Origin of the sequence: Aurantibacter sp. (assembly GCF_042094015.1) — a bacterium.
Classification (GTDB): Bacteria; Bacteroidota; Bacteroidia; order Flavobacteriales; family Flavobacteriaceae; genus Aurantibacter.
The window spans coordinates 43110-100780 of record NZ_JBELDZ010000001.1 but is presented as its reverse complement, the minus strand read 5'-3'; the positions used below and the strand labels follow the sequence as shown (position 1 = coordinate 100780).

Annotated in this window: 40 protein-coding genes (1 of these 40 only partly in view); 19 read left to right on the top strand and 21 right to left on the bottom strand. The window is 30.7% G+C overall.

What is annotated here, in order from left to right; genetic code table 11:
* The 3 genes from aspS to mfd form a co-directional block, all read right to left on the bottom strand.
* Positions 1-1153, bottom strand: the 5' portion of a protein-coding gene (gene aspS, locus ACFDSN_RS00395; protein WP_375237834.1) for an aspartate--tRNA ligase. 605 nt of this gene lie to the left of the window's left edge; only the first 1153 of its 1758 coding nucleotides appear in the window; its start codon is at positions 1151-1153; its stop codon lies off the left edge, out of view.
* 94 nt (positions 1154-1247) lie between these two features.
* Entirely contained in the window at positions 1248-2543 is a 1296-nt protein-coding gene (locus ACFDSN_RS00390) for a TlpA family protein disulfide reductase (protein ID WP_375237833.1), read from the bottom strand.
* A gap of 42 nt (positions 2544-2585) precedes the next feature.
* The gene (gene mfd / locus ACFDSN_RS00385) at positions 2586-5882 is read right to left on the bottom strand and encodes a transcription-repair coupling factor (protein ID WP_375237832.1); all 3297 of its coding nucleotides are present in this window, start codon (positions 5880-5882) and stop codon (positions 2586-2588) included.
* 288 nt (positions 5883-6170) lie between these two features.
* Here mfd and ACFDSN_RS00380 point away from each other — a divergent pair, with 288 nt between their 5' ends.
* Positions 6171-6602: a TerB family tellurite resistance protein gene (locus ACFDSN_RS00380; protein WP_375237831.1), complete on the top strand. Its 432-nt coding sequence runs from the start codon at positions 6171-6173 to the stop codon at positions 6600-6602.
* Positions 6603-6672: 70 nt separating this feature from the next.
* Here ACFDSN_RS00380 and odhB read toward each other — a convergent pair whose 3' ends face one another.
* The 3 genes from odhB to ACFDSN_RS00365 are packed head-to-tail and all read right to left on the bottom strand — an operon-like array spanning position 6673 to position 11043.
* Positions 6673-7890 (bottom strand): 2-oxoglutarate dehydrogenase complex dihydrolipoyllysine-residue succinyltransferase, encoded by a 1218-nt coding sequence (odhB, locus tag ACFDSN_RS00375; protein WP_375237830.1) that lies wholly within the window; start codon positions 7888-7890, stop codon positions 6673-6675.
* A 22-nt stretch (positions 7891-7912) separates the two neighbouring features.
* Complete coding sequence (locus ACFDSN_RS00370; protein ID WP_375237829.1) at positions 7913-8281, bottom strand: DUF3887 domain-containing protein; 369 nt, start codon at positions 8279-8281, stop codon at positions 7913-7915.
* A gap of 11 nt (positions 8282-8292) precedes the next feature.
* Positions 8293-11043: a 2-oxoglutarate dehydrogenase E1 component gene (locus ACFDSN_RS00365; protein ID WP_375237828.1), complete on the bottom strand. Its 2751-nt coding sequence runs from the start codon at positions 11041-11043 to the stop codon at positions 8293-8295.
* A 114-nt stretch (positions 11044-11157) separates the two neighbouring features.
* On the opposite strand from ACFDSN_RS00365, the gene ACFDSN_RS00360 reads away from it, so the two are divergent.
* Positions 11158-11703, top strand: a complete 546-nt coding sequence (locus ACFDSN_RS00360) for an alpha-ketoglutarate decarboxylase (protein ID WP_375237827.1) — start codon at positions 11158-11160, stop codon at positions 11701-11703.
* A gap of 2 nt (positions 11704-11705) precedes the next feature.
* Here ACFDSN_RS00360 and ACFDSN_RS00355 read toward each other — a convergent pair whose 3' ends face one another.
* On the bottom strand, positions 11706-12059 hold the full coding sequence (locus ACFDSN_RS00355) for a hypothetical protein (RefSeq protein ID WP_375237826.1): 354 nt from the start codon (positions 12057-12059) through the stop codon (positions 11706-11708).
* A 6-nt stretch (positions 12060-12065) separates the two neighbouring features.
* Complete coding sequence (locus tag ACFDSN_RS00350; RefSeq protein ID WP_375237825.1) at positions 12066-13040, bottom strand: polyprenyl synthetase family protein; 975 nt, start codon at positions 13038-13040, stop codon at positions 12066-12068.
* Positions 13041-13157: 117 nt separating this feature from the next.
* Between ACFDSN_RS00350 and ACFDSN_RS00345 the strand changes: the two genes are divergently transcribed.
* The 4 genes from ACFDSN_RS00345 to ACFDSN_RS00330 all read left to right on the top strand — a co-directional run bounded on the left by ACFDSN_RS00345 (position 13158) and on the right by ACFDSN_RS00330 (position 19873).
* Positions 13158-13772: a TetR/AcrR family transcriptional regulator gene (locus ACFDSN_RS00345; RefSeq protein WP_375237824.1), complete on the top strand. Its 615-nt coding sequence runs from the start codon at positions 13158-13160 to the stop codon at positions 13770-13772.
* Positions 13765-15087, top strand: coding sequence for a TolC family protein (locus ACFDSN_RS00340; protein ID WP_375237823.1), 1323 nt, complete (start codon positions 13765-13767; stop codon positions 15085-15087). Before ACFDSN_RS00345 ends, ACFDSN_RS00340 begins: the two co-directional genes overlap by 8 nt.
* 10 nt (positions 15088-15097) lie before the next feature.
* Complete coding sequence (locus ACFDSN_RS00335; RefSeq protein ID WP_375237822.1) at positions 15098-16264, top strand: efflux RND transporter periplasmic adaptor subunit; 1167 nt, start codon at positions 15098-15100, stop codon at positions 16262-16264.
* 84 nt (positions 16265-16348) lie between these two features.
* Entirely contained in the window at positions 16349-19873 is a 3525-nt protein-coding gene (locus ACFDSN_RS00330) for an efflux RND transporter permease subunit (RefSeq protein WP_375237821.1), read from the top strand.
* Between the two features lie 66 nt (positions 19874-19939).
* Here the strand turns inward: ACFDSN_RS00330 and ACFDSN_RS00325 are convergent, their stop codons facing one another.
* Both ACFDSN_RS00325 and ACFDSN_RS00320 read right to left on the bottom strand, forming a co-directional pair.
* Entirely contained in the window at positions 19940-20299 is a 360-nt protein-coding gene (locus ACFDSN_RS00325; RefSeq protein WP_375237820.1) for a YraN family protein, read from the bottom strand.
* A gap of 45 nt (positions 20300-20344) precedes the next feature.
* On the bottom strand, positions 20345-21361 hold the full coding sequence (locus ACFDSN_RS00320; RefSeq protein WP_375237819.1) for an LD-carboxypeptidase: 1017 nt from the start codon (positions 21359-21361) through the stop codon (positions 20345-20347).
* A 189-nt stretch (positions 21362-21550) separates the two neighbouring features.
* On the opposite strand from ACFDSN_RS00320, the gene metG reads away from it, so the two are divergent.
* Positions 21551-23617, top strand: a complete 2067-nt coding sequence (gene metG, locus ACFDSN_RS00315) for a methionine--tRNA ligase (RefSeq protein ID WP_375237818.1) — start codon at positions 21551-21553, stop codon at positions 23615-23617.
* Positions 23618-23683: 66 nt separating this feature from the next.
* On the opposite strand, the gene ACFDSN_RS00310 is transcribed toward metG, so the two are convergent.
* Positions 23684-24040 carry a T9SS type A sorting domain-containing protein gene (locus ACFDSN_RS00310; RefSeq protein WP_375237817.1) on the bottom strand — a complete coding sequence of 119 codons (357 nt, stop codon included), beginning with the start codon at positions 24038-24040 and terminating at the stop codon, positions 23684-23686.
* 85 nt (positions 24041-24125) lie between these two features.
* Here ACFDSN_RS00310 and ACFDSN_RS00305 point away from each other — a divergent pair, with 85 nt between their 5' ends.
* Positions 24126-26252 carry a Tex family protein gene (locus ACFDSN_RS00305; protein ID WP_375237816.1) on the top strand — a complete coding sequence of 709 codons (2127 nt, stop codon included), beginning with the start codon at positions 24126-24128 and terminating at the stop codon, positions 26250-26252.
* Between the two features lie 107 nt (positions 26253-26359).
* Here the strand turns inward: ACFDSN_RS00305 and ACFDSN_RS00300 are convergent, their stop codons facing one another.
* The 6 genes from ACFDSN_RS00300 to ACFDSN_RS00275 all read right to left on the bottom strand — a co-directional run bounded on the left by ACFDSN_RS00300 (position 26360) and on the right by ACFDSN_RS00275 (position 36761).
* Positions 26360-28243, bottom strand: coding sequence for an OmpA family protein (locus ACFDSN_RS00300; protein ID WP_375237815.1), 1884 nt, complete (start codon positions 28241-28243; stop codon positions 26360-26362).
* Positions 28244-28285: 42 nt separating this feature from the next.
* Positions 28286-29197, bottom strand: coding sequence for a type IX secretion system membrane protein PorP/SprF (locus ACFDSN_RS00295; protein WP_375237814.1), 912 nt, complete (start codon positions 29195-29197; stop codon positions 28286-28288).
* Between the two features lie 38 nt (positions 29198-29235).
* Complete coding sequence (locus ACFDSN_RS00290) at positions 29236-31839, bottom strand: gliding motility-associated C-terminal domain-containing protein (protein ID WP_375237813.1); 2604 nt, start codon at positions 31837-31839, stop codon at positions 29236-29238.
* A gap of 135 nt (positions 31840-31974) precedes the next feature.
* On the bottom strand, positions 31975-32352 hold the full coding sequence (locus ACFDSN_RS00285; RefSeq protein ID WP_375237812.1) for a hypothetical protein: 378 nt from the start codon (positions 32350-32352) through the stop codon (positions 31975-31977).
* A gap of 60 nt (positions 32353-32412) precedes the next feature.
* Positions 32413-33828 carry a DUF5689 domain-containing protein gene (locus ACFDSN_RS00280; RefSeq protein WP_375237811.1) on the bottom strand — a complete coding sequence of 472 codons (1416 nt, stop codon included), beginning with the start codon at positions 33826-33828 and terminating at the stop codon, positions 32413-32415.
* A gap of 80 nt (positions 33829-33908) precedes the next feature.
* The gene (locus tag ACFDSN_RS00275; RefSeq protein WP_375237810.1) at positions 33909-36761 is read right to left on the bottom strand and encodes a carboxypeptidase regulatory-like domain-containing protein; all 2853 of its coding nucleotides are present in this window, start codon (positions 36759-36761) and stop codon (positions 33909-33911) included.
* Between the two features lie 172 nt (positions 36762-36933).
* On the opposite strand from ACFDSN_RS00275, the gene ACFDSN_RS00270 reads away from it, so the two are divergent.
* The 8 genes from ACFDSN_RS00270 to ACFDSN_RS00235 all read left to right on the top strand — a co-directional run bounded on the left by ACFDSN_RS00270 (position 36934) and on the right by ACFDSN_RS00235 (position 44814).
* Positions 36934-37986: an endonuclease/exonuclease/phosphatase family protein gene (locus tag ACFDSN_RS00270; RefSeq protein WP_375237809.1), complete on the top strand. Its 1053-nt coding sequence runs from the start codon at positions 36934-36936 to the stop codon at positions 37984-37986.
* Between the two features lie 109 nt (positions 37987-38095).
* A complete protein-coding gene (locus ACFDSN_RS00265; protein ID WP_375237808.1) occupies positions 38096-39229 on the top strand; it encodes an aminotransferase class I/II-fold pyridoxal phosphate-dependent enzyme in 1134 nt (377 codons plus the stop codon).
* A gap of 2 nt (positions 39230-39231) precedes the next feature.
* Complete coding sequence (locus ACFDSN_RS00260) at positions 39232-39645, top strand: DUF2007 domain-containing protein (protein WP_375237807.1); 414 nt, start codon at positions 39232-39234, stop codon at positions 39643-39645.
* On the top strand, positions 39642-40250 hold the full coding sequence (bioD, locus tag ACFDSN_RS00255) for a dethiobiotin synthase (protein ID WP_375237806.1): 609 nt from the start codon (positions 39642-39644) through the stop codon (positions 40248-40250). Before ACFDSN_RS00260 ends, bioD begins: the two co-directional genes overlap by 4 nt.
* Entirely contained in the window at positions 40250-41515 is a 1266-nt protein-coding gene (bioA, locus tag ACFDSN_RS00250; RefSeq protein WP_375237805.1) for an adenosylmethionine--8-amino-7-oxononanoate transaminase, read from the top strand. The genes bioD and bioA overlap by 1 nt, the downstream gene beginning before the upstream one ends.
* A 22-nt stretch (positions 41516-41537) precedes the next feature.
* Positions 41538-42680 carry a beta-ketoacyl synthase N-terminal-like domain-containing protein gene (locus tag ACFDSN_RS00245; protein ID WP_375237804.1) on the top strand — a complete coding sequence of 381 codons (1143 nt, stop codon included), beginning with the start codon at positions 41538-41540 and terminating at the stop codon, positions 42678-42680.
* 91 nt (positions 42681-42771) lie between these two features.
* Positions 42772-43866, top strand: a complete 1095-nt coding sequence (gene bioB / locus ACFDSN_RS00240) for a biotin synthase BioB (RefSeq protein WP_375237803.1) — start codon at positions 42772-42774, stop codon at positions 43864-43866.
* Between the two features lie 99 nt (positions 43867-43965).
* Positions 43966-44814 (top strand): cupin-like domain-containing protein, encoded by an 849-nt coding sequence (locus ACFDSN_RS00235; RefSeq protein ID WP_375237802.1) that lies wholly within the window; start codon positions 43966-43968, stop codon positions 44812-44814.
* A 14-nt stretch (positions 44815-44828) separates the two neighbouring features.
* Here ACFDSN_RS00235 and ACFDSN_RS00230 read toward each other — a convergent pair whose 3' ends face one another.
* Positions 44829-45308: a regulatory protein RecX gene (locus ACFDSN_RS00230; protein WP_375237801.1), complete on the bottom strand. Its 480-nt coding sequence runs from the start codon at positions 45306-45308 to the stop codon at positions 44829-44831.
* 141 nt (positions 45309-45449) lie between these two features.
* On the opposite strand from ACFDSN_RS00230, the gene ACFDSN_RS00225 reads away from it, so the two are divergent.
* Positions 45450-50057 (top strand): choice-of-anchor D domain-containing protein, encoded by a 4608-nt coding sequence (locus ACFDSN_RS00225; protein WP_375237800.1) that lies wholly within the window; start codon positions 45450-45452, stop codon positions 50055-50057.
* A 128-nt stretch (positions 50058-50185) separates the two neighbouring features.
* Here ACFDSN_RS00225 and ACFDSN_RS00220 read toward each other — a convergent pair whose 3' ends face one another.
* From ACFDSN_RS00220 to ACFDSN_RS00210, 3 genes are read right to left on the bottom strand one after another with little or no spacing between them, the layout of a single operon-like run.
* On the bottom strand, positions 50186-52597 hold the full coding sequence (locus ACFDSN_RS00220) for a TonB-dependent receptor domain-containing protein (RefSeq protein ID WP_375237799.1): 2412 nt from the start codon (positions 52595-52597) through the stop codon (positions 50186-50188).
* A gap of 2 nt (positions 52598-52599) precedes the next feature.
* Positions 52600-53313 carry a DNA repair protein RecO gene (gene recO / locus ACFDSN_RS00215; protein ID WP_375237798.1) on the bottom strand — a complete coding sequence of 238 codons (714 nt, stop codon included), beginning with the start codon at positions 53311-53313 and terminating at the stop codon, positions 52600-52602.
* Positions 53313-55679 (bottom strand): ABC transporter substrate-binding protein, encoded by a 2367-nt coding sequence (locus ACFDSN_RS00210; protein WP_375237797.1) that lies wholly within the window; start codon positions 55677-55679, stop codon positions 53313-53315. The genes recO and ACFDSN_RS00210 overlap by 1 nt, the downstream gene beginning before the upstream one ends.
* Before the next feature lie 82 nt (positions 55680-55761).
* Between ACFDSN_RS00210 and ACFDSN_RS00205 the strand changes: the two genes are divergently transcribed.
* Positions 55762-57138: an MBOAT family O-acyltransferase gene (locus ACFDSN_RS00205; protein ID WP_375237796.1), complete on the top strand. Its 1377-nt coding sequence runs from the start codon at positions 55762-55764 to the stop codon at positions 57136-57138.
* 2 nt (positions 57139-57140) lie between these two features.
* A partial coding sequence (locus ACFDSN_RS00200; protein ID WP_375237795.1) for a hypothetical protein occupies positions 57141-57671 on the top strand: 531 nt, incomplete at its 3' end.

Sequence of the window (57671 nt, the reverse complement as noted above, 5' to 3'; positions counted from 1 at the left end):
CTGCTTTTGCTCCTGTAACTTCGGCCCATTTTGCTAAATCATCTTGATCATAAAATTTATCTACAGATGATTTGAATGATCCATCGTCGTTACAACGTGAATAAATCATTCCTAAAGCACCAACTTGTGGTCGCTTTACCCAGTCAATTAACTTATCTATTTCTTTACGTGTGTAAGAATTTCCTCCAGGAATTGCAATACCAACAACTAATTCTGCATCGTTAAATACTTTAAATTCTTTATGTTGTGTTATCGCATTTAATTCTCCAAACTCCATTCCAAATCTGATATCTGGTTTATCGTTTCCATATAAACGCATCGCATCATCATAAAGCATACGTGGGAATTTCTCAATTTCTACACCATTCACTTCTTTTAATAAGTGACGTGTTAAGTTTTCGAATATGTTTAGAATATCTTCTTGATCTACAAACGCCATTTCACAATCAATTTGTGTAAATTCTGGTTGTCTATCTGCACGTAAATCTTCGTCTCTAAAGCACTTTACAATCTGGAAATACTTATCCATTCCACCAACCATAAGCAATTGCTTAAATGTTTGTGGCGATTGTGGTAAGGCATAAAATTCACCTTCGTTCATTCTACTTGGCACTACAAAATCTCGTGCACCTTCTGGTGTAGATTTTATTAAATATGGTGTTTCTACTTCTATAAAATCTTGATTAGACAAGAAATTTCTTACTTCTTGAGTAACTTTAGATCTAAAAATTAGATTGTTTTTTACAGGATTACGTCTAATATCTAAATAACGATATTTCATACGTAATTCTTCTCCTCCATCAGTCTTATCTTCAATGGTAAAAGGTGGTAATTTAGCTTCGTTAAGAATAGTTAATTCTTTTACTAAAACTTCTACATCACCTGTTGGAATGTTTTTGTTTTTAGATTCACGTTCTATTACAGTTCCCTTAACTTGAATAACAAACTCACGACCTAATTTTTGAGCTTGTTCTATTATAGCTTTAGACGTACGTTCTTCATCAAAAATAAGCTGAGTTACACCATAACGATCGCGTAAATCTACCCAAATAATAAAACCTTTATCTCTTGATTTCTGAACCCAACCAGAAAGAGTAACTTCTGTATTTATATGTGATAATCTTAACTCACCACAATCGTGACTTCTGTACATAGCTATAATTTTGAAGTGCAAATTTAATATTTATATTTTGACTGCGAATTTTTTGAGTAAATTATCTTAAAAATAGTTTCTTAAAACTAAACAATTAATTCTCAGATGTTTTAATTAACAACTTCTTTAGAGCTTCAACATCGTATGGTTTTGCCTTAATTAATTTGTTTTTGTCTAGTAGATAATAACTTGGTGTAGAATTTACATTATAAGAATCTCCAATAGTGTTATCCCATTTCCCTTCACCATAAACATGAATAAATTTCGGAAATTGTTTGATGGTTTCTGTCCAAAACTCTGGTTCGTTTTCTAAACCTATTGCAATTACTTTTATATTATTATTTATAGCTTTATGTAATTGAGGTAACTCATTTAAACAATGACCACAAGTACTACTCCAAAACAGAACTAAATATTCGCTACTATTATTAAAATCGTATAATTTAGAAGTTTCGTTAATCTCAAAATTTGGTGCTTTAGCTCCAATAGATGTGTTTTTTACTAGAATTAATTGCTCTATAAGCTTTATGTCATTTTCAGCTTTAGCTAATTCTAACAAATAAGTATCTGTAATATAATTAGCAACGGTTTCGTTTTCTCTTGAAAACTCATTCCATAGTAATTTTAAAATGATTGTTTTAAACACTTTTTTATCTTCAATTATAGAAATTAACGTGTCTATATTTTCTTTATAGGATTGGTTTGCTGTTTCAAAATCAACATAAGTAAACACATAGCTTAAAGCTTTACCAACTAATACATCTGAATTTAATAGATTAATATTATTAAAATCTAAAGCATCAAAAAAATTGTTTTTTATGTTTTCCCTATAAGTTGTTTCATCTTCAAAAACTGATGGATAATACGTTCTATCTGCTTTTATAAATTGATTAATAAATTTAGCGTTTGTTGCTGTTTCAAATTGCTCTTGGCTTTTTTTCTGTAATTGTATTAACGTAAAAAAATCCTCTTTATTAGCCGTTGGATTTGCGTAAAACTTGGCAATAGCATCGGTTATCATTCCCATACTTTTGTTATAAGACTGCCACAATTTATTCTCTTCGGATTTTATAAAATATGTACCTTTGTCTAAACTAAAAGTTAATTCTACATCTTGACCTGTATAAAACACATCAAAATTATATTCTTCTTGTGGTGATGCATAAACAATTTTATATAATCCTTTTTCAGTTTCTTTCTTTAAGGGAATTGTAAAACGTCCTAAGCTATCTACATTAGAATGGTTAGCATAAACTAACTCCATTGGCATTACTTTATATAAGATTGCCATTTTAAAATCTGAAGCAGGTTTAAAAGTTCCAGAAATAGTTTGTTGAGACCAAGCTAAAAGTGGGAGAAACAGTAAGCTTAAACATAACTTTTTTAACATAGGATAATTTTTTAATACAAGTTTTCAATTATTACGCCAAACTTAATTTTTTAGCGGTTGTAAAACAATTAACGCTTGCTTTACAGATTTAATATTTTCAAAAGTTAAAAGTAAACGTAATCCATTTCTGGTTTGTTTCTCTTTCATTTTACAAGCCATTGGGTTTTTTTGTACGTATTGTAATACTCTAGTAAAGTTAGCACTTTGATAAAATTGACTTTGTTGATCATTTAAGAAATATCCAATTAACTTATTTTGTTTCATAATTATTTTTTCAATTCCCATTTTAGTTGCAATCCACTTTAAGCGGACTGAATTTAATAAGTCGTCTGCTTGGATTGGTAATTCTCCAAATCTATCTATTAATTCTTTTTCAAATTGAAGTAATTCTTCTTCAGTTTTAAAATCGTTTAATTTAGTATAAAGCTTTAATCGTTCAGCTATATTATTAATGTAATCGTCAGGGAAAAGCAATTCAAAATTACTATCTATTGTTACCTCTTTTACATATACTTTATCTTCTAAATTGGTATCGTAAAGGTCTTTAAACTCATTTTCTTTAAGTTCTTCAATGGCTTCAGCCAAAATCTTCTGATAGGTATCAAAACCTATTTCGTTAATAAAACCACTTTGTTCTCCACCAAGTAAATCTCCAGCACCACGAATTTCTAAATCTTTCATGGCAATATTAAAACCGCTACCTAATTCTGTAAATTGCTCTAATGCAGAAATACGTTTCCGTGCATCGTCTGTCATTGCAGAATACTCTGGTGTAATAAAATAGCAAAATGCTTTTTTATTAGATCTACCAACACGACCACGCATTTGATGTAAATCGCTTAAACCAAAATTATTTGCATTATTTATAAAAATGGTATTAGCATTAGGAACATCTAAACCACTTTCAATAATTGTAGTACTTACTAAAACATCAAAAGCACCATCCATAAATTGAAGCATTAATTCTTCTAGTTTTTTTCCTTCCATTTGTCCGTGACCAATACCTATTTTGGCATCTGGAACTAAACGTTGAATTAAACCTGCTACTTCTTTAATATTTTCAATTCTATTATGAATAAAAAATATTTGTCCGCCGCGTTCTATTTCATAACTCACAGCATCACGGATAGTGTCTTCAGAAAAACGAATAACATTACTTTCTATAGGATAACGATTTGGTGGTGGCGTTGTAATAACAGACATATCTCGTGCTGCCATTAAACTAAATTGTAGTGTTCTTGGAATTGGCGTAGCTGTTAATGTTAATACATCTACATTATCTTTTATCGTTTTTAATTTTTCCTTTACAGAAACACCAAATTTTTGTTCTTCATCTACAATTAAAAGACCTAAGTCTTTAAACTTCACTTTTTTATTGACTAATTGATGTGTTCCGATAATAATATCTACGTGACCTTTCTCCAATTTTTCTAAGGTTTCACGTTTTTGTTTTGCTGTTCTAAAACGATTCACATAATCTACAGTTACAGGAAAATCTTTTAAGCGTTCCGTAAAAGTTTTATAATGCTGAAATGCTAATATGGTTGTAGGCACAAGAATTGCAACTTGTTTCCCATTATCTACAGCTTTAAAAGCTGCACGAATTGCAACTTCTGTTTTTCCAAAACCAACATCACCACATATTAAGCGATCCATTGGTTTTTCACTCTCCATATCTGCTTTGATATCTGCTGTAGCTGTTACTTGATCTGGTGTGTCTTCATAAATAAATGAAGCTTCTAATTCGTGTTGGTAATGACTGTCTTCATTATATTGATAACCTTTTTCTAATTTACGCTTAGCATATAACTTAATTAAGTTGAAAGCAACGTGTTTAACGCGAGATTTAGTTTTCTCTTTAAGTGTTTTCCAAGCTTTACTCCCTAATTTATAAACCTTTGGTGGTTTTCCGTCTTTGCCATTAAACTTGGTTATTTTATGCAACGAATGAATACTTAAATACAATACATCGCGTTCGCCATAAATAAGTTTTATAGCTTCTTGTTTATTGCCTTCTACATCTATTTTTTGAAGTCCACCAAAGCGACCAATCCCATGATCTATATGCGTTACATAATCGCCTAAATCTAAATTGGTTAATTCTTTTAAAGTAATGGCTTGCTTTTTAGCATAACCATTTTTTATTTTAAACTTGTGGTAACGTTCAAATATCTGATGATCTGTATAAACAGCAATCTTGGTATCTTCGTTTACAAAACCTTGATGAAGAGATAATTGTACCGTTTTATAATGTACTTCTTGTTCTGATTCTTCAAAAATATCATAAAAGCGCTTAGCTTGTTGCTCACTAACACAAGTAATATAATTAGTGTAGCCTTTATTATGGTTACTATTTAAGTTATCTATTAGTAAATTGAATTGTTTATTAAAAGCTGGTTGTGGTGATGATTTAAACACAATAGGATTTTCAGTTAACTCAAAATGATTATTCGAACCAAACTCTACCAATGTATAATCGTTTAATTGTAACCTAAGTAATTGTGAATTACAAAACAATGCTTCAGGTTCTGCATGTTTTATTTCTGCACTTAAACTTTTAAAGGTAGTTTCTGCTTTTGTGTAAAAATCATCTATTCTACTAAAAATTATTTCAGCATTTTTTGTAAAAACGACTGTATTAGCTGAAATATATTTAAGAAAACTTTGCCTTGTTTCTTCAAAAACTTTAGTTGCTACATTTGGAATAATACTAATCTTTTTTACAACTTGATTAGATAATTGAGTTTCGACATCGAAAGTTCTAATTGAGTCTATTTCGTCTCCAAAAAATTCTACTCTGTAAGGCTCATCGTTAGAAAAAGAAAACACATCAACAATTCCGCCACGAACAGAAAACTCTCCTGGCTCTGTAACAAAATCTACACGTTTAAACTTATACTCAAATAGAACTTCGTTTATAAAGTCTATTGATATTTTATCATTAACAGCTACTTTTAAAGTGTGACTATTTAATTCTTTTCTTGTAACAACTTTCTCAAATAAAGCATCTGGATATGTAATTATTATTGCTGGTTTTTTGCGTGAATTTATTCGGTTTAAAACTTCTGCCCGTAAAAGTATATTGGCATTGTCAGTTTCTTCAATTTGATAAGGTCTTCTATAACTTCCTGGATAGAAAAAAACATCTTTTGTATTAATTAATTGCTCTAAATCGTTTAAATAAAAAGCAGCTTCTTCTTTATCGTTAAATACTAGTAAAAATGGTTGTTCCTGCTCTTTAAATACTTCAGCAATTATAAAAGATAATGATGAACCTACTAAGCCTTTTAAATGTGACTTACTTTGGGATTGGGTAATAGCACTTTTTAGATTTTGCATTTGCGAAATCTGAAAAAAAGCTTTTGAGAGATTTATTTTACTCAAGATTTATGTTTCTTTTTTACAAATATACGAGTTAGATTCCTTAATTAGTTAACCTATTTTTATTTAGCAATAATTTTACTTTTAACAATAAACCATTTCTGAACATCTACTCTTATTTAATATTTACCTAACAAAAAACAACTGTACAAAAACACTTTGTATTGATTTAAAAATTAATGTTTTTTTTCAGTAATTTTTTTTGATTATTTATATCTTTGCCACTCATATTAAAAAATAAAAAGTATGTCGTTTTCAGATTTATTTGATAGTGGTTTTAAGAAAAGAAATGAAGATCATTTTGCATCAATTGTAAGAGTTGCAATGAGTGATGGAATGATTAGTGAATCTGAAAAAACGTTCTTAGATCGTTTAGCGCGTAATTTAGATATTAGTGAAGCTAATTATGCTATAATTCTGAAAGATTACAAAACACATCCAGTTAACCCACCAAGCACTTATGATAGGCGTTTAGAGCGCTTGTTTGATTTAGCACGTATGGTATGGGTTGACCACATAAATCACGATGAAAAAATGATAATTTTAGAACGCTTATGTGTTGGATTAGGATTTAAATCTACCAATGCTAAATATATTGCAGATAAGTCTATAGAACTTGTGAAGCAAGGTGTTGATGTAGATGATTTCTCTGAAGAAATTAAAACAATGAACCGTTAATTATTTCGGTTTTAAAACAAAAAAAGAGCTTCATTTAAATGAAGCTCTTTTTATTTTATATCAATTAGAACTATAGTTCTAATGCTTTTTTAATATTTCCGCCCATTAGTAATTCTTCTGGACTTTCTAACGCTTCTTTTACAGCAACCAAGAAACCAACAGATTCTTTTCCGTCAATAATTCTATGGTCGTAAGATAATGCTACATACATCATTGGATGAATTTCCACATTACCATTAACAGCTATTGGTCTTTCAATAATATTATGCATTCCTAATATTCCACTTTGTGGTGGATTAATAATTGGTGTAGATAACATTGATCCAAATACACCACCATTAGAAATAGTAAAGGTTCCTCCTGTCATTTCATCTACAGTAATTTGTCCATCTCTTGCACGTAAAGCTAGACGCTTAACTTCTGCTTCAACTCCTCTAAAGCTTAAATTTTCTGCATTTCTAATTACTGGCACCATTAATCCTTTTGGTCCAGATACTGCAATAGATACATCTACAAAATCATAAGACAACATTTGTTTTCCGTCTATCATAGAGTTAACAGCAGGATATAATTCTAAAGCTCTAACACAAGCTAAAGTAAAGAATGACATAAACCCTAATCCAACACCATGTTTAGCCTTAAAATCTTCCTTATATTTCTTACGCAATTCAAAAATAGGAGTCATATTAACTTCATTAAATGTAGTTAACATTGCTGTTGTATTCTTAGCCTCAACTAAACGTTCTGCTACTTTACGACGTAACATAGACATTTTATGATGAGAAGTTCCACGGTTTCCTCCTGTTGGAGTTCCCATACTTGGAACAGCATTTACTGCATCGTCTTTAGTAACACGTCCATCTTTTCCTGTACCAGTAACAGTATTAGCTTCAATTCCTTTTTCTGCTAATATTTTTTTAGCAGCAGGACTTGCAGTACCTGTTGCGTATGTTTTTGTTTCAGCTGTTTTTGTAGCTTCTACAACTACTTTTTTAGGAGTTTCTTCTTTCGTTTCCGTTTGTGAAACTTCTGAAGAACCTTCTGGTTTGGCTGCACTTGTATCTATTAGACAAACAACTTGTCCAACCTCTACCGCATCACCTTCTTCTGCTTTAAGTGTTATTGTTCCACTTTCTTCTGCAGGTAATTCTAAGGTTGCCTTATCACTATCTACTTCTGCTATAGCTTGGTCTTTTTCAACATAATCGCCATCTTGAACTAACCATTCTGCTATTTCTACTTCTGTTATAGATTCGCCTGGAGAAGGCACTTTCATTTCTAAAATCATTATACTATAATTTTATGTTGTATTAGTTTAATTTTATTTTATTAATGCTGATATAATCTATCTTATTATCAGTATTAAATTTTAAAACAAGTATTTTTTTTACATCCTTAAATTTAATTGGAAATCTTGTATAACCTTTCTCATTAGATGAATTACTTATACTCGTAATGTTTCCATAAGCATTCTGAAATCTTTTAAAAAACACAGTTATATTATCTAAAGATTTGTTGTCTTGATAATCTTTAGATAACAAACTATAAATGTTTTCAAAATTTGAACTATTATAGGATTGAATAAAGTTATTTACAATACTTTTCTCTGATAATTTTTCTGTTTGAGAAAACCCTAAACTAAAGGTTAGTATGGCAATAATTAAAACTAGTTTTTTCATAATCCCTCTTTCTACCTTTGATTATTTTTTGAAGCATCGAACACAAAATCTATAACCTCTTGATGACGCTTTTTAGAACGCGTAGAACTTCCTGCCGCTGGAGCACTATAAGGCCTTCTTGATGCTGTTCTAAAAGTCTTAGCTTCATCTAAATTCATTAACATATGTGAATATGCACCCATATTTCTTGGTTCTTCTTGAGCCCAAACAATATCTTTTACATTACTATATTCTTTTAATACAGATCTAATTTCGTTTAAAGGTAATGGGAATAATTGTTCAATTCTTACTAAAGCTACATCATTTCTTTCCGTTTCTTCTCTACGCTCCAATAAATCATAATAGAACTTTCCTGAAACAAATACTAATGTTTTTGTTTCTTTTGGCTTTACAACTTCTTCATTAATCAGCATTTGGAATTCACCATTAGTAAAATCCTGCACTGTAGACACACATTTTGGATGACGCAACAAACTCTTAGGTGTAAAGACAATTAATGGTTTTCTAAAATTAGCCAACATTTGTCTTCTTAATAAATGAAACATATTAGCTGGATTTGTACAATTAGCTACAAACATATTACTTTTTGCACACAACTGTAGGTAACGTTCCATTCTACCAGAAGAATGTTCAGCTCCTTGCCCTTCGTAACCATGTGGCAGTAACATTACTAAGCCATTTTGTGTTTTCCATTTATCTTCTCCACAAGAGATATATTGATCAAGCATAATTTGAGCTCCATTACTAAAATCTCCAAATTGTGCTTCCCAAATTGTTAATGCTTTTGGATTTGCCATAGCATAACCATAATCAAAACCTACAACACCATATTCTGAAAGTAACGAATTGTATATGTCAAACCTACCATGTTCACCTTCTAAATTATTTAAAAGAACTATTTCTTCTTCACTTTCTTCTACTTTAACAACTGCATGTCTATGAGAAAAAGTTCCTCTTTCTACATCTTGACCAGATATTCTAACATCAAACCCTTCTTTTAATAAAGAGCCATATGCTAAATGTTCTGCCATAGCCCAATCTAATTTATTATTATCAAACATAGTTTGACGTGATTGAATTAGACGTTCTATTTTACGAATAAATTTTTTGTCTTCTGGTAAATTAGAAATCACCTTAGTGATAGCTGCTAAAGTTTTTGAATCTACTTTAGTATTAACAGATTCCATCATTACTTTTTCATTTACACGAGTATAATCTGACCATTCATCTTGCATAAATGGTGTAATAATAGTTTTATCTTCTTTGCGAGAATCTTCTAACTTCTCTTCTAACTTAGCTTTATATGCAACTTCTAATTCTTTAACATAGTCTTTATTAATAATATTTGATGCTAATAGTTTCTCAGCATAAATATCTCTTGGGTTAGCATGTTTAGCAATTGCTTTATATAATTTAGGCTGAGTAAAACGAGGCTCATCACCTTCATTATGTCCATATTTACGATAACCTAATAAATCTATAAAAACATCACGTTTAAATTTCATTCTAAAGTCTAATGCAAATGTCATAGCATGAACAACAGCTTCTGCATCGTCTGCATTAACATGTAACACTGGAGACAATGTTACTTTTGCTATATCTGTACAATAAGTACCAGAACGAGCGTCTAAATAATTAGTAGTGAAACCAACTTGGTTATTTACAACTATATGAATAGTTCCATTAGTTTTATAACCATCTAATTGCACCATTTGTACAATCTCGTAAACTAAACCTTGACCTGCAATTGCTGCATCTCCATGAACTACTATTGGTAGAACTTGACTAAAGTTATTACTATAATATTTATCTTGTTTAGACCTAACTATTCCTTGCACAACTGCTCCAACAGTTTCAAGGTGAGATGGATTAGGAGCAATACTTAATTTTATCTCTTTACCGGTATCTGTTTTTCTACTACTTGTCCAACCTAAATGGTATTTAACATCACCATCAAAAACTTTTTCTTCGTAATCTTTCCCGTCAAACTCACTAAAAATATCTTTTGCAGACTTTCCAAATATATTTGTTAAAGTACTTAAACGACCACGATGTGCCATTCCCATAACAAACTCTTTCACTCCAGCCTCTGCAGCTTGTTCGATTAAAGCGTCTAAACCTGGTATTAAAGATTCTCCTCCTTCTAAAGAAAAACGTTTTTGCCCAACATATTTTGTATGTAAAAAACTCTCAAAAGAAACAGCTTCATTAAGTTTTTTAAGGATGTGCTTTTTTTGGTCTGCTGAAAAATTTGGCTGATTATCGTTGATATTTAATCTATTCTGAATCCATTTAAGCTCTTCAGGTTCTCTAACATACATATATTCAACACCTATAGAATCACAATAAATATTCTCAAAGTGTCGGATAATTTGTTGTAAAGTCTGGGATCCAATCCCTAAAACTTCTCCAGCATTAAAAACAGTGCTTAAATCTGTTTTAGACAACCCAAAATTCTCTATCTCTAAAGTTGGTTCATATTTACGACGACCTCTAACCGGGTTCGTTTTTGTAAACAGATGACCTCTATTTCTATAGCCATCTATTAATTTAATAACCTGAAATTCTTTCTGAACGTTTTTAGGAACATGAACAACAGTATCGTTATCTATATCTATAGCATATTCCTCTGTACCGAAATCGTAACCTTGAAAAAAGGCTCTCCAACTTGGCTCAACAGAATCTGGGTTTTTAAGATATTGGTCGTATAAATCAGCAAAGTATGCTGTATGTGCTGCGTTTAAAAAGGAATATTTATCCATTATAATTTAATAGGCGTGTTCGCTTCAACAAATTTTATCAAAAATACAACATTTACTAAAAACACCATCTATTTTAGTATATTTATCCTATAATTTTTCAAAAAGGTATCGAATATGATTTATTTTAAGCTTAAAAATATAACTTTAAAATTTATTATAGTATTAATTTACCTAAGCTTTAACTTTAGTTTTACACAAACGGAAATTGAATCAAAAGAGAATCGTTTTTGGCAACATGTTAGATTTGGTGGTGGACTAGGCTTAAGTTCTGGGACAGACTTTTTTACTTTAGGCGTATCTCCAAGTGCTATTTACGATTTTAACGATCAATTTTCTTTAGGTACATCTTTAAATTACACATATAACCGATTTAAAAATAGATTTAAGTCTAATATTTATGGCGGAAGCATTTTAGGTCTATTCAATCCAATTAACGAAATTCAAATATCTACCGAATTAGAGCAACTTCGTGTCAATAGAAATTACGAAGGTATAAATCAAGGTTTACCGAGTGATAATTATTGGTCGCCGGCATTATTTATTGGAGCAGGATACAGAACAAACAATGTAACTATTGGTTTACGTTACGATTTATTGTTTGATGAACAAAAAAGTATTTATGCAGATGCTATTATTCCTTTTATTAGGGTTTATTTTTAAAACTAACTACTATATCTATTCTTAAACCAAACTTTTTGCCATTCGCGTTGTAGTATTAAAAAAGAAACTTCCTCAGACAAACTCAACGCATCGTCTCCATTGAGATTTTTAATTTTTCCTTCTGAAACATCTATAATATAAAGTAGATTTAGATAATCGTTAAACTTTTCTTGAATTAACCTATAAACAACCTCATGTAGACACGCTTTTAGAGATTTTGGCGAAATATCTTCTTCAAAGTCTAAATCTATATTAGCATATAAAAAATCTTTATTTAATTGAATAATTAATTTTTGATATAATTTTAAATTGTCTGCTTCTTCAATTAGGTTTGAAAACGTTTCTGGTAATTTCATAGTAATCTAAGTAGTTCTTGTCATTAAAGCATTTCCAAAAACTTTCAACTGTTCTTTTTTATCGTTTGAAATCGTTAAACTATCTAAAACCTTATAAGCTTTATCAGTATAGTCTTTTATAGCTTGTTTTGTAGCATTAGCAGATCCGCTATTTAAAAATAACGTTTTTACGCGTTTAATTTTATCAGCATTATCGGATAATTCTTTATTAAATAAGATCTCGAGTTCCTTTGCTTCAGATTCATTTAAAAACTCCAACGCCTTTAAGTATAAATAAGTTTTCTTGTTTTCAATTATGTCGCCACCAACTTGTTTACCAAATGTTTTAGGATCACCAAAGGCGTCTAAATAATCATCTTGCAACTGAAATGCAATTCCTAATAATCGGCCAAAATTATAAATAGCAACTTGATTTTCTTTATTTGCATTAGCTACAATTGCACCCATTTGCATTGCTGCTCCAACCAAAACAGCAGTTTTATATTCAATCATTTTTAAATACTCAGCAATAGTAACATCATTTCTAACTTCAAAATCTACATCGTATTGCTGTCCTTCACAAACTTCTAAAGCGGTTTTACTAAATAATTTAGCTAATGCCTGAAATATTTTAGGTTCATAAGACTCAAAAAGCTGATACGCTATGATTAACATTGCATCTCCAGATAAAATACCTGTATTGGTATCCCATTTTATGTGAACTGTTTCTTTACCTCTTCTTAAAGGTGCAGCATCCATAATATCATCATGAACTAAAGAAAAATTATGAAACACCTCAATACTCAATGCAGCAGCAAGTGCTTTTTTATAGTCTCCATCAAAAATATCGGCAGACATTAAAGTTAAAACTGGTCTTAATCGTTTTCCTCCTAATTGCAATATATAATTTACGGGCTCGTAAAGATTTACAGGTTCTCTTTCTACTGTAAATGTGTTTAAGTATTCTATAAACTCTTCCTGGTAAAATGGTGTGCTTTGCATTTAGCAAAAATAATGAAAACTACGCTCAATAAAACCATATTAGCAATGTTAAAAAATGATTAAAATAAAGGAAACTTTAAAAACATTAAAAGTTTCCTTTGTATATTTGCATAGTATATGAAAGATAAAATTATAATAAAATCTACAGAACTGTTTTTAAATCTTGGATTTAAAAGCGTTACAATGGACGATATAGCTAACGAAATGGGTATATCTAAAAAAACCATTTATGTATATTTTAAAAACAAAACGAAGTTAGTAGAAGCGGCAACTTTTCATCTTTTCGATGTTATTTGCGGTGGAATTGATTGCATTTTTAATAAATCTTCTAATCCAATTGAAGAGCTATACGACATAAAAATGTTTGTTATGCAACATTTAAAAAACGAAAAAACATCGCCACAACACCAACTTAAAAAGTATTATTTCGAAATTCATGAAATGCTTCGTAAAAAGCAGTTTGAAAAAATGCATGATTCTATAAGTAAAAGCTTAAGACATGGAAAAGAAACGGGTGTTTTTAGAGCTAGTATAAATGTTGATTTTATTTCACGAATGTATTTTAATGGAATGACAGGTATAAAAGATCAAACTATTTTTCCAGCAGACAAATATTCTGTCTCTGATTTAATGGAAGACTATTTAGAATATCATTTAAGAGCTATTGTAACCGAAAAAGGAATGAAAACTTTAAATAAATTTATTAAAAACCAATCTGAAAATAATGACTAAACATTTCATTTTGTGCGCTCTATTTATTAGTGTGTCTGTAATTGGGCAAACTAATACTCCAGAATCTTTAAGCTTACAGGAAGCTATAGATTACGCACTCAAATCTAACCGAACTGCCATCAACTCAGCTCATGATGTTGATGCTGCTATACAGCAAAAAAAAGAAACAATCCGTGGAGGATTTCCTCAAATTTCAGGACAAATAGACTATATTAATAATATAAGACAGCAGTTTGACCCAGTTGATTTTAATGGTGATGGGATTCCTGAATTTGGAGCACAGCATCAAATGAATGCATCTGCATCATTAAATCAAATGATTTTTGATGGCTCTTATATTGTTGGACTACAATCAGCAAAAGTATTTTTGCAAATTAGTAAAAATGCTAAAACTAAAACCGATTTACAAGTTAGAGAAGCAGTTATTAATGCGTATGGAAATGTACTTTTAGCAGAAGAAAGTTTAAAAATATTAAACAGTAATATTGGAGTTTTAGAAAAAAATGTATTCGATATCACTAAAATTTTCGAGAATGGGTTTGAAGAGGAAGAAAGCGTAGAGCAATTAAAAATAACTTTATCTGGAGTTAAAAACAATTTAAATAAAACAAAAAGACTTCAAAAAATTGCTTACCAAATGCTTAATCTAAATTTAGGAATAGAGTTAGATCAAAAAATACTATTAACAGATAACTTAAAGTCTTTAACAGAGAAAAATATTTTTATTGAAGCATTAACTTTAGACGATGTTAAGAATACTATAGATTTTAAAATTGCCGAAAATGATAAAGTGTCAAAAGAATTATTAGTTAAGCTAGAACGTAGTAGGAATCTACCAACCATTGGTGCTTTTCTAAATGGTGGCTATTTAGCAAACAGAGAAACTTTTGATTTTTCAAATTCTGATAAAAAATGGATTGGAACTTCTTCTTTTGGAGCAAGTATTAAAATACCTCTTTTTAGTTCTGGTCAACATGGCGCAAGAACGCAACGTGCAAAAATCAACCTTGAAAAAGCAGAACTTAATGTAACAGAAACAGAACAACGCATAAAGTTACAATTAGCATCCGCAAAATCAGATTATGAATTTGCTGTAGAAGATTTTAAAAACAAAACAGAGAATCTAACTTTAGCAAAACGTATAGAAGCTAAAAATCAGACGAAATTTTTTGAAGGCGTTTCTACAAGTTTCGATTTAAGACAAGCTCAAACACAACTTTACAGTTCACAACAAGACTATTTACAAGCTATGCTTAATGTATTAAATGCAAAAGCAAAATTAGATACAATCACAAACCAAACCACAACTTTTTAAAACAATATTTATGAAATCTATATTATCAATAACATTTTTAAGCATAATGCTTTTATCTTGTGAAAATAAAGAAAACACTACATCCTTAGAAAGTATTTTAAGTTCTGGTGAGACAGAGCAAATTAACGCTAAAAGAATAGACTTAGTGGCTCAACAACAAATCTTGGCTCAGCAAATAAAACAAATAGACACAAAACTTTCAGAATTAAATCCTGATAAAAATGTGCCTTTAATCACTTCATTTATAACTAAAAAAGAAGCGTTTAATCATTTTTTAGAGTTACAAGGAAACGTTACAACTAAACAAAATTTAGTATTAACACCAGAAATGCCTGGGATCTTAACACAAGTTTTAGTTTTGGAAGGGCAAAAGGTTTCTAAAGGACAATTATTAGCTACTGTAGACGATGGAGGATTAGCACAACAACGCGCACAATTACAAATACAAACAGATTTAGCAAAAACCACTTACGAACGTCAAAAACGTTTATGGGATCAAAAAATTGGTAGCGAAATTCAGTTTCTTCAAACTAAATCTAATTACCAATCACAACAAGAATTGTTAAATCAAATTAATCGTCAATTAGCTAAAACTAGAATTACAGCACCGTTTTCTGGAGTGGTAGACGATGTAATTACAGAACAAGGAAATGTAGTTGCTGCAGGACAATCTCAAATTATTAGATTAGTAAATTTAAGCGATATGTATATTGAGGTAGATGTTCCAGAACGCTATTTAAAACAAGTATCTAAAGATTCTAAAGTAGAAGTAGAATTTCCTGTTTTAGGGGAAAAAGTAGACACTAAAGTAAGGCAAACAGGAAGCTTTATTAACCCTGCAAACAGAACTTTTAAAGTAGAAATTGGTTTGCCAAAAACTAAAAATATAATAAAGCCAAATTTAACAGCTAAACTTAAAATTAACGATTACTCTAATAATTCAGCTTTATTAATTCCACAAAGTATTATTTCAGAAAATGCTTCTGGAGAACAATATATTTATATTTTAAAAGATAAAGCTAACGGTAAGGCGACAGCTAAACAGGTTATTATAACAACTGGAGAAACTCAAGGCGATGTAATAGAAGTAATTTCTGGTTTAAATGATAATGATGAGATTATAAACGAAGGTGCTCGTAGTGTAAAAGACGGACAAGTAGTTAGAGTGATGAAATAAGTTAAAATGTTTATATGATGATATGTTTAATTGAAAATATCAAACGAGCAAATCAGCACATAGACCAATAAACATTTAAAGAAAATGACTAATAAAAAACAAAAAAATACCGACAAAGATTTTTTCCTATCATCTTGGGCAATTCGCAACAAGACGACTATTTATATGATGATTTCTTTAATACTAATTTTAGGTTCATCTGCCTATTTTAGTATGCCAAGAGAAAGTTTTCCAGAGATTAAAGAAACTAAAATTTATATTAGTTCTTTATTTCCTGGAAATACAGCAGAAGATATTGAAAAGCTAATAACCAAGCCTTTAGAAGATAAATTAAAAACAATTACTGGTAAGGTTAAAATAACATCTACATCACAAGAAGATTACTCTATGATTATTGTAGAGTTTGATGAGAGTTTAAGTATCGACCAAGCTAAAACAAAAGTAAAAGACGAAATTGATAGCGAAACTTCTAGCGAAGATTGGCCAACTTTTAATGGGGCAAAAGTAGAACCTAATGTTTTTGAGTTGAGTATGTCTGAAGAAATGCCAATTCTTAATATTAATATTTCTGGAGATTATCCAATATCCAAATTAAAAGAATTTGGAGAATATTTAGAAGATGGTATTGAAGACTTAGACGAAATCAAGAAAGTAGATATTCGTGGTGCTCAAGAAAAAGAAGTTGAAGTTGCTGTAGATATCTATAAAATGATGGCTTCTAAGGTAAGTTTTGATGATATTATTAATACTATAAGTCGTGGTAACATGACAATGTCTGCTGGTAATTTTATATCAAGTGGACAAAGAAGAACCATTAGAATTATAGGTGAAATAGATAGCCCTGAAGACCTTAATAATTTTGTCGTTAAATCTGAAAAAGGAAATTCTATCTACTTAAAAGATGTTGCCAACATTACATTTTCAGAAAAAGACATAACTACATTTGCTCGAGAGTTTGGAGAAGCTGTAGTAATGCTTGATGTAAAAAAACGAGCTGGAAAGAATATGGTTGCAGCAGCAGAGCAAGTACAAGAAATTGTTGCGAATGCTAAAGCAAACGTATTCCCATCTAACCTAAAAGTAACCATAGCAAACGATCAATCCTCAAAAACCATAGGACAAGTAGATGATTTGGTTAATAATATCATCTTTGGAATTATATTAGTTGTAACTGTTTTAATGTTCTTTTTAGGGTTCAAAAATGCTCTGTTTGTAGGTTTTGCAATACCTATGTCTATGTTTATGTCTTTAATGATTTTAAACTATTTGGGTTATACTATGAATACAATGATTCTATTTGGATTAATTATGGGATTAGGAATGTTGGTAGATAATGGAATTGTAGTCGTGGAAAATGTCTACCGTTTAATGGAAGAAGAAGGCTTAAGTAGAATTGATGCTGCTAAAAAAGGAATTGGAGAAATTGCATTTCCAATTATTATTTCTACCGCAACAACTGTAGCTGCTTTTATCCCTTTAGGTATGTGGCCAGGTGTAATGGGGGAATTTATGGTGTATTTTCCAATTACATTATCTGTCGTTTTAGGTTCTTCTCTATTTGTAGCAATATTCTTTAACTCAGTTTTAGTTTCTCAGTTTATGACTACTGAAGATAAAGATATGCCACTAAAACAAATTATTACAATTTCTTCAATTGTTGGAGGGATTGGATTACTAATTATGTTATTTGGTGGAGCTTATAGAGGTTTAGGATCTATAATGATTTTTACAGCTATTATGTTATGGGTTTATAGATTAGTTATTCGTAAAATGGCAAATCGTTTCCAAACAAAAACTTTAGTGAGTCTAGAAAATTTTTACGAACGTGTTTTAAAAATTGCTCTACGTGGTTATCGTCCGTTTGGTTTAAGTTTTGGGTCTTTTATTTTATTAATTTTCACAATGATAGCTTTTGTTATTTCTTGTAATGAGGAGCGAACCAAAATTGAATTTTTCCCAGATAACAAGCCAAATCAAATCATAGTTTATATCGAATATCCGCAAGGAACAGATATTGAAAAAACGAATTCAATTACAAAAGAAATTGAAACAAAAGTTTATAGTGTTATCAATAGTTCTGAATATATTAAAGATGGCGAAAATTTCTTAGTAGAAAGTGCTGTTTCTCAAGTTGGTGAAGGCGCAGGAAATCCTCAAACCGATGGTGGTTCTGCTGCCGAAATGCCTCATAAAGGAAAAATTACCGCTTCAATGCGCGAGTATAAATTCAGAAATGGAAAGGACTCTGAAGTTTTAAGACAAAAGGTTCAAGAAGCTTTAGTAGGAATCTATCCTGGTGTTTTAATTTCTGTAGAGAAAGACGCTAATGGTCCGCCAGCTGGAGCACCAATTAATATTGAAATTCAAGGTGAAGATTATAATGAGTTAATTAATCTTGCTGAGGAAATGCGCGAGTTTATTAATAGCAAAAATATTGCCGCTATAGATGAATTAAAGATTGATGTAAATAAAGATAAGCCTGCAATGCAAGTTGTAGTAGACAGAAAAAAAGCAGGAGAACTAGGCGTAAGTACTGGCCAAGTAGGACAACAATTACGTAACTCTATCTTTGGAGCAAAAGCAGGGATTTATAAAGAAAATGGCGATGATTTTGACATCTATGTTCGTTTTAACGAAGAGAATCGCTATAACAAAAGTGCTATTTTTAATCAAAAAATAACCTTTAGAGATATGGCTTCTGGTCAAGTAAAAGAAATTCCTGTGTCTTCTGTAGCGTCGCAAAAAAACAACTCCGGATTTAGTGCTATTAAGCACAAAGAAGGAAAACGTGTTGTTGCAGTTTATTCTGCTCTAGCACCAGGATATACAGATGCTGCTGCTGCTGTAGCACAGATTGAAAAAGAAATGGCTGAGTTTGGAGATTTACCTAAAGGTGTAAAATTTAATTACACAGGTCAAATAGAAGAACAAAATAAACAAATGGAATTCTTAATGGGAGCATTTTTCACAGGTTTAGGATTGATTTTCTTAATTTTAATTTTTCAATTTAATTCAATTTCAAAACCTACAATTATTATGATTGCCATATTTCTTAGTCTAATAGGTGTATTTGGTGGAATTGTAATTTCAGGAGCGCCATTTGTTATTATGATGACAATGATGGGAATCATATCACTCGCCGGAATTGTAGTTAATAATGGTGTGGTATTATTAGATTATGCACAATTATTAATAGATCGAAGAAAAAATACCTTAGGTTTATCTGAAAACACTTTTTTACCAAAAGACGAATTATTGGCTCAAATTATTCAATCTGGAAAAGCACGTTTACGACCTGTTTTACTAACAGCAATTACAACCATTTTAGGTTTAATTCCTTTAGCTATTGGTTTAAATATAGATTTCTTTTCATTATTTAGTTCATTCGATCCTAAAATTTATTTTGGAGGAGATAATGTTATTTTCTGGGGTCCATTAGCATGGACAGTAATTTACGGGTTATTTATTGCTACATTTTTGACACTAATTGTAGTACCAGCATTATTTTACTTATCTGTAAGATTAAAAATGTGGTTAAAAAGAAACGCTCAAAGAGATACCAAAAAATTAGAATTTGAAAATTTAGGAAATGAACCTATGCTAGACTAGATATCAGATATAATCAAGAGCCTTAATTTTTACAATTAAGGCTCTTTTTTTTGATAACAACCTAAACTAAAAATGATAAAAAGCATTTTCTAAATGCTCAATGTCAAAACCTACATTAGATTTTGTTATTGCAATAATATCAAATCTAACTTCGAGATCTAAGTCGTTTTCAATAACATATTCGTTAACAGCTTTAACTAAATTCTGAATTTGTTTTGGTTTTACAAAATCTTCTGGATTTCCAAATACATTTGTAGAACGCGTTTTAACCTCTACAATCGCTAGAACTTCTTTTTTACTGGCAATAATATCAACTTCAGCTTTATTAAATCGGTAATTGCGTTCTCTAATAGTATAACCGTTTTTAATTAAAAAATCGATTGCTAATTTTTCGCCTTGTTTACCTAATTCGTTGTGTTTTGCCATAATTCATGGGCAGGCAGGAATCTTATCCTGCTAGAGTTTTAATTATTATTCAAAAATGACTTTAGATCCAGAACTACTAACCTTCAATTCAATTTCAGCACCAAAAATTAAAGCACGATTATCAGGTTCGTGTCCTGCTTTCATATTAAAAGCTACGGGGAAGTTATAATCTGCAACGACATCTAAAATAATTTGCTGTACTGGTTTACCAAACTTAGTAGTGTTTTTCTTCACCTTACTCATATCGCCAATAATTAAACCTGCGCAATCTTTAAAATAACCAGCGCGTTTTAAACTTTGCAGCATACGATCAATACTATAAGCATATTCACCAATTTCTTCAATAAAAAGAATCTTTCCTTTCGTGGCTAAACTAGTTTTAGAACCTAGCATACTTGTTAAAATGGCTAAATTTCCACCAACTAATTGTCCTTTAACTTCGCCTATTCTATTATATTTTGACGATTCTAAAGTGTAACTTAAATTTTCGCCAAATAAGGATTTCTTAAATGTTGTTACCGATTCTGGATTCTCTTTTAATTCGTCTGTAACACTTGTACACATAATTGCGTGTATAGATTGGAATCCTAACACATTCATTTGATTATGAAAAGCGGTAATATCAGAATAACCAATAATCCATTTTGGACTATTTTTAAATTGTGTATAATCTAACAAATCTAAAACTCTAACAGAACCATAACCGCCACGAGCAGACCAAATTGCTTTAATATTAGGATTATCTAAAGCAGATTGAAAATCTTCGCAACGTTCTTCATCTGTTCCTGCAAAATGTCCACCATTATTAAATACATTTTTTCCAACTACAGCATTAAGTCCCCATTTTTTTAATAAGCTAACTGCATCTCTAATTTCTTGAGTTCTATTTTTTAGAATTCCTGCTGGAGCAACAATAGCAACTGTATCGCCTGCTTTTAAAAATGGTGGTTGTATCAATGCTTTAGAATTTAAATTTTTAGCTAATTGCTGTGCATTTACAGAGAAACTTCCGAAGAAAAAAAACACGCACAAACAACTTACAATTAAGGCTTTTTTACTCATAATGTAAATGTACATTTTTTTTCTAAATCGGTAGTAAAATGCTTACTTTTGTGGCTTAAATAGATAATTTTTCATCTTCTCGAGCATTATTGAAATCAAAAATATATTTTGATTGAAGATACAAACGCAGTTCTCGAGAGATTAAAATCAAGGTCTCGACTGCGCAGATCTGACACAGTTTTCAAAATTATGAGTACACCAAAAAAATACACCATTACAGCCGCATTACCTTACACAAACGGACCAATCCACATTGGACATTTAGCTGGTGTTTACGTACCTGCAGATATTTATGCACGTTACAAACGTTTAACTGGAAACGATGTCGCTTTTATTTGTGGTAGTGATGAGCATGGTGTACCAATTACAATTAAAGCTAAAAACGAAGGTGTTTCGCCTCAAGACATTGTAGATAAATACCATAAAATCATTAAAGATTCTTTTGTGGATTTTGGAATTTCTTTAGATAATTACTCACGTACATCTTCTAAAATACACCACGAAACTGCAACTGAATTTTTCAACGAATTATACAATAAAGGTGAATTTATTGAAGAAACCACAGAACAATTATATGATGCTGAAGCTAATCAGTTTTTAGCAGATCGTTTTATTATTGGAACATGTCCAAAATGTGGTAACGAGGAAAGTTATGGCGACCAATGTGAAAAATGTGGAACAAGCCATAATGCTACAGATTTAATTAATCCTAAATCGGCAATAACTGGAAACGTACCAAGTTTAAAAGAAACAAAACACTGGTTTTTACCTTTAGATAAGCATGAAGCGTTTTTAAAAGAATGGATTTTAAAAGATCATAAAAAAGATTGGAAACCTAATGTTTACGGTCAATGTAAATCTTGGATAGACGATGGATTACGTCCTAGAGCTGTAACTAGAGATTTAGATTGGGGAATTCCTGTACCAGTTCCTGGCGGCGAAGGAAAAGTACTTTACGTTTGGTTTGATGCGCCAATTGGCTACATCTCTGCAACCAAAGAATGGGCAAAACAAGAAGGCAAAAACTGGGAAGACTACTGGAAAAAAGACGACACTAAATTGGTTCACTTTATTGGAAAAGACAATATTGTGTTTCACTGTATTATTTTTCCTGCTATGTTAAAAGCAGAAGGTTCTTATATCTTACCAGATAATGTACCTGCAAATGAGTTTTTAAATCTTGAAGGTCAGAAACTATCGACCTCTAAAAATTGGGCTGTTTGGCTACCAGATTATTTACAGGATTTTCCAAACCAGCAAGATGTTTTACGTTATACATTAACCGCAAACGCTCCAGAAAGTAAGGATAATGATTTTACTTGGAAAGATTTCCAGGCAAGAAACAACAACGAATTAGTAGCCATTTTTGGGAATTTTATTAATCGTGTGGTTGTTTTAACTAATAAATATTATAATGGTGTTGTTCCTGAACCAAATGAATTTTCTGATATAGACACAGAAACATTAAACACTTTAAAAGCATATCCATCTGTTATAGAAAGCTCTTTAGAACGTTACCGTTTTAGAGAAGCAAGTAAAGAGTTAATGAATGTTGCTAGACTTGGAAACAAGTATTTAGCAGACGAAGAACCTTGGAAATTAATTAAAGTAGACGAAGAAAGAACAAAAACTATCATGTTTGTTGCTTTACAAATAGCATCTGGTTTAGCAACACTTTGTGAGCCATTTTTACCGTTTACTTCTACTAAATTAAAAAACATTCTTTGTCACTCAACACTTGATAAAGAAATAACTTGGAATGAAATTTTAACTCAAGATGTATTATTGCCAGCTAATCATACTATTGGAAAAGGTGAGTTATTATTTGCTAAAATTGAAGACGAGCAAATTCAACTACAATTAAATAAATTAGAAGCTAGTAAAAAAGCTAACGAAGCAGCTAACAAAAAAGCAGAACCTCAAAAAGAGACGATTGCTTTTGATGATTTTACAAAATTAGACTTACGTGTTGGAACTATTATTGAAGCCGAAAAAATGCCAAAAGCTAAAAAATTATTAGTTTTAAAAGTAGATACAGGAATCGACATTAGAACCATAGTTTCCGGAATAGCAGAAAGTTTTAAACCAGAAGACATTATTGGAAAACAAGTTACTGTTTTAGTCAACTTAGCGCCAAGAGCTTTACGTGGCGTAGAAAGTGAAGGAATGATTTTAATGACCGAAAACGCAGAAGGCGATTTAGTTTTTGTTAACCCAGATAAAACTGGTGTTATGAATGGATTACCTATTAGTTAGAAAATTAAAAAACACTATACTCAAAGACCTTAATTAATTTTAAGGTCTTTTTATTTTAAAACTACATCACAATTTAACAATTCGCTTCACTTCTACTACATCAGTCTCATTAATAACTTTCATTAAATACACTCCTTTTTTTAATTCCGAAACATCTAATCTGTTTATGGCTTTATTTACTTTAATAAAAAGTGTTGTTTTTCCAAATGAGTTTATAAATTCTACAGATTGTAAACGCACATTTCCAATAACGTACAAATAGGTTTCTACAGGATTTGGATAACTTTTAAATAAAGTAGATTTACCTTTTAAGTTACTAACACTTAAACTATCATTTTTTAAATTATTTTGATCAAATATTTCTTGAGAAAATGATATATTACAAATCATTAAAGGCAAAAAAACAAAGTAGGTCATTTTCATAAGTCTTTATTTTAAATTCATAGATTAGGGATAACTATAACGTTAAAAAAGATTATAAAATTACTCGTTTTTTAAAATAAATAGGATGCAGCAAGAATTACAATACATTATATCGCAAACACAGATTTCGGAATCTTCAGTAAAAAACACTATTAAATTATTAAACGAAGATTGCACTATTCCGTTTATATCTAGATATAGAAAAGAAACTACAGGTAATTTAGATGAAGTTGAAATTGGTGATATTGTTAAATACAAAGACCTATTTGAAGCCTTACAAAAAAGAAAAAAAGCCATATTAAAAGCGTTACAAGAACAAGAAGTTTTAACAATAGAACTTAGTAATAAAGTTGAAGATTGTAAAGACATTACAACACTTGAAGATTTTTATTTACCCTATAAAAAAAGCAGAAAAACAAAAGCAGAAACCGCTCGAAAAAAAGGATTAGAACCTTTGGCTAAAATTATAATGAGCCAAAACGCTAACAATATTGAAAGCATTGCTTACAAATACGTTAAAGACAATGTAAATTCTCTAGAAGATGCTTTAGAAGGCGCAAGACATATTATTACTGAATGGATTAACGAACGTACAGACATTAGAAATGGCTTACGTGGACAAATAGAAAGGCATGCGCAAATTGTTACCAAAGTGGTTAAATCTAAAAAAGAGGAAGATTCTGCACAGAAATTTCGCAACTATTTTGATTGGTCTGAATCTTTACAACGTATTCCATCGCATAGATTATTAGCCATTTTAAGAGCCGAAAATGAAGGATTTATAAAATTGAAAATTGAAGTTGACAAAGACTTTGCTTTAAGTAAAATTGAACAACGCATCATAAAATCTAATAATGCTTGTGCAGAACAAATAGAACTAGCTATTAAAGATGCTTTTAAGCGTTTATTATTTCCGTCTTTAAGTAATGAAGCGTTACAGAATTCTAAAGACAAAGCAGATGAAGCTGCTATTAGCATTTTTGCTAAAAACCTAAAGCAATTACTATTAGGATCGCCTTTAGGAGAAAAACGTGTATTAGCTTTAGATCCTGGATTTAAAAGCGGTTGTAAATTGGTTTGTTTAGACGAAAAAGGCGATCTAAAACACAACGAAACTATTTATCCGCACGCACCACAAAATGATAGTATTAGTGCAATAAAAAAAATAAGTAATCTTGCAGAAGCTTATAAAATAGATGCTATAGCTATTGGAAATGGAACTGCTTCTAGAGAAACCGAAGCATTAATTAAAAAAATACATTTTAAAAACGACATACAAGTTTTTGTAGTTAGCGAAGCTGGCGCAAGTATTTATTCAGCAAGTAAAACTGCTCGAGAAGAATTTCCAGATTACGATGTAACAGTTCGTGGATCTGTTTCTATTGGAAGACGTTTACAAGATCCATTAGCAGAATTGGTTAAAATAGATGCTAAATCTATTGGTGTTGGACAATACCAACATGATGTAGACCAAAACAAACTACAGAGACAATTAGACTTAGTCGTTGAAAATTGTGTAAATTCTGTTGGTGTAAATATTAATACCGCAAGTAAAAGTCTATTAAGTTACGTGTCTGGAATTGGGCCAAAATTAGCTGAGAACATTTGCAATTACAGAACAGAAATTGGCGGATTTAAAAGTAGGGCAGACATAAAAAAAGTAGCTCGTTTAGGCAGAAAAGCATTCGAGCAAAGCGCTGGTTTTTTACGAATTAAAAAAGCCAAAAATCCTTTAGACGATTCATCTGTTCATCCAGAACGTTATGCTTTAATAAAGCAAATGGCAAAAGATGTCAAAATATCAATTGAAGAATTAATTGGAAATCCGGAAGCTTTAGATAAAATTATTCTAAAAAATTACATCTCAGAAGATGTTGGTATTTTAACTTTAGAAGATATTATTTCGGAATTAAAAAAACCTGGATTAGATATTAGAGAACAAGCTAAAGTCTTCACTTTTAATCAGAATATTAAAACTATAAACGATGTATCTTCTGGTCAATTATTACCAGGAATTGTTAATAATATAACCGCTTTTGGTTGTTTTGTAGATATTGGAATTAAAGAAAGCGGCTTAATTCACGTATCAAATTTATCGGATAGTTTTGTAAAAGATGTGAATGAACACGTTAGTTTACATCAGCAAATTATAGTTAATGTTTTAGAAGTAGATGTAACTCGTAAACGTATTCAATTAAAACTGGAAAAGTAGAAATCTCTAAAATTTTACTTTTATATTTAATTTTACCGATCTATTTACTAAACAAAAAAAGCCCAAAACAGATGTTTTGAGCTTTTTTTGTTTTATATAGGAAGTACTTATTTTTGAGGTCCGCCACTTACTATCTTAAATTCTGAACGACGATTAGTTTGTCGTTCTTCATCTGTACATTTTCTACCGCAGTCAACCTTTGGTTCTGTTTCTCCAAATCCTTGTCCTGTAATACGTTCTTTAGCAATTCCTTTAGATATTACATATTGAACAGTACTCTGTGCTCTACGTTCAGACAACTTCATGTTATAAGCATCTTTACCTTTGTAATCCGTATGAGATTTTGCAAAAATAACCATATCAGGGTATTTAGTCATAATTGCAACTAATTTATCTAATTCAAATGCAGCTTGTTCATGTATGTTAGATTTATCAAAATCGAATAAAATAGGATTTAAAACCACTTCGTCTTCAATAATTAACTTCTCTATTGGTTGTAATGTAACTTGTACTTTATCTTCAGATTCTTTTGTTGTTACATAAGACATAGTATTACTTTCGTAATCTGTTTTTGCTGCTGACAAAGTTAAATCAGTTTCACAGAATGTTTTGTAAGTAACTGTTCCATCTTCTTTAGTAGTTTCTTTTAATACTACATTTCCTTCTGCATCTGTTATTACAATATCTGCTCCTGATATAGGATTATTAGTTTCTTTATCTACAACAGTTGCAAATACCTCTGTATAACAAGGTTTAATACGTGCTATTTTATAAATATCGTCGTTTCCTTTTCCTCCTTCACGATTAGATGATACAAAACCTTCCTCAGATTCTTCATTTATAGTAAATGCTAAATCATCTGCTACAGAATTTATAGGTTGACCTAAATTTTTAATTGCGCCATCTTTAAATTCGAATACATCTAATCCACCTAATCCTAAATGTCCTGTAGATGAAAAATAGAGTGTATTATTAGAACTCATATATGGGAAACCTTCATTTCCTGCTGTATTTACTTTTTCTCCTAAATTTTCTGGTTCTCCAAAAGTTCCGTCTGTATTTACACTTATTTTATATAAATCATACATTCCAAATCCGTTTGGCATATTAGACGCAAAATATAAGATCGTACCATCTGAACTTAAACTTGGATCTCTTAAAGAGTATGTGTTGTTATTAAATGGTAATTCTTCGGCTTTATTCCAGCTATCTCCGTTTTTTGTAACTTTATATAAATAGTGAACACTAAATTTTGTTTTATCGCCTTCTAATTTCTCTGACTCACCTTCATAAAAGCTTTCTCTTGAAAAATACATTGTTTCTCCATCTGGACTAAATGTTACTAATCCTTCATGGTGTTTTGTGTTTACAGCTCCATTTACTGTTCCGGCTTCACCTTCACCAGTTGTTGAAACTTGGTATACATCTAAAAAAGACTCTTCTGTTCTTTTGTAAGTTTTTCTAGATGTATTTCTTGCTGATGCAAAGTATAACATCTCGTTATTTACTGTTCCTCCAAAATCTGAAAATTCAGAATTAAAAGATGCGCTTTCTAAATCGTATTGTGGCTTTGCTTTTAATAACTTAGGTAAATAATCGTTATTTTCCTTAAACGCTATTGCTCTATCGTCTTTTGGACTTATATCTGCGAACTTTTGCATTTGTGCGTTAGAAGCGTCTTGTTTTCCGTTTGCTTTTAGCATTTGAGCATAATTATAAATCATCTCTGAATCATTACTATCTGTTAATGCTTTTGAATACCAACGTTCTGCTTCTTCCGTATTGTAAACATTAAAATTAGCTTCAGCTAACCTTCCGTATACATAAGTGTCTGCTTCTCCTTTTTCAACTAGCTTATTGTAGGCGCTTATTGCATCTACATACTGTAACTTCTTAAATAAATTATCTGCTTTTTCTGTGTTTTTGTTTTGTGCTATTCCGCTAAAACCAACTAACAATAAAGCTATGATGGTGATTTTTATATTCTTCATCTGATGTTTTCTTTAGATTTATACTTTGTTACTTTTTGTTAATTAAAAATAACGTGGTGAACGTGAAACTTTACTTGGGATATTAATATCAAAATTGATAAATATCTCGTGAGATGAACTCGTTACAATGTTTAAATCGGATTGAATTGCATCATAAGCGTATCCTATTCTTAAACTTGGTGACACCATAAAATTAATCATTCCACTAAAAGAATCATCTAGTCTATATCCTGCACCAACTTCTACTAGATCATACATAAATAAATTCAAATTCACATCAAAACTTAATGGCGCATCAAACGCAAATTTAGCCATTGTATGCGGCTTTAATTTAAAGTTTTCTGACAAGTCAAAAACATATCCTGCTGCACCAAATAAATGATTAGTTTCACTTCCTATTTTAGTTCCGTTTGCATCTAAATGCACTGAGTTTAAAATATTAGGTATTGAGGCTGAAATATAGTACTTGTTTGGCTTATAAAAATAAACTCCTGCTCCAATGTTTGGTGTAACTTCATCTACATTTTGTGAGAAAAAAACATCACCAGAGTCTACAACATCTAAACCTTGCAAGCCTATTTTATGAAATGTAGCTCCTGCTTTTAATCCAAAAGCTAGTTTTGTTGATTCGCTTGTTGGTATTGTGTATGAGAAATCTATATATGCGTTAGTTTCTTCTACCGGTCCTATTTCATCACTAATAAATGATAACCCCAAACCTACGCGTTCTCCTACTGGAGAATGTATAGATAATGTACCTGTACTTGGCGCACCTTCTAAACCGACCCATTGACTTCTGTATAATGCTCCAATAGAAGTGGTTCCTGTAGATCCAGCATAAGCGGGATTTACAATATTCATATTATACATATATTGCGTGTATTGCGGATCTTGTTGTGCTTGCACTGCCAATCCTGCCAATAATAAAATGATAACTAATTGTAGTTTTTTCATCTGTGTTAATTGTATTTATTCTTTTGTTTTTATTAATCTTATCTATTGATATAAACCCAAGAAGCCTTAGTATTACCATCTACATATTTAGCAATAAAGTAATATGTCCCTACAGGTAATTCGTCTCCATTTTTAGATTGTCCATACCATTGATCTGTGTAACCATCACTTTTAATATAAACCTGTGTTCCATTTCTATTGAAAATCTCTAAAGACTGAACATCAAAACTAGATAGGTCGAAATTATCATTTAAACCATCGTTATTAGGAGAAATACCTTGTGGGAAAACACAATTAACCAATTCGACAACAGTAATAGCTTCTATTGAAGAACAACTAGTTGTTAAATTAGTAACTTCAATTTCATAATTACCTGCTTCTAAAACCGTTGGTAAATCTAAACCTGATTGACCAATAATCTCAGAACCTTCAAAATACCATTTTATATCTACTTCAGACAAATTATAATTTTCGGCAATTGCAGTAATTGTAATTGGATTGGTAGCATTTGGACAAACCTCATAAGATTGAGATAAGTCAAATGAACTTGTAGGAGTTATAAAACTAGAAACATCAAATTGTGTTGTAGAAAAACATCCAGTAATATTATCTTCACCTCTAACGTAGATTGTTTCCGCGGTATTTGTTTGGTAATTTGTAGGTAATGCAATTGGAGAAGTTTCAGTCTCTGCATTTGATAATGAATTATAATACGTTAATGTAATACCTGTTAAAGACCCTAAAATTTCTACTTCTAATATAGTTAAATCAAAATCTAAAATGTTACCTACACTACAAACTTGTAGTCCATTTATTGGTGTCTGTAAATTAACTGCTCCAAAAACCGTAAATGTTTGCGTAGTTGTTGATCCACAAATATCTGTAGGATTAACTGCATATTCTATAGTATAAGATGTTCCAGAGACTCCATTTGTAACCTCACCGGTTAAAGAGTCAATTACCGCTCCATCGGTTGGCACAGGATTAAAGGCAAAAAAGCCACCAGTATCACCGTCTATAACAACTGTTGCTCCATCACAATTTGGTGTAATAGTGAAACTAGAATCATCACTAATTAATGGATCAGGTGATATAGTTACAGTATCTGTAACAGTAACATTCCCACCAGTACATTGAGAATATGTTATAGAAGCTGTATAAGATGTAGCTTCTGTTGGATTTACTGTTATTGTTTCTGTATTACCAATAAATATTCCATTGTCATACCATTCAAAAACATAATCTGGAGTAGTACTTACACCAGGTGAAAAACGGTAAGATTCTGGAGCACTTGGGTCCACATCCCAAACACCAGTGTTTCTACCTGGAGGCGTAAATGCAATGTCTGAAGCTGGGTTTTGAACACCAATAACTGCTCTACCACCATTCCATCCTAAACAAGAAGGTTTTTCAAAGATGTTTATATCAATATTATTTGAGCTTTCATATAAAATAATTTGCATTGTAGATTGTAAATCATTACAACTAAATTGACATACTTCAGAAAAATTAATTAGAAATTGTCTACTAGGAGCAGTACCTAAAACAGAATAATTAACATCTCCACACACTGAAGGATCAATATCATGTAATCCAGCAAAAATATTAGGTTCTGACAAAGCAGCATCTGTGTTATTTGGTAAAGGATCTGAAAAACCCCAATCATTATAGCCACCAGCTAATGATGTATCAAAAGAAGCAACACCATTAGAACCAATTACTATTTGGTTATATACGCCACCAAAAAAACAAAAATCGAATTCTAAATCAACTACCTCAGACCAAGTATCATCAATATCCAAACTGGTTGGAGTTCCACCTGTTGTTGGAGGAGTTGGACAAGTCGATAAGGCATTAATTTCGTATACATTAAAATCTTGACCCGTTACTTGAAAAGAAGCTGTTAAATCAACTGAATTATTATTACAATCAAAAGTAGCGTCTGGACCAGCAAATATCATAGAACATTCGTTTGGTGGTATAGGACAGGTAGATTTCAAAACATCACTTGTTACTATACAGTTTATATCATCAGTACTTATTTCTATTACTACATCTAAATCAAATGCATATGGTCCAAAATTAAATAACCCTGGAGCTGTAGGCAATTGTCCTGGACTACCTTGATTATCTACAATTTGTATAAAAGAAGCAGACCCTATATCTGTTAAATCAACTTCAACATAAAAAACTGGCGCATCTGGATTTGAACAATCATCAACAGCTGTAAAAGTAGCAATTGGTGGCTGACACGTTAAACAATTTACGGATACCTCAATTTCGGTTTCACTACCTGAATCACAAGATACAGAGCCATCAGAATCAAAAGTAAAAGAAATTGAATCTCCTGAAGAAGTAAAAGATAAACCTGTTAAATCTCCATCAATTAAACCAGACAAATCACTTCCATCAGAATCATTAATAATTATAGTATCCCATCCTGCCTCAACAGAACCAGCATCAAATACTAATTGAAGTGGGAATCCTGTAGTTGAAGTAAAAGTTACTGTTTCGGTACTATTACTTGTATAACAATAATTAAATACTTGTGTACCAGCACTACAATCAACATTAAAATTTGTTTGCGAAAAACCACTAATTATCCCTAAAAAGAGTACGCACAAAAATGTAAAATTCTTCATTTTTTTATAATTGTGTTAAATTTAATTTATCTAAAGTAATAATATTTAAAAATCAACATAATGTTTTAATATTATAATAGACTAAGTGTTTCTTTGTGTCGATTAAAAACACATTAAAAAGTATTATTCATAAAACTATAGACTCTGAAGAAATAACGAGCCCAATAAAAAAGCTAATATTGGTAAACAAAAAACCAATATAACATTTTGTTCTATTTTTTTACTTTTATTGTATTTAGCGTTCATAACCTTTCTAGATTGACCACTATAACTCATCCAATTTGAGAAATGAATGACTATTGCTATAATTACAAAAAAGGTAATTGCTTTTGATTGAGACATTAAATCTAAATTCATTTGATTTGAAAATGCAGCAACAAATGTACCTGCTAAAAACACTAAACTTATTTGTAAAATAGATATATAAATTAGGGCAATGCTATTAGCCTTGAGTTTATATTTTGGTTTGTATTTATTAAATACAAAAAGATATAATTGATTGAAAATTGTCATAGGCTAAAAATAAAAAACCCGCTAGAATAAACTAGCGGGTTTTTAAAATTATTTTATTTTTTAGTTACCTGTTATAACTAAATTATCTAAATGATATCTAGTTGTAGCACTAGGGTCTGAACCAGTATAAACAAATGCAAAGTTTACAGAACCATCCAAACAAGATATGTTTATTGGATCAATAGTTTCAAAACCACCAAATCCACTTGAAGGACCAGCTTGAATATTTGCATCTAATTGCGTCCAAGTTGCAGTAGTAACATCTCCTGAGAAATCAGTTGATGCATAAACAGAAATTATAATTCCATTAGCAAAAGCTGCTTCTAAATCAAAACTTAACTCTTCTCCTGTAGTCGTATCCATATCAATATCTGGAGTTACTAACCAAACCTCAGCTGCACTTTCACCTGAGCTAAAAGCTGAAATTCTAGAATAATTGTTACCACTAAAAGAACTTATAAACCAATCAACGCTTCCGCCATCTACATTTGTCATTGTCCAACCTTCAGCTGCATAACCACCAAATCCTTCAAAGTTTTCAGAATAAAGAGTAGATCCTCCACCACTAACACCAGTACATTCTAAAACAACTGGATCACATCTATTTGGGTCATTAAAATCAATATCTGTAACTGCATTTACTATTAACACACTAAAATCGTCTCCAAAATCTCTAGTATAAACTCCAGAAATTGTCCCTTTTCCCGACGGTAATTGCGCTCCGTTAAAATCTGCAAACGTACTAGTTTGTAATAATAATGATGCATTAGTATCACAGTTAGTTATTGTTCTAAACCCATCAAATTCATCTGTAGCTTCTCCAGCATAAGTTAAGTCTTTTTGTGCTTTCACTATTTGAGAATTACTTAATTGGATATATGTACTTTCATCTAAATCAGTTAAGTCTTCAATTGCAACCATTTTAGGCTCTATAACAACTGTCTCTGGGTCTCTAATTATAAAGTCAGAAACTAAAGATTCTTCAATTTGTTCTAAACTATTTCCTTCAGATTTACCTAAAACATAAACACCATTATCTTCAGATATTGCTAAACCATTTAATTTAATATAAACTTTACGTCCAAAGTTATAAATTCCTCCTAAGTCGTTAGCATTTATATCGATTTTCAAACCTCTTCTTACATCTCCTGAAGGATCAGTCCCATCTATAGAATTTTGAATAACAATTTCTTCATAAAAATTCCCAGATCCATCATCAGAAACCACATAACCTACAGCATATAATGGACCATCGTTTTCAACAGAAAAAACACCTACTTGTTCTCCATTTACAACTGCTGTGTTATAACGAGCAATTATATTAGAAAATGATGTTTCTAAACCAAGAGAAGATACATCTACTGGTGCAATAGTTAAGTTTGGTGTTGTGTAATCGTCGTCCTCAACACATGAGTTTATGAATAGCATAGAAACAATTCCGAATCCAAGTGCTAAAATTTTGTTTGTTTTAATCATAATACTTTTTTTTAAAATTTCTTAAAAGGATAAACCTCTTTAAAAAATCGTTTATAAATATAATTTTTCTTTTTTGTTATTTAAAATCTTACGTAGCAATTTAAGAAATAATTTGCTCCTCTTCCAAAGAAATACTTTGGAGCAAAGACTCTTGAAGGCGTAGAGTTATCTTCTAGCAAGTCTGTGTATGTTGACTTTCTACCTTGTTCAAAACCACCAGTTTTATATTGCTGATCTAATACATTTCCTATACTTGCAAAAAATCCAATGTATTTATCTCCAACTTTCCAAGATTTTCCACCAACTAAATTGATTACCATATAGTCTTCAATTTTTTCTTGACGTAATAATTCTCTAGCTATATCAGCATCATAATCACTGTATGTAACACCATCTATTGGGTCTTGAGTGAAATATTCTGAACGTGCTAATGGGCTAATGTCTACATAGGTGTTAGAGAAAAAGTTTGCTGTTGCTCCAAACCACCAATATTTTGGGTCTCTGTATTCAAAACCAACTGAATAAGCTCGCTGTGGTCCACCTGCAACTTTATAGTTTTTAATAGATGTTTGATAAATTTCATTTACAGCACTACCAGCATCTGCTCTATCATTAAAATCTTCTGAAGTTGATGTTAAATACACAAACGGATTATTATCATAAGTATATTGACCAACTGAAGCAGCTCCTTTTAATTTAATGGTTGGAGTAACTTGTGCTTCTATACCTAACTCTGCTCCAATATGTCTTTTATCTACACCCGCAAGTGTTTCTTGAATAAAACCTGCTGTAGAAGCACTTTGCGTGAAGAAGAATGATACTTCGTTAGCATCTTCTATTTTAGTATAAAAACCTGTTAAGCGTGCTTTAACAATTGAAGATCTAAAAATATAACTTGCGTCAAAAGATTTAATTTTTTCCTCTGTTAATTCAACACCTTCAAAATTTTCTCCTCTAGTAACACCAACATAATCTTGGCTCTCTCTAGAGTTTGTATATGTATTTCTTAGATTAGGTGCTTGTGCAACATAACCACCATTTACATCGAATAAATGCTTTCCAGAAACTTTATAAGTAAATCCAGCTTTAGCACCAAATCCAGTGAAATCTAGTTTCTTTCCTTTTCCCGATGAGTTATCTAAAGTTCCAGTAACTAGACCAGTAGTTTCGTCAACAATATCAAATTGTTGGTTTCCATTTTTAAATAAACCTTCTCTTTGATATTGTGTTTTTGTAATATTACCTGCAAGAAAAAAGTCAAATTTATTATACTTAAATTGTGCTTGAGCAAAACCACCTATTTCCTCGGCATATAAATTAAAATTATATCTAAACTTATCTCCTTCATTTGCTATTTGTCCTGGGTTAAGTAAATCGAAATCTACTTGACTAAATGCATCTACATTAGCTACTCCTACATTACTTCCTAACAAATCTATAACTTCTGCAAAATTCTCAGATTTTAATTTTCTATAATTCAAACCAGCATTTAATAATATGTTCTCGTTAATTTCTGTAGAAAAAACCGAGTTAAAAGATAATGTTTTGTCATCCGTTCTGTCTTCATATAATAAATATGCAGCTGATGGATTCCCATTAACGTCATTATTGTCATTAATATTAGCTTGAAAAAGATCATTCCAATTAATCTGACCATTATTAATGAATTCTTGCTCTGCTAAATAAGCAGCAGCATAATTTGGTCCATCATCATCTATTTGAGACAGGTGATAGCTTGGTAGGTTTTGGTAGTATGCTGGACTAGGGTTTGCTCCTCCAGGAAAATCTAAACGACTATTCCCTACCTTACCAAATTGATACCCTAAAGTTGTATTTAAACTGGTTTTAGAGTTGATATCCCAATAATGACTTAATTGCAAAATTGGCTCTTCAACTTCTTTAACACGAGAGTTTTTCTTCTTACCGTCTAAATCTCCCCAATATTCATTATACTTAATACCTTTTAAATCAGCAACCTCTTGCGTAAGCGGAGACGATTTACCTCTTCTATTAGGTGCGTAAATTGAGGTGAAATTAAGGCTATGTTTATCATTAATTTTTTTCTCTATAGACGCAAAAAATGAATTAGCATCATACAAAGTCGCGTCTTGAAAACCTTCGTCTCCCCAACGCCTTCCAGCCATAATAGTATAAGCCCAACCATCTTCCATTAAACCAGAAGAATATTTAGCCATTAATCTATTTGAATAACTTCTGTTTGAAGAAGAGTATGTTATTTGTCCTCCTTCTCTGTAAGCAGAAGCTCTTGTAGAAATATTTGTAGATCCTAAAACACCACCAAAAGTATAAGCTGAAGCATGAAGGTTTGTAGCCAGTTCTTGATTACGAACAACATCATTTAATCCTCCCCAATTTCCCCATTGTGGTCTTCCTGTGTCAAATTTATTCATTTCAATACCATTAATCATAACAGTTGCGTTATCAGAATCTAATCCTCTTACTCTAAAGAAAGAAGAACTAAATTCAAAAGCAGCAGTTCTTTGAAAAACGTCCATTGAAGAAGACAGTAAACCAGATATATTATCTGAACCACTATCATCATCATTTAAGTCTTCTTCCGAAAGCGTTACGGTAAATAAGTCTTGTTGATCACTAATGTCTATATCTAAAGACATATCTGTAATATTTAACTCTTTGCCTTCATTCACAACAATTGGATAGCGTTTTGCAACATAACCATCTTTAGAAAGAACTAAAGTTTGTTCGCCTAATTCTGGTGTTGGAGTAAAAACAAACTCACCTAAACCATTCGTTGTAGTTTCTTGTTTAGTTTCTTCAATTTTTACGATTACGTTTTCAAGTGGTTCTCCTGTAACTCCATCTACAACACTACCTTTTACAATAGTTTGTTGAGCTAATGCTACAGACATTGAGAATATTCCAAACAAAAACGTTGTTAGAATTTTTTTCATTTTTTGTTAATCTTAAAATTTAATTTTTACGAGTTAATCTATTTTTTACTTTTCATTTCAATTATTAAATAATTGTTACTAAAGCGGCACAAATTTACATTATTTATAATTAATAACTACTTTTGGCAAACAATTTGTAAATAACATAACATTAACATAACACTAACATTTAATGAAACATTTAGTAAAATTATGCTTAATCCTTAGTATTACTGGGATATTTACTATGCATGCACAGGAAAAAAAGAAATTTAAATTGCACACAGTTGCGTTTTATAATCTTGAAAATTTATTTGACACCATAAATGATCCTGAGAAAAACGATGAAGCTAGCCCAATGATGGAACTAAATACAAATCGTTCGGAAATTTATAAGAAAAAAGTAAAAAATATGGCACGCGTTTTATCAGACATCGGAAAAGATATGTCTAACAATACGCCTGCTGTAATTGGTGTTGTGGAAATTGAAAACGTAGAAGTTCTAGAAGATGTTGTGAATGACTCTTTACTTTTAAACAAAGATTATGGCATTATACATTATGATTCTCCTGATCGAAGAGGTATTGATGTAGGTTTATTATATCAAAAACGCCTATTCCAACCTACATCTCATAGCACACATACATTAATGTTATATGATGATCAATCTAGAGAACGTATTTATACACGTGATCAATTATTAGTTTCTGGAAAGCTAGATGGAGAAGAAATGCATTTTATTGTTAATCACTGGCCATCGAGACGTGGTGGAGAAGCAAGAAGTAGATCTAAAAGAGTTGCTGCCGCAAAACTAAACAAACGCTTAATAGACTCTTTACAAGCTATAAATCCTTATGCTAAAATTATTACTATGGGAGATTTAAATGATAATCCTAATAATGCTAGTGTTAAAGATGTTTTAAAAGCAGAGCGTAAAATTGAAAATGTAAAGTTTAAAGGTATTTATAATCCAATGATAGATTTCTTTAAAAAGGGACTTGGTTCTAATGCATACAGAGATAGCTGGAGTTTGTTTGATCAAATTATGATGACACAACCTTTTGTAGAAAAAGATTACAAATCTTTCCAATTCTATAAAGCAGGAATTTTTAATAAAAATTATTTAGTTAATAAAAAAGGACGCTGGAAAGGTTATCCTTTACGTAGTTTCGCTAATGGTAGTTTTACAGATGGATTTTCAGATCACTTTCCTGTCTATATCCATTTAATAAAAGAAGTGGAATAATTTTTCACATAAATTAACATATAAAAAGACTATCATTTAAATGGTAGTCTTTTTTTGTTTTAGCGTTGTTTCAAATTAGTCTTTAATATATTTGTATTTCAATACAATTATGCAACACTTAGATAAAAAATCTTTAAACAAATTAAACCAGCGGATTTCAGACCATAGTCTAAGAAGTATTGAACAAACATCTCATTTAATAGATTTTTCTTCTAACGATTATATTGGTTTCGCTAAAAACACAACCATCTTCAATAACACGTTAAAGTTTTTAGAAACTAAAAATCTTAAAAATAATGGCGCTACAGGTTCTAGATTAATTTCTGGGAATCATACACTCTATGATTTAACCGAAGATTATATTGCCAAATTTCATTCTGTAGAAAAAGCTTTAATCTACAATTCCGGCTACAATGCTAATATTGGATTAATTGCCTCTATTTGTCAGCGAAATGACATTATTTTTTATGATGAATTTTGTCACGCATCAATTAGAGAAGCTATTATATTATCTAACGCAAAAGCTTTTAAGTTTAAACATAATTCCATTGATGATTTAAATGAGAAATTATCAAAATCAGATAAAAACACAACTATTTATATTATAACCGAATCTGTTTTTTCTATGGATGGAGATTCTCCAGATATAGAAAAATTAATTCAAGCATCTAAACAACATAGCGCAAGATTAATTATAGACGAAGCTCACGCTTTTGGCGTATTTGGAATTAATGGTTGCGGCTTAATAAATAGCACAAATTCAAAAGCTGTTTTTGCCAGAATTATAACCTTTGGAAAAGCATTAGGTTGTCACGGTGCAGCAATTTTAGGTTGTACAGATTTAATTAATTACTTAGTTAATTTTTCAAAATCTTTAATTTATACAACAGCACTGCCACCACATTCTATAGCTACAATTTACATAGCTTACCAGGAATTAGAAATCACAAAAACTATTACTCAGCTTAAAAATAATATTTCCTTTTTTAATTCTGAAAAGAAACGTTTCCAACTTCAAAACCTATTTATAGAAAGTGATTCTGCAATTCAATGTATTATTATAAAAGGAAATGATAATGTTAAAAAAGCTGCGCAAAAACTTCAAGACAATGGTTTTAATGTCAAAGCAATTTTAAGTCCTACAGTTCCAAAAGACCTAGAAAGACTTCGTTTTTGCTTACATAATTATAATACAAATAAGGAGATAACAGATTTACTTCAACTTTTAAAAAACCTATTGTAATTATGAGTAATACCTTTACAACAATTGCTCGTTTTAATTATTCAAGCGAAGCTCAGATTATAAAAGGTCGCTTAGAAGCAGATGGAATTGCGGTTTTTTTGTCTGATGAATTCACTATAGATACAGATCCATTAGTTAGTCAAGCCATTGGTGGCGTAAAAATAAAAGTACCACAAGAACAAGCCGAAAAAGCAAAGTCTATTCTAGAAAGCATTTCTAAATACTCTTTAACAAATGAAGGAAAAACTATAAACTGTCCAAATTGTAATAACGAAAGCGTTCAGTTATTTTCAACCATAAATAGTATTAAATCGCTTTTAGCATTTTTAACAAGTATCTTTTTGAGATTATTACCATTTTACACAAAATACGAATACAAATGCGAAGCTTGTAACACAAATTTTAATTTAGAATGAAAACTTATTTTATAACAGGAATTTCTACCGAAGTTGGTAAAACCGTAGCTTCTGCAATTGCTGTAGAAGCTTTAAAAGCTGACTATTGGAAACCTATACAATCTGGAGAATTAGATAATTGTGACACTAAAAAAGTGAAACAATTAATTTCTAATACAACTTCTGTGTTTCATAAAAATAGCTACGCTCTAAAAACGCCAATGAGTCCGCACGCATCTGCAGAAATTGATGGTGTTAAAATTGACACCTCAAAAATAAAAGCGCCAAAAACGAAAAACAATTTGGTTATTGAAGGCGCAGGCGGATTATTAGTTCCATTAAATAACACAGAAACCATTTTAGATATTATTTCTAAACACGCTGAAATTATTGTAGTTTCTAGACATTACTTAGGAAGTATAAATCATACACTTTTAACCCTTAATTTATTAGAACAAAAAGGGTTTAAAACAAAACTAATATTTAGTGGGAACGAGCACAAAACAACAGAAGATATTATTTTAAAAATGAGTAAAACGGAATATATTGGTCGCATAAACGAAGAACCTTATTTTGATAAGAATGTAATAAAAGAATACGCGGAATTATTTAAAGGTAAATTGTAATGACACTAAAAGAACGCGATAAAAAACATATTTGGCATCCATTAACACAGCATAAACTACATCCTGAAGCGATTGCTATAACCAAAGCTAAAAACTGTACTTTAACAGATGAAGATGGAAACACATACATAGATGCAATTGCGTCTTGGTACACTTGTATGTACGGACATTGTAACGATTATATTACCAGTCGTGTTTACAAACAAATGCAACAATTAGATCAAGTTGTTTTTAGTGGATTTACACATGAACCTGCTGTAAAATTATCTGAAGCACTAATTAGTATTCTTCCAGAAAACCAAGAGAAATTATTTTTTAATGATAATGGATCTTCGTCTGTAGAAATTGGAATTAAAATGGCATTACAATATCATTTTAATCAAGGTGAAAAACGCAATACATTAGTCGCTTTTGAAGATGGATTCCACGGAGACACATTTGGAGCTATGAGTGTTTCTGGATTATCTGTTTACAATGGACCTTTTGAGGATTTATTATTAGACGTAAAACGTATTCCAACACCAAATGGCGAAAATCACGAAGCCATTTTAGCACAATTAGAAGAAATTGTAAAAAATAATAAAGTATCAGGTTTTGTTTACGAACCGTTAGTTCAAGGTGCTGCAGCAATGAAAATGCACAACAAAGCAGGTTTAGAATTAATCTTACAATTCTGTAAAAAACACAACATAATTACGGTTGCAGACGAAGTTATGACTGGTTTTGGAAAAACAGGAACTCATTTTACATCAGAGCAATTAGAAACAAAACCAGACGTAATGTGCTTAAGCAAAGCTTTAACTGCAGGTTTATTGCCAATGGCAATTACAAGTTGTTCTCAAAAAATTTATGATGCTTTTTATAGTGATGATATTGAAAAAGGCTTATTTCACGGACATACCTATTCTGGAAACCCATTAGCATGTACAGCAGCTTTAGCAGGTATAGAATTGTTAACTTCTAAAGAAATTCAGACGAATATTTCAACCATAACAGCTTCTCATAAAACATTTGGCGAACATATAAAATCGCACAGTAAAGTAGCATCTATTAGACAGACAGGAATTATTTTTGCATTAGATTTAAACATTAAAATGCAACGCTACGGGAATTTACGCGATAAGTTATTTCAGTTTTTTATGAGTAAAGGCGTGTTTTTACGTCCGCTTGGTTCAACCATTTATATTTTAGCGCCTTATACTATTTCTAAAAAAGAATTAGAAAAAATATACTCAACAATAGAAGAAGCGTTAGAGATTCTTTAATTTTGAGATCTTATAAAAAGTTATGCAACAAACTCCAATTTCAATAACAGGATTAGCTTCGGTTTCGCCATTAGGCGATAATCGAGATGATATATTGAAAGCCTACTTAAATACTAATCATTATTTTTCTACGAAGGATAACACTTGGGTTGCACAATTAAACAAAGGAAGCTTAGAAAAAATTAAAGCTTTAAAAACAGAAAACATTAAATACAAGCCTTTAGACAATTCGGTTTTATTCTCTATTTTAAGCTCTAGAAACGCTATTAAAGAAGCTAATTGGTCAACAGGTTCTAATTTTGGAGTAAACATTGGTTCTTCTCGTGGTGCAACCGCTTTATTTGAGAATCATCACGAAGCATTTTTAAAAAACAATAAAGCTGAAATTTTAGCATCTCCAACCACAACTTTAGGAAACATATCTTCATGGGTTGCTCATGATTTGCAAACTTCTGGACCAGAAATATCGCATTCTATAACCTGCTCAACAGCATTACACGCATTATTAAATGGTATGGTTTGGTTAAAGTCAGGCTTGGCTGATCAATTTTTAATAGGTGGAACAGAAGCACCACTTACACCTTTTACCATAGCACAAATGCAGGCTTTGAAAATTTATGCATCGAACACAGAAACAGAATATCCGTGTAAAGCATTAGATTTTAATAAGACAAAAAATAGTATGATTTTAAGTGAAGCTTCAGCAAGTTTGTGCTTAGAATCTGGACATAAACCTAATCGATTAGCTCAAATAGCTGGTATTGGTTATGCTACAGAAATTTTACAGCATCACGTATCACTTTCAAGTGCCGGAGATTGTTTTAAAAAATCTATGAAAATGGCTTTAAATCAAGCTAATATAGAAACTGTAGACGTAATTGTAACGCATACACCAGGAACTATAAAAGGTGATAAAGCAGAATATAACGCCATAAAAAACACCTTTAAAACACTTCCTTTTTTAACTAATAACAAATGGAAAATAGGACATAGTTTAGGTGCCTCAGGTGTATTGAGCATAGAAATGGCCATCTTAATGCTTCAAGAACAAACAGTTTTTAATGTTCCTTTTTTTAAACAGAACCAACCAAAATCAATCAATTCTATAATGATTAATGCAGTTGGATTTGGAGGAAATGCAGTAAGTGTTATCATAAAAAAATAATTTCCGCAGCTTAAAAAAAGCCATATTTTGGATATATTTCAACATAAAAACAAATCTATATTACTATTTTTGTTCAAAATATTTTAGCACAATGAGTGAAGTAAGACATAATTGGACCAAGGAAGAAATTCTTGCTATTTATAATAAACCAATGATGGAGTTATTATATGAAGCAGCAACAATTCATAGACAACAACACGACCCAAACGTGGTGCAAGTGTCTACTTTATTATCTATAAAAACCGGTGGTTGTTCTGAAGATTGCGGGTATTGTCCACAAGCAGCTCGTTATCATACAGATGTTGAAGGTAACGATTTAATGACTGTACAGCAGGTAAAAGCTCAAGCTTTACGTGCAAAATCTGGCGGAAGTTCTCGTGTATGTATGGGTGCAGCCTGGAGAAACGTAAAAGATGGACCAGAATTTGACCAAGTTTTAGATATGGTACGCACCATAAATAAATTAGATATGGAAGTTTGCTGTACTTTAGGTATGGTAACAGAAAACCAGGCACAGCGTTTAGCTGAAGCTGGTTTATATGCTTACAATCATAATTTAGATTCGTCCGAAGAATACTACAAAGAAGTTATTTCCACAAGAGGTTATCAGGATCGATTAGATACTATAGATAATGTTCGTAAAACAAACGTGACAGTTTGCTCTGGTGGAATTATTGGAATGGGAGAAAACATTGCAGATAGAGCTGGAATGTTAGTAGCGTTATCTACTTTAAACCCACAACCAGAATCTACACCAATAAACGCTTTAGTTGCTGTAGAAGGAACACCATTAGAAGATCAAAAACCTGTAGAAATATGGGATATGATTAGAATGGTTGCAACAACAAGAATTGTATTACCAGAAACACAAGTGCGTTTAAGCGCTGGAAGAACTCAAATGAGTAGAGAAGGACAAGCAATGTGTTTCTTTGCTGGGGCAAATTCTATTTTTGCAGGAGATAAATTATTGACTACGCCAAATCCAGATGTAAATGAGGATATGAAAATGTTTGAGAAATTAGGAATGATTCCTCAAAAACCATTTACCAAAAAGGTACAACCACAAACTGTTGATGCTGCAGATTCTAAATTTGAAGCTTTAGGCGAAAAACCTAGATGGACTCGACCTGATCATAAAATTGAACGAAACGAAGAAGCTAAACAAAAAGGTAAAGTTTTAAAGTAAAGTTTTTAAAACATATATTAAAAGCAGCTATTAATTTACAAATATATCAATAGCTGCTTTTTTGCATTTTAGTACATTTATAATTGAAACAACTATTTTTTGAGTTTAAATCTTGAACATATTCCTCGTGTAAAAACGATTACAAAGCAAGACTTTATTAAGACCTATTTTAAATCACAAAAACCTGTGGTAATAGAGTGTTTTATTGAAGACTGGCCTGCGTACACAAAGTGGAATTTAGATTATATAAAAAAAGTTGCAGGAGAGAAAACAGTTCCACTCTACGACGACAGACCTGTACATCATAAAGATGGTTTTAATCAGCCACATGCAGAAATGAAAATGGCAGATTATATTGATCTACTTAAAAATAAACCAACAAAATTTAGAGTTTTTCTTTGGAACATTTTAAAAGAAGTACCTGTTCTTCAAAAGGATTATATGCTTCCAGATTTTGGTTTACGCTTAATGAAAAATTTACCAATGTTGTTTTTTGGAGGAAAAGAATCGCACACATTTATGCATTATGACATTGATTTAGCTAATATTTTTCATTTTCATTTTGAAGGAAAAAAAGAAGTTATCCTATTTGATCAAAAGCAAAATAAGCATTTATACAAAGTTCCTTTTTCTTTGATTACAAGAGAAGATATTGATTTTTCAAACCCTAACTTAAATAAATGGCCAAATTTAAAATTAGCCGAAGGATATAGAACAGAATTAAATCATGGTGAAATATTATATATACCAGAAGGTTATTGGCATTACATGAAATATATTACACCAGGTTTTTCCATGAGTTTAAGGACTTTATACAGAAGTCCAAAGAATTTTACAAAAGCTATTTATAATCTGTTTGTTATGCGAAATTTTGATAATTTAATGAGAACATTAAAAGGTCAAAAATGGATAGAATGGAAAAACAAAAAAGCATTAAAAACTAAATAATCTTGTTTTATGTTTTAAGGGAATAATTCCTTTACCTTACTGTATACCATAACCGATTCCCAACCTCTATACAAAAGGTAGTCTGCTAATTTTTTTCGTTTTTTATAAACATTTGATTCTGTTATTGTTTCTGATTTTTTAGATGCCAATTCATCAAACGTATTATAATAATCTTCATCAGATATTTGGGCTAAACCCTTTTTTATATTGTAAACAGAAATCTGTTTAAATTTAAGCTCACGAATAATTCGTTGCTTTCCCCACTTCTTAATTCTAAATTTCCCCCTTGCAAAAGTTTCTGCAAAACGAGTTTCGTCTAAAAATTTATGACTTATTAAATGCACTACAATAACATCAATTGCTGAAGGTATCATGTTTAATTCTCTTAATTTAGAAGTAACTTCTTTATGACAACGTTCTTGGTAGGCACAATAATGCTCTAACTTACGTTTAGCCTCTTCTAAAGTAAAAGATTTATTTTTTTTAATTTGCATATCTATCAAAAGTAACAATAATCGACGAAAAGTTATTGTTAATAACTATTTAATTATGAACCCATTAAAGTTAACTTTTAGTTAATATTAACTAATATATTATTTCTATATTTACATGCTGTTATTTTAACAAAGAAAACTATGAAATTAAGAATATTCTGCTTTTTAATATTATTTACATTTATTAGTTACGGTCAAGTTACTGAGTCTTTCGAAAGTTGGGTAGATGCATCTTATGGAGCAACAGTAACCACAACTCTTGCATCTGGACAATGGTCAAATAACAACTCTTTATTAGGCAGTCCATCAAGAACAGGGTCTAAAAGTGTAAGATTTAATGACGATAGTGGCGCTAATGAATTCTTAAGATATCTTGGATTAGATGGTAATGGTAAAGATAACGGAATTGGAGATATTTCTTTTTGGTATAGACATTGGGATGCGGATGGCAGTAATGTTTCTTTTCAAGTTCAATACAGTACAGATAACGGCTCAAACTGGATAAATATTGGCAGTGTAGTAAATGTTACATCTACAACATATATGCAGTTTTCGCAAACAGTAAATTATAATGGAGATGATATTTTAATTCAAGTCATTTCGATTACAGACGAAGAAAGATTATCTATAGATGATTTTGAAATAACCGATTACGTTATTGTTACACCAGAACCAGAAATTAATATTACTGGTAACACGCTAGATATAGCTAACAACGACACAACACCTCAAACAGGAGATTTTACAGATTTCGGACAACAAGATGTCGCTTCTGGATCTCAAGTTTATTCTTTTGTTATTGAAAATAACGGAACAATGCCTTTGCTTTTAAATGGCTCTCCTATTGTTGATATAATTGGTGCTAATCCGGGAGACTTTACGGTAACTCAACCAATTATTACAACTATTGGAGTTGGTTTAAATACCTCGTTCGATATTACTTTTAACCCATTAGCCGTTGGAACAAGAACAGCTACAGTAAGCATAGATAATACAGATTCAGATGAATCTCCTTACTTATTTGATATTATTGGGGAAGGAACAACGCCTTGTATTGCACCAACTAATCAAGCTACCAATTTAGTTTTTGGCACAATTACTAGTTCTAGTATAGATGGAAGTTTTACTGCAACAACAGCAGATAATTATTTAATAATACAAAGTACATCTCCATCATTAAGTTCTACTCCTATTGACGGAATAACATATAACCCAGGAGATAGTTTAGGAGGAGGAACGGTAATACAGAGTGGAGCAACAACAAGCTTTACAGCATCAGGTCTAAGCTCTACAACGACGTATTACTATTTTGTATTTACCTATAATAACACAAATTGTATTGGTGGAAATACATATAATACAACAAGTCCATTAATAAATAATGAAACCACATTAACAGGACCTTGTTTAGCTGAAGATTTTACAGATACAACATTTCAACCAACTGGTTGGTTAGCAACTGGAGTAAATCGAAGTACTTCTGCTACAGACTATAACTCTGCACCTGCAGCTTCTATTTTTAATTCCAATAATGGAAGTTTAACTACATCTGAAGTTACATATCCTACGAATCTAACTTTTTATTTAGGAAGAACAGGCAATACAAGCGGAAAAACATTAAACATAAATATATCAACTACGAGCCAAACAGGTCCTTTTACAACAGTTGAAGTTTTCAATCATAGTAATGTTCCTTCCGACTCATACAGTCAATATACTGTAAATTTATCTGCTTATACAACAAATGCTAATGTTTGGATTCAGTTTAAAAAAGTATCATCGACAACTTCCCCATGGCGATTAGACGATATTGAGGTTAATTGCGGCACAGCTTGTACTTCAACACAAACCATAACTGCTTTTGCTCCAATTTCTGGACCAAGTGGAACTGAAATAACTATAAATGGAACTGGTTTTACCGCAGGAACTACTGTAGATATTGGCTCAGAATCTGCAACAATTATATCTCAAACAGCAACCACTATTATTGCTGAAATTCCTACAGGAGCATCAACAAATGTAATTACTTTAACAGAAAGCGGATGTGCCTTAAATAGTTCTAGCGCATTTACCGTTTTAACAGAAAGTGGCTCATGTACAAGTGGGCCAAGTTTTACCGATATATTTATTTCCGAAGTAACTGATGCTTCTTCTGGATCTCTAAGTTATATTGAAATATATAATGGAACTGGAGCTTCAATAGATTTAGCAGCAAACAATTATGCTTTAAGATTTAAAAACAATGGTGGTTTAGAAACCGATTTAGCACTTACAGGAGTTTTAAATAGTGGTGACTCCTTTATTTTTGCAACTAGTGTTGGAGCTGGATGTGCTGCTGTACCAGGTGCAGATGGGTCTTATGCTGACCAAACAGAAGTATTTTCAGGTGTCAACAACAATGATTGCATAAGTTTATTAAAAAACACAATAATTATTGATGTTTGGGGAATCTGTGATGGTAGCACATGGATTAATGCTTTAGGCTTAGGAGGAGAAGGATATGATTTTCAAAGAAAATCTACTGCCACAGCACCAAACACGACATTTAATTCCTCAGACTGGACAATTATAGACTATGATTCTTGTGATGATAATTATACAGACATAGAAACTTACGATGGCTCCTCAACATTTCCAAATGTTACTCTACAGCCAGCAGATGTGAATACATGTTCTACCTCTGCAAATTTTTCTATAACAGCTATAGCAGGTAACTCTGGAACATTGTCATACCAATGGTATTTTAATGATGGTTCATCTTCTACCTGGACAATTGCAAACTCTACAAATTTACCTCTAGTTACTGTTTCTGGAGAAACATCTATAAACTTACAATTAACTGGTTCCGTTTCTGCTTATTCGGGATATCAGTTTTATTGTCTAGTAACTGAAGATGGAACGTGTTCATCTGCTTCTGATGCAAGTCAATTAAAAAGTGATAGCACAACTTGGGATGGTTTCACTTGGGATAATGGAACCCCAACTAATAGCATTCTTGCCATTTTAGATGCTAATTACAATACAGTAACTAACGGAAGTATAGTTGCATGCAGCTTAGTTATTAATTCAAGTTATATTTTAACAGTTGCAAATAATTCTTATATTCAAATCACCAATGATATTGTAAACAACGGACAACTTATTGTAAACGATTTTGGTAGTGTTGTACAAGTTGATGATGCTGGTACTTATACAGACTCCGGTAGTGCTGCTGCTAACCCGACTATAGTAGAAAAAAGTACTGCACCAACTAGTGCTTGGTACGAATATACTTTCTGGAGTTCTCCTGTTCAATCAGCAACTCTATCTGAAGCCTTACCGCTTTCAAGTATATATAGACGATTTTGGCTAAAAGCACAAAACTACCAAGATTCATTTTATGAAACTAACAACGATAATACACAAACTGCCGGAGCTGGAATTGATAATGTAGATGATAATGCTAACGCATGGCAAGCTGGAGGAAACGGAATGATTATGGCTCCAGGTATGGGATTTGTTGCAACTTTATCTCCTGGAACTTTTAGTGGACAAGGAACATATGCTCACGAATTTAAAGATGATTTAAATACTGGAACTATAACAACTCCTGTTTATAGAAATGACGCTGAATTAAATGACACTAATTGGAATTTAGTTGGAAACCCTTACCCAAGTGCAATAAATGTAGATGCATTTTTAACCGAAAATAGATTTGATTTAAATGCTTCAGGAAGAATAGAAGGAGCTGTATATATTTGGTCACACTCGTTACCTCCATCTGCCACAGTTAATGGAAATTACGTTTTAAACTTCGATGTTAACGATTATGCTGCTATTAATGGATCTGGTGAAGCTGCTGGAGGAGATAATAACGGAGATAATGTTGTTGACGCTTTAGATATTCCTAATCGCTTTATACCTTCTTGTCAAAGTTTTCTAGTAACTTACTCTAATACTCCTGCAAGTACCAGTGGAAATGTAACTTTTACAAATAGTATGAGAGAAACTGGAGATAATGATCAGTTTTTTAGAAATAATTCAGAAAGCGTACCAAATAAATTCTGGTTAAATCTATCTAACGATTTTGGTCTATACAATCAGATTTTAGTGAGTTATGTTGATGGCGCGACTAATGGTAATGATGGAAGTTATTTCGATGCCAAAAGACACAGTATTGTAATGGCAAGTATGGCTTTATATTCTACATCTAACGAAAACGAATTAGCTGATAAATTTTTAATTCAAGGTAGAAACCCAGAAACTCTAACTCTGGATGAAGTTGTTAATCTTGGATATAGAAGTACAATAGACGCTCCAACAATTTATAAATTTTCTCTAGATAAATTTCAAGGAGATTTTTTAAATACAACAAACATTTACATTAAAGACAAATACACAAATCAAATACTAAATTTAAAAGATGAAGACTATGCGTTTACATCTGAAACTGGAGAATTTACGGATAGATTTGAAATTGTATTTAAATCACCACAAGACAACCCTATTGATACTATTACTGAAACGCCAACCGGAAACTTAACTGTATTTGAAACTAACAACAATATCTTATCAACCAACACTAATAGTGATTTAAAAATAGAATCTATGACTATTTTTGATACGTTAGGTAAATTATTATTCAACAAAGACAGTATTAATTCAGATACATTTAATCTAAACATTAGCGATTTTAGTAGCGCTATGTACTTAGTTCAAATAAAGTTAAGTAATAATAAAACAACAACTAAAAAGATAATTAAAAGGTAATCGGAATTACTCTTTAAAACAGATATAATCTCATAAGAAAGACACCAATTATAAGGTGTCTTTTTTTGTATCTCGAAGCATCAATCAATCTTCCATATTTATTTCAAAATAACACTTAGAACCTATTGTTATAATGTATACTTTAAAGCTACAATTAAATTCCTACCTGGTGCAGCAATTCCAGAAGAATAGGTCTTATAGCGTTGGTCAGATATATTTTCTAAGCTAGTAGTTAAAATTGTATTAGAATTGATTTGGTATTGCGTTGCTATATTAAACGTATACCAAGAAGGAGAATAAGGTTTATTATTAGTATCTAAAGCATAAATATAATCTTTATCTAATTCGGAATTTGACAATTGATTATTAGATAATTCACCATTAAAATTAACAAACGCATCTAACTTTATTTTTTTGTTTTTCCATGTTAAATGAGAATTTCCAAAGCTAGGAGCAATATGTCTTGATGGAGATTTTACATTATCTATTTCATCAAAACCGCCAATAACATTGTATTGCGTTTTGAATTCTAAACATTTTGAGAATTTTAAGAACGCGCCAAACTCAAATCCATAAATTTTAGATCTCGATGCGTTTTGAATAGATTGCACTTGACTTAATTCTCCATTAAATAAAATTTGTGTATTACCATTTAAGTTTCCATCTCGTCTTATCAAAGCATTATCAAGTAAAGTGTAATAAGTACTTATATCTAATTTAAAAAAATCACTTAAATTTAAATTCATTCCAAGTTCACCATTATAAGCATATTCTGGCTTTAAGTTATTATTTGGCACAACAACAGAACCTGGTTCAGAATCAAAAACTTTACCAACATCGTCTATATTTGGAGCTCTAAATGCTGTTGCAAAATTTGCTTTCCACTCTAAATAATCACTTGTAACCCAACTCACACCAAAAGATCCGGTTAATGCATTATTTGAATTACTAGCAACTCTAAAAGGCAAATTCAAAAACTCATTGTTTTCATCAAAATTAGTTTTAGAATTAACATAGTTGTAACGCAAACCAGACTGAAGTGTTATATTGTACAAAGGCTTATATTTATAATTAAAGTAAGCAGCCATAGATTGCCAAGAGGAATTGTTAGGATAACGAGTTACTATAGATTCTACCTCGCCAGAATCAATGTTATTTTGGAATGCTGAAGAACCAACATTGTTATAAACATATTCTAAACCATAATATAAGGTTGATTTTTTATTGAATATTTTTTCTAAGTCAAAATTAAAAGAATATGCATTTACAACTTCTTCTCTAGTCGATCTTATAAGGCTTTGATAATCTCTATCAATTCTACTTTCTTTAAAATTTTGATAAGCAATGTTTAATTTTAAATTATCATAAAAAAGAGAACTCGATTTTTTATAATCTAATTGAAAATTAGCCATAAACCATTTTTGAGGTCCATAAAACCATTCTGCAGATCTTAGTGTGTTTTCGTCATTATATCTAATTAATCTATCATACCTTGGAACATCAGAAGTTTTTGTGTAAAACAAACCTAAGTTAAAGTCTAAATTGTTTGTAGGCTGATATAACACTTTTTGCATATAGTTAGCCTGACTATAACCTGATTCTTTTTGGACAAGTGGATTTTGATTATTAATTATTAAATCTGTATTATTTGATGTTGTAATAAATTCTGGTCTTAAATAATCCTCTGGACCAAATTTTCCCATTCGTAAATCATCAAATTTATTTAATGTAACCGAGCTTAAAAAAGCCCATTTTTTTATACCTAAATTCAAATTTGTATGAATAGTCTGTTCTTGACTAGCAGTTGCATATCTAACTGAAGAACTAGAATTTAAATGCAAACTATCTTGATGAGACAATCTTGGTTTAATAGTGTTAAAACTAACAACACCACCAATAGCATCACTTCCGTAAATAACAGTTCCAGCTCCTAAAGTCACTTCTGTGTTTTGTATGGTAAATGGGTCTACAGAAATCACATTCTGTATATTACCATTCCTAAATATGGCATTATTCATTCTAACACCATCAACTGTTAATAGTAACCTATTGGTAGAAAAACCTCTAATCATTGGGCTTCCGCCTCCAAGTTGACTTTTCTGAACATAAACTCTACCGGTTCTTTCTAAAGCATCTGCACTAGTTTGGGGATTTGTAAACCCAATAGTTTTAGCATTTACACTAACAATATTTCTTGGAATATCTATTTTACTTTCTGAAAATTTTGAAGCTGACAAAACTATTTCGTCTAAATCTTGAAGATTTGAGGTTAAAAAAACCACATTATTCGTAATATTTTTCTTGATAATACTTTTCTCAAGGTATGTAATGTGCTTTATTACAATAATATCTGAAGGCGAAAAATTAGACAAATTCACAACACCATCAATATTAGTTATTTCGCTTATACTTTTATCTTCTGTAAAAAAAGCAACTCCAGATATTGGAGTTTTAAACTCGCTATCCAAAACAGTAACTTTCTGAGCAAAAGATGTTTTTGAGACAAACAACAGTATGAAAAGAATTAATCTATACATCATAATTAACTAAAAACATCATTTAAAACCTTTAATGATTTAGGTTTTCTAAAATCTAACAATTGAAATTCATAATACTTTAAAATTGTATTTAAAAAAATTGTTCGCTGTTGTGCATTAATTTTTATCTTATTTATCTCATCAAAATTTATGCCTAAAAAGGCTTTAAACAAACTTAAATTCTCCAATGAAATAGAATTTGAACTATTGTGCAATTGAAACTCGCCATCATTCAAATTAAAATAGTTAAAATTCTGATTAGTATCATCTGGATAGAATCCCAAATATTTAGTTAAATTCATTAAAAACAATAAATGAAAATTTGCTAATTCTGTATTTAAATCTAACCACAATAAAGACGATTCTATATAACTAAATAACATATCGTTTTGTTCTTCTTCATTCAAAACCAATGTCAAAATCTCAGCTATAAATAGAGCTATAGTGCTTTTATAAATATTTGTATGTAAAGATCTATACAAGTGATGATTTTTACAATCCTTTAAATAATGAAGATTTCTGTTTGCCTTAAAGTTTGTTTCTATCTCTAATTGAGACAATAATTGAAAATAAGCGATTTTTTTATTTTTTTTAGAGCTTAAAACGCCTTTTAATATATAGCTAATTACTCCTTTTTGTTTGGTATACGTTTTAACTATTAAATCGTTTTCTTTAAACTTAATTTTAGATAAAACTATGGCGTTTAAACTTAAAACCATTAACGAATTAACATTATTTTAAGCACTTTAGTTTCAAACGTTGTTAAATCGTTTAACAAAACAACATATACTCCTGATGCAACAATCTTACCAGCTAAATTCTTACCATTCCATAAAGCAGTTCCTCCATCTACTTCTAGGTTAAAATTCTTAAATTTCCCGTTTCTTTTAGTTTCTGCTTCGGTTACTAAATTACCTTCAATGTCAGTAATTTTAATGTTCATATTATCTGTTAACCCAACAATTTTTACTTTATCATCTACAATATTAAAACCTGGTCTTACTGGATTTGGATACACATAAGCTTCTTCTAATGTCTCTTGAGGCTTAGAGGTTTGAGAGCCAAAAGATACTAGTCCTTTTTCTGTTGCTATATATACTCTTCCAGAAAACTCATCAATAGAAATATCTAAAATATCGTTGTCTGGTAATGGTGAATTATCTTTAGTGAAATGATAAATAGTTTGTTGTCCGTCTGAAGAAAAATAAAACAATCCATTGTCTAGAGTTCCAATCCATTTATTATTAGCCCCATCAACTTCAATATCTGTTACATATTGTAAAAACAATAATTCACTTGCTTCACCGTTTTCTGAAATAATAATCTCTTCAACAATAGCATTACCACTTGCAAATTCTTCGGAATTATATACAACTCGCAAACCCTTACCAGTTCCAAACCAAACTTGATTATTTTGATCTACTTTAACTGTTTTTATTGAATTGTCTGGCATATTATTTTCTATGCCGCTTATGTTGTTAAATATTTTTTCACCATTAACTTCTTTATAACTTATTAACCCATAACCATGAGTGGCCATAAAAATATTCCCATTACCATCAAAAGACAATTCACCAAAACCTAAGTTACTATTAGGCGGATTAATTATTTCATCTAAATTAACACTAGACCATTGATTGTTTTGAAAAGAGTTTAAACTTTCACTAACCCTTCCATTTAATACCCAATATGTCCCATCTGAATCATATTTAGAAGCCAAAGTATAATGTACTGATCCGTATAATGGATCTAAAGTACTATTTTGGTTATTATATTTTTCAACAACTTGATTTCCTTCAACTTCTACAACGCCATACCAAAAAGAACTAATCATTGCATTGTTTGGGTTTGTGGGATTTACACTTACATATCCAAGAAAGTCGGGCCTAGGGTTGGTGAAAGTCTGCCTCAAGGAATCATAAGGTATATTTCTCCATTCTTCATCAATTAAGTGACTTAAACCAGTCCTTCTAATTCCTCCAGAAAACCCATAAGTTATAGAATGTCCTCCATGTGTTCCCCAAACATGGCCAGCTTTAGCCTCTATTTGAAAAAAACGATTTAAAAAAGGTGATTCAGGATGTATTTCAGTTACATTATCTGTATCTATTAAATCATATAGAACAACACCAAATCCAGGTTTACCATTTGTTGGATGCTTTTCTGTACCAACAAACAGTTTATCGTTATCTGATAAAATAGCTTTTGTAAATCTTGTACCATTATAACTTGCAGCTGTAAATTGTTCTATTACAGAAAGGTTTTCTGCATAACTTCTAACTCGTCTAAATGTTGTTACGGCTAATCTGTTTTGATATGATGTTAAATCTAAAATTGTTTCTGGAAGTGTTAATACAGAATTTGTATTTAAGCCATTAACTCTGTAGACACGCCTATCATTAACAGCAAAAAGATCTGTTTCAGTTGATACTATATTAACCCAATTACCAGCTAAACTTCCAGTTTCCCACTCATTTGAATCTATTAAATTCGAATTAGACAATAATCCTCTTCTGTAATTTTGTTCTGTAGCAGCATAAATATAATCGCCAAAAATAGTCGTTTGGTTAACCGTTATTTGAGAGTTTCCAGGACCTATAAAATAAGTGTCTCCAAATTCTTCTTCGTCTACAAAAAAAACAGAAACGCCAAAATCTGCTGAAATATAAAGACGATCTGAAACAAAATTAAAGTCGTTAATAGCTTTTCTGTTTGGAAGTATTGTTGGCTTATCTAGAATATCTACAACAGAAAATGTTGAATTATTTATTTCGTCATAAATCTGAATCAAGCCAGTATCAAAACCAACATAAAGTTTATTTTTTGATTCTACATATTCTATTGCTGTAATATTATCTCCAGACAATCCTTGAATTGTAGAAATAGTTGTTATTTCGTTCGATAATTTATCATAAGAAAATATAGCATTTTCTGCAGAAACATAGAGTTTAGTCTCCGATTGTGAAAAAGTCTTAATGTCTAAATAAGAAAAATGTCCTTTCCAACTATCTTCAAAATTCTGAGCCGTTATATACGTACTAGAAATTAATATAAAAAATGCTAAAATTTTCTTTAGTAAAACCATTTAAACTAAAACTAATGTTGAATAAGTAATAACCAAAAATACTATTATTTATTGTACTTTTGGCTATATTTTTGGTTGAAACATGCTTTTTACAGATTCAATATTTCTATATTTATTTCTTCCTATTACATTACTTTGCTATTTTTTAGTATCAAAAAAGGCGAAAAATATTTTATTATTATTTTTTAGTCTTTTATTTTATTCTTTTGGAGAAAAAGAACTTGTTCTATTAATTATAGCCTCAGCTCTTATAGATTTTATTTGTGGTTTATTAATTTCTAATAATTACAAAAAAACAGGTTTATATTTTTCTATAATATTTAATTTATCAATTTTAGGATACTTTAAATATTCTAGTTTTTTATACCTAACTATATCAGATACATTACCTTTTTTAAATCTAGATGCGGCAAAATTCGACTCGGTTGTCTTACCATTAGGTATAAGTTTTTTTACTTTTCAAACAATGTCTTATACAATAGATGTTTATTTTGGTATGGTTAAAGCCTCTAAAAACTTCTTAAGTTTTCTAACATACGTTTCCTTTTTCCCTCAATTAATTGCTGGACCAATTGTTAGGTATTCCGAAATTAAAGATCAATTAAATCAAAGATATGTAGACGGTAATATGTTCTACTCTGGATTAGAACGATTTGTCATAGGTTTGTCCAAAAAGCTTTTAATTGCAAACAATTGTGCATTAATTGCTGATAGTATTTTTAATTTACCACAAAATGAAAGCTCAGCTTTAATCTCGTGGATTGGCATAATTGCATACTCTATTCAAATATATTTTGACTTTTCTGGATACTCAGATATGGCTATTGGACTTGGAAAATTATTTGGTTTCAATTTTCCAGAAAATTTTAATTATCCATATGTTTCAAAATCTATTAAAGAATTCTGGAAACGCTGGCACATAACTTTATCTCTATGGTTTAAAGATTACTTATATATTCCACTTGGAGGAAACAGGAGTTCTAATTACAAAAACTATATTAATCTAATTATTGTTTTTTTAATAACTGGGCTTTGGCATGGTGCAAACTGGACATTTATAATTTGGGGATTATGGCATGGTGTTTTTATAATACTTGAACGTCGATTTTTAACAAAAAAACTAGAAAATACACATAGTTTTATTGCTCATTTTTATTGTCTTTTTGTAGTTTTAATAGGTTGGATAATTTTTAGAAGTGATAGTATTAAAGATGCCTTTAACTATATTATTAATCTATTTGATTTTACTAAACCAACAAATTATGATTTCCTACTTTATTATTTAAATATAGAAACCGTTATAGCTATGGTTTTTGGTATTTCTTTATCTATCCCATTATTTAAACATAGTTCTTTTTTAGAGAAAACAAAACCATTAATTATAGTATTGCTTTTTATTCTTTGTAGTTTTTACGTAGCCTCGGAAAGCTATAATCCATTTATTTATTTTAGATTTTAATTATGAATAAATTTACATTTTATAAGAAATTTGCAGTAATTATTATCATAACAATGTTAATAATTCCAAATGTATTCATTTTTATAACTTCTGAAAAACCTCAATTTAGCATTAACTTAAATGACCCTAAATTGACTCTTGAAAAAGTAAAAAAGTATTACCATAAAAACTATGGTCTCAAAAATATTCAATTAAAAAACTACCTTAATTTCAAGACCAACACACTTAAAGAACATGCACTACACAACCGAGTAGTAGGTGGAAAAAATGGTTGGTTATATCTTGGAGATAATTATAAAAACAGTTTTAAAAATGCATTTGGAAATGATGCTTTTACAACTAAAGAAGAAAAAAAGATAATTTCAAATTTAAAAGAAATACAAACATTTTTAGACAACAAAGACATCTCTTTTTATTTTGTTATAGCTCCAGATAAAAATCAAATCTACTCTGAAAATTTACCGTTTCAATTAAACAAAAAAGAAACTAAGACCTCAAACCTTATTAAACAAATTAATGCTCAAACAAGTGTT

Bases quoted from the DNA above. Each gene is read 5' to 3' on its own strand.
- ACFDSN_RS00390 (WP_375237833.1), bottom strand. From the start codon at position 2,543: ATGTTAAAAAAGTTATGTTTAAGCTTACTGTTTCTCCCACTTTTAGCT.
- mfd (WP_375237832.1), bottom strand. From the start codon at position 5,882: ATGCAAAATCTAAAAAGTGCTATTACCCAATCCCAAAGTAAGTCACAT.
- ACFDSN_RS00380 (WP_375237831.1), top strand. From the start codon at position 6,171: ATGTCGTTTTCAGATTTATTTGATAGTGGTTTTAAGAAAAGAAATGAA.
- odhB (WP_375237830.1), bottom strand. From the start codon at position 7,890: ATGATTTTAGAAATGAAAGTGCCTTCTCCAGGCGAATCTATAACAGAA.
- ACFDSN_RS00370 (WP_375237829.1), bottom strand. From the start codon at position 8,281: ATGAAAAAACTAGTTTTAATTATTGCCATACTAACCTTTAGTTTAGGG.
- ACFDSN_RS00365 (WP_375237828.1), bottom strand. From the start codon at position 11,043: ATGGATAAATATTCCTTTTTAAACGCAGCACATACAGCATACTTTGCT.
- ACFDSN_RS00360 (WP_375237827.1), top strand. From the start codon at position 11,158: ATGATTTATTTTAAGCTTAAAAATATAACTTTAAAATTTATTATAGTA.
- ACFDSN_RS00355 (WP_375237826.1), bottom strand. From the start codon at position 12,059: ATGAAATTACCAGAAACGTTTTCAAACCTAATTGAAGAAGCAGACAAT.
- ACFDSN_RS00350 (WP_375237825.1), bottom strand. From the start codon at position 13,040: ATGCAAAGCACACCATTTTACCAGGAAGAGTTTATAGAATACTTAAAC.
- ACFDSN_RS00345 (WP_375237824.1), top strand. From the start codon at position 13,158: ATGAAAGATAAAATTATAATAAAATCTACAGAACTGTTTTTAAATCTT.
- ACFDSN_RS00340 (WP_375237823.1), top strand. From the start codon at position 13,765: ATGACTAAACATTTCATTTTGTGCGCTCTATTTATTAGTGTGTCTGTA.
- ACFDSN_RS00335 (WP_375237822.1), top strand. From the start codon at position 15,098: ATGAAATCTATATTATCAATAACATTTTTAAGCATAATGCTTTTATCT.
- ACFDSN_RS00330 (WP_375237821.1), top strand. From the start codon at position 16,349: ATGACTAATAAAAAACAAAAAAATACCGACAAAGATTTTTTCCTATCA.
- ACFDSN_RS00325 (WP_375237820.1), bottom strand. From the start codon at position 20,299: ATGGCAAAACACAACGAATTAGGTAAACAAGGCGAAAAATTAGCAATC.
- ACFDSN_RS00320 (WP_375237819.1), bottom strand. From the start codon at position 21,361: ATGAGTAAAAAAGCCTTAATTGTAAGTTGTTTGTGCGTGTTTTTTTTC.
- metG (WP_375237818.1), top strand. From the start codon at position 21,551: ATGAGTACACCAAAAAAATACACCATTACAGCCGCATTACCTTACACA.
- ACFDSN_RS00310 (WP_375237817.1), bottom strand. From the start codon at position 24,040: ATGAAAATGACCTACTTTGTTTTTTTGCCTTTAATGATTTGTAATATA.
- ACFDSN_RS00305 (WP_375237816.1), top strand. From the start codon at position 24,126: ATGCAGCAAGAATTACAATACATTATATCGCAAACACAGATTTCGGAA.
- ACFDSN_RS00300 (WP_375237815.1), bottom strand. From the start codon at position 28,243: ATGAAGAATATAAAAATCACCATCATAGCTTTATTGTTAGTTGGTTTT.
- ACFDSN_RS00295 (WP_375237814.1), bottom strand. From the start codon at position 29,197: ATGAAAAAACTACAATTAGTTATCATTTTATTATTGGCAGGATTGGCA.
- ACFDSN_RS00290 (WP_375237813.1), bottom strand. From the start codon at position 31,839: ATGAAGAATTTTACATTTTTGTGCGTACTCTTTTTAGGGATAATTAGT.
- ACFDSN_RS00285 (WP_375237812.1), bottom strand. From the start codon at position 32,352: ATGACAATTTTCAATCAATTATATCTTTTTGTATTTAATAAATACAAA.
- ACFDSN_RS00280 (WP_375237811.1), bottom strand. From the start codon at position 33,828: ATGATTAAAACAAACAAAATTTTAGCACTTGGATTCGGAATTGTTTCT.
- ACFDSN_RS00275 (WP_375237810.1), bottom strand. From the start codon at position 36,761: ATGAAAAAAATTCTAACAACGTTTTTGTTTGGAATATTCTCAATGTCT.
- ACFDSN_RS00270 (WP_375237809.1), top strand. From the start codon at position 36,934: ATGAAACATTTAGTAAAATTATGCTTAATCCTTAGTATTACTGGGATA.
- ACFDSN_RS00265 (WP_375237808.1), top strand. From the start codon at position 38,096: ATGCAACACTTAGATAAAAAATCTTTAAACAAATTAAACCAGCGGATT.
- ACFDSN_RS00260 (WP_375237807.1), top strand. From the start codon at position 39,232: ATGAGTAATACCTTTACAACAATTGCTCGTTTTAATTATTCAAGCGAA.
- bioD (WP_375237806.1), top strand. From the start codon at position 39,642: ATGAAAACTTATTTTATAACAGGAATTTCTACCGAAGTTGGTAAAACC.
- bioA (WP_375237805.1), top strand. From the start codon at position 40,250: ATGACACTAAAAGAACGCGATAAAAAACATATTTGGCATCCATTAACA.
- ACFDSN_RS00245 (WP_375237804.1), top strand. From the start codon at position 41,538: ATGCAACAAACTCCAATTTCAATAACAGGATTAGCTTCGGTTTCGCCA.
- bioB (WP_375237803.1), top strand. From the start codon at position 42,772: ATGAGTGAAGTAAGACATAATTGGACCAAGGAAGAAATTCTTGCTATT.
- ACFDSN_RS00230 (WP_375237801.1), bottom strand. From the start codon at position 45,308: ATGCAAATTAAAAAAAATAAATCTTTTACTTTAGAAGAGGCTAAACGT.
- ACFDSN_RS00225 (WP_375237800.1), top strand. From the start codon at position 45,450: ATGAAATTAAGAATATTCTGCTTTTTAATATTATTTACATTTATTAGT.
- ACFDSN_RS00220 (WP_375237799.1), bottom strand. From the start codon at position 52,597: ATGATGTATAGATTAATTCTTTTCATACTGTTGTTTGTCTCAAAAACA.
- recO (WP_375237798.1), bottom strand. From the start codon at position 53,313: ATGGTTTTAAGTTTAAACGCCATAGTTTTATCTAAAATTAAGTTTAAA.
- ACFDSN_RS00210 (WP_375237797.1), bottom strand. From the start codon at position 55,679: ATGGTTTTACTAAAGAAAATTTTAGCATTTTTTATATTAATTTCTAGT.
- ACFDSN_RS00205 (WP_375237796.1), top strand. From the start codon at position 55,762: ATGCTTTTTACAGATTCAATATTTCTATATTTATTTCTTCCTATTACA.